Raw genomic sequence first — 57045 nt, forward strand, 5'->3', positions numbered from 1 at the left:
GAATGATGCTGAGCTGGGTTTCCTGTGCATGGATACCATTAAAGCGGAGGAGCTCGAATGGTACATTCAAAGACGTAAATTCAGGTCTAATCACCTGTTTTACATTCGCTTCTTCAAGATGGCTTTAAATTATATTCGTGCCGAGCGTGAGGCAGAAGAACCGTACCGGCAGATGCTGAGCCAGGCTCTGGCCGATGGAAATATTGGCCAGCCTAATCTGAGATCAGAGTTGATAGATCGATGCATTGTAGCTTGGCGAGCTGATAACAGGGGGGCGACGCTGGAAGCTGCTATGAGTACAGAGAAGGGCTTCAAAGAGCTCCTGAACCAGCTCTATATGCTCGCTGATGTGGGGCTCAAACATCTTCCCGGGGTTCGTAATTTTATCAGCAGCAAAGGCTATGAGCTGGTCAGGTTATCGGTAAATGCTTCAGGGAAACTTGTTGCATATGCCGCACCAGCAAATTTTGAATGCGACAACCGGATGGAAGGGCATGCCTGGGTTCATCGAATGGTACTTGCTACATCCCGAAATGGCTTAAACGTCACTCATCAACGTTTTGCGAAAATGAAACACTTCTTACCAGCTGAAAACACCCTGTTCGAAGATGAACAGCTGGTGGCCACATGGTCGGGCAAAAAGACTGCTTTCAAAAGCTTCGAAGAGAAGCAGCGTTATTTTGATACATGCTCCCGTGGCGCTCAGGCTCTTAAGCAGTTTTTAAAGCTGAACGATCCGGTGATTTACACCAATCTGCTTGGCCAGTGGATTGAGGCCTATGAAAGTATCAATGAAACCAGTGAGTACGTACAGCAAGTAAACCTAATGGCTCCTGTTGCGGTCAAGAGCGAAAAAGGTAAAGCCAGCCTCATCTATATTGGCACTAAAGACCTGGCCGACTGGTTTTATCAGAAAGCGCCGACACCCGAGTTGCAGGCGCTGTTCCTTGAGGAATACCTCTCAAAATTTGAAAATAAAGAGGTCAATAAAGAAAAGCTACTTTCACGCAGAAATACCGCTCCGTCTCTCAGTTTTTACACCATGGACAACGGGGAAGTACCAGATGAAATCCTCGTCACCAAATCAGTTGATAATGCCAGACGGTGGTATTCAGGAATGTTCACAAGCATGCCAACGATGTTAAATGACCAGTGGTCCTGCCATGTTGCGCATTTTTCCCGTAACGGAAAACTCTATTTGACGCCTGATCTGGTCACTGATGAAGGGGAACCTGGCTTTGATGAAATACTCGGGTATCCGCGCCCGGAGGGGCTGGTACCGGTAACCGTGTGTGAGTTTGAAATTGACCACTTTAACCGACGTGGCACTGATGCGAATGGTGATAAGGTGAATATTACACAGTGGGTCGATATTTATCAGGGTGAGCGTGAGGTTACGGAACTGCTGGGGCCTATTTCTGAAGAAGGGGTGAACATCAAAACCTACAGGATGGACTCTCTTGAGCAGGCGATGAATAACATCTCCCGGGGCTCGACGCGCCTCAGACCGTCAACGGAGAATAGCGAGTGGCAACAACCATCTGAGGGTGTGATCCGCTATGTACTTCGTGCATGGTAAAACGCGGGGTAAGGGACAATAATCCGCACGACCCACTGAAATTTTACAGGCTTAAAGTTACTCATTGGTAAAACTGCTACGTCTGTGTAGAACCCTGGCCCGGAAGTTGAATCCGGTCTTGTTAGCAAGCCAGATATTGAAAGTTAAAAAGGACGACCACTTTAACAGGGTGGTCAGAAGTACAACACTGAATAGGCATGACTCGATGAACAGCGAACCCAATAAGCAATGCTGCAACCGTGCTGATGAAGACAAAAAAGAAAGTCAGTCTTGCAATAAAGACGATGAACTGGCGCAACTCCTGGCGAATCTTGAAATAACTGATAGTGCTCTGTACCTGAGTAACGAACGTATAGAGGAAATTGCGTCTACAGACTCTGATGCGGAGAAACGCCAGCTTGCCGGTCGCCTACTGAATTTGCAGCGATACAGAGACAACACCTCTGTTCTTCACGCCCTCAGTTTTAAACATCAGCCAGGTTGTTATCCTCTCAATCCGCTTGATGACTGTCTACTGAACAAGCTCAGTGATTTTCAGGGTCGTTCAATTTCTCTGGATGGTGGGGATGATAATGCATCGTGATGACGTTCATTCCCACATCAGAAAGGTGAAGTATAAATGATAGAAGCACGCTATCAAGGTAAGCCTATTAACAGTATTCCTGAAGAAGCGTTTGCTGAAGGGTTATCGCGATCCGGTTTAAGCCCTGTTCTGCTACTGGCATCCCCGACCACAGTACCCATTACTACGGATGAGCGCTGGTGGCTCGCAAAGGAAAACGTGTCAGGACATTACGGCAGGATTTTTTATGCTGCGGTGCGGGAGCTGGTCATAAGGTCGGAAATCCTGTCAGCAGTGGGAGGTATTTCGGATGAGAACTTCACGTCCGAACACATGGGTTACTTCGAGCGACTTACATCTGATGAAAAAGAAGTCGTGTTTAGCGATTATTTGCGCACTCTCGCTGAATGCGGTCTTACCTGCACTGCGAATAATCTTGTCAAACTGACGCAGGATTTATACCCGATTGATGCAACTCCTGACAACATTAGAAAGCTATCCACGGACAGGGATGCACTGAACGAACTACACATCGATGGTATGGTACTTTTTATTACCGGCCCTGCGCTTTGATTATGGAGATAATACATGCGGTGTTATCACTGTTAAGGGTTAAGGGTTAAGGGTTAAGGGTTAAGGGTTAAGGGTTAAGGTAACATTCTTCTAGAATTACAGAAAAATAGAGGTCTAACATGATAGTAAATAAAAACAGGTTTATGCATAAAAACGGGAAAAGGTTTAAGTCCATCGGAAGGTATTTAAGATTTTGGCAAGCAGTAGCGTCCTCTGGTTTACCCATGAACATGGTAATACGGGAAAAACCATACCAACTTATGGTCGCTTTGATTGCTTTATATACGGCCATCCCTGTTGTTACAATAGTAATTTTATCTGGTCAGCAATCGCATAAGTTGGAACTAATTGCTGTGTATTTCATTACATTTATCACGATGGTGTTTGTTTTGCGTCGTAAGATGGGGAAACGTTGGCTGGATTTATTTGAAGAAAAATTAGCCATTTATAAACCTAATGATAAACTCGCGCTTAGCGAATTACACGAAAGCATACGTGAGAAAAATGGGCTAGACTTGCAGGATCTACAAGATTGGTACTGGAAAGAGAAGATGACATATGCTTATCACAAAGAACATAAAACAACCATAAGCTATCAAAAATTCAAGTAGCATTTTAAAATGTCAGGGGAGGGCTATTGTGATTTATTAAGTCGGCAAGGTTATTAGGTAGGGGTGTTCAATATGATAAATTCTTCGAGTGTGGTTATTTCAAGAGTTGTTCAGGTCCTTTGAGATAGCTAATTATCATTACAGACTTTATCGAAAGGTATGAATTATGAACATTACCGACAAAGAACTTAGCTCAAATACAGTGAGTCAGTATGGATGGAACTTAGGAGAGTTCAATCACTCAACGCCTTTTACATCTCATTTTATTTATATCACCGACTATCATAAAGATAATACATGGATGATTTCACTTTCGCAGGAGGATTTTAATACGACCAAAATTTCAACATCGTTAAGTCTAGATGCCTGTGTGTCCATGCTCGGAAAGATACTAAAAAAAATGTCTAACAAAATCGGTATCTCACAAACGGAAGAATCTGAATTCGCATTTCTTTTAACAAACTATATTAAACAAACTTTGACTTTTAGAGAATGGCAACGCAATGCTGAAGGAAATCAACGACTGCACTTTCTTATTAATATCTACGGTGCAAAAGAAGACGGTGGCGAAGTGGTTTTAAGACCATTTATTGCAAATCCTGATGAATTAATGCTTACTCCAGCGGATGTCGTTGGATTTAATTCGCAGGTTATCAAAGTTGATCGGCAGCGTCATCCTGAGTGGTTCCGTTAACAGGTCACAAGGGTTAAGAGCCTAAAAGGCTGCGATAGGGTATACGCAGCCTATTCTGTATAGCCGTCGCGTAATAATTGTTCTAAATGACTATCGACCGTTTCCTGATCACCAGGAATATATCGAGGCCATCCTGTTATATCGTTGGCGCGTTTCACTATGTATGGATGAAACCCAAACTGTTCGGAAGTGATGTCAATATAATATTGCACTTCTTCGAAATTCAACTCACACCAATAATGGCCAAAGCCACCACTCTCTATAAATATACCGCCATCATCTGCACCGTTACCCCCACGAACAACAGCATCTAGACCTTTAGTTTTTGCTAAATAACACACAAGATAGCTTGCAAAAAGGCAAGTGCCTGCCGTCTTCTCTGTGCCGGACTCCGTTAAAATTGAAAGTAGCTTTTCATGCGCCACTCTTGCAATGCCTGATACCAATTCCGGTGACATGTTAGCTCCAGTGAAATTGTTAGATCGACTTAAACAGATAATAACTCAATATTTTCATGAAGTAATTGTGGTTTCTTAAACCAATAACCGGAACCACACATCCAAGGTTCACCTGGGAAAACAAAACCTTCTTGAATAAGGTATTTGCGGAATAGGGGAGGCAGTACATTTTCAATTTTCAAAATGTAATTTTGTTCATCTGCAATACATTTCAATTCTGCGAGAAGCGCTCTAAAAATGCCTGTTCCGGGTTTTTTAACAGAAATGGTTGAAACTACCATGACCGGATATCCCAGGACCGAACACATGCCTGCTCTTGACCGGATGTAGAGTTCCTCGAAATGATGTAAGCCGTGTACATGAGAAGACCTTATGGGGATGTTACCATTAGATGCCTGCGTTATAAGGTCGGCGAAAACCTTTTTGATTTTCAGCAAATCTGCCTGAAAATTTTGTTCGTTCAAAGGAAAATCAGAGTGCGAATTTGTCATTAGATATCTTATGTATATAAAAAGTTAACGTTTATCTTAATACTGTTCTTAAACCAAGAAAAGTAACACTTACATCTGTACTAAGTCCGCTCTCTACCCTGTTAGGCTTGCAGCTGAGGGCAGGAGTATTGATCAGCAGTTGTGTTAGCCGGGGATTGCCAGTAGTGAGCGGATACCGCACAATGTGAAGGCAATGATATTTCCCCAGAGGAGAACTAATGACCGAAGCTGAAGATTTATCTACCTACTGTAGGGATAACTGCGGTTTAGATGTGTCCACAGTTGCACTGCGGGCAGGTCTGCCTCGGCGCACGTTGTACGACTGGTGGCGAACGCGTCGGCGTGTCGTCGAACTGATCGTTAAAGGTCTGGCCGCAGAGCAGAAATAATTGTGCGGTACCCGCACAAAATCTGTTGCCCAATGTGCGGAATTCGCACATAATTATCTTTAATGAGCGAAATACGCACACAAAACAAATTCTATAAAGACTTGCTTAATTTCAGAGGTGATCGAATGGAAGTTGGGGTTAGGCATGACATTGAGCAACAGATTGCCCGGGCTGCGGTTAAAAGTTTGACCAGTGCAGGTTATAAAATTTCAGTGTTCGACGGCGAGGCATACGCGCTGGCGAAGACTGATGACGCAAGCGCTATCCTGGATGCAATGTTCTGCACTGACGGCGACGTGCTGTACGTCTATACACCGCCAGCTGCGAACAATGGATCCTGGGAACGTATCGGGTTTGTCGAGTTCGTCTACGGAAACAGTGGCTGGGATGTTATTTCTGACCACTCCAGCAGCCTTGAAAGTGTGTTGCATTCCGCAAGCGCACTGGCCGATAAACTGGAAAGAGAGTACGCCTGAAATACCGGAGCGGGAAGTTCTGCGAGGGATGTCCCGCAGCTCACAAAGATGAACAAACCGACGGAGTAACCATGGCAAAAACCACAAAGGAAGCACACTTCAGTTCTGAGATGATGCGCTGTCGCGGGATCGAATTTGCGAAGCTTGGAATGATGGTCGAAGTCGATGGGGAGATTGGCACCATCGAGGGCATGAACGGCAGCGCAAATCTGGATGTTCGCTTCACAAATCAGCTCAAGCATGGAAGCCAAGTTCATAACTGCCACCCTACCTGGAAAGTTAAATACTTCGACGAGGCCGGTACTGTGATCGCACATTTTGATGAATGTCGGTGTGTGTTCCGCCCTGAACTGGCGACTGTGGAATAAGGTAAAGCGAATGACCGATATGACCCATGATGAATTTGCTGAATTCCCGTTTGGTAAAGCCGCACTGCAACAGCTCTCACCGTTACCGGCTAACTTTCGCCTGTATGAAGCAGAGAATTTAGGGCCCGGTAAAGGTATGAAAATCACTGGTGCTGAATTTCGTGTTGCACAGCGCGGACCGAATAAAGGCAAACTTAGCATCCTTGTGCCGGGTACTCGAAAAGTTGCGCGGCTCACCCAGGACGAAATCAACCACGCATACGCGAAAGAAGCCTCAGGGGAGTCATAATGTACAACGCTTATCATCGGCCACAGCAGGAGCCAATGCCCACGATGAAGTTTCTCTCGGTTGCCGGTGTGGGAGCAATCTGGGCCGTACAAGAACGCTACAGTGATGGCTGGTTTGGCGTCTCATGGGCGAGTACCAGTCTCGCACGTGTCAGTTCGATGGAAGCAGCAGCGAATATAGCCCGAGCTGTAGCGGAATCCGGCGCAGACAATATTCATGACATGCGGGCATTAGTGGCATCGCTGCTGCCCGAAAAGGCACAGTGAGCAGCCCACCGGCCAATGCGGGTTATCAGTAAAAGGAATGATTGTGGTTCGTTCTAATAAATGGCTCCTGACAACCGCCTGTCTGGCAGTCACCGGTTGGGTGATTGCCGCTGGCCTGACCATGGCTCTCATAAACTCCGGGGAGCGACTGGCAAACGCCCAAAAAAATGCTGAGGCATGGAAGAGAAAAGCCGGAAAGGCCTACACCTCCCTGCTCAGAGATACCGAGACAGATAACAGTTCGGTGCTTATCCCTGAAGGGGCACGGGTTGAATGCACACCAAATGCCGAAACGAGCAGCGTAAGCAATAAATCGCTCTTAAACTGCGACGGTATAATTTATCCGCCAGAGAATTACTGAGTAAGGAGAAATAAATGCCTGAGCTGCCGCATATCGCCCGCCCCTGCCGAGATTGTCCTTTTCGCAATGATACGCTTAAAGAATGGTTGGGTGCTGAGAGAATGCAGGAAATTTTGGGTGCCGATTCGTTTGTCTGCCATAAAAAGACCGACAAGCAGTGCGCGGGCCACATGCTCATAAAGGGAAACGACAATCTGTTCGTGCGGGTTGCCGGTCGTATGGGGATCCCGCTGGAACTATCCGGGCGCGAGCTGGTCTTTGATAACGAGCAGGACTGTATTGAGCATCACAGACGCCGGTAGGATAAATCGACCGCAGGTTATGATTTTGTCTGTGTATTAGTTAAGTGTATTAAAGTAGCTTTTTTTCGTTACCACTCAGCTCCTAATTTCAGGATTATCATGGGAGTGTCGTTTGTACCAGGATATGGTCGTTTCAGGAATGGTTAATTTGTTCCAAAAACCATCTGAAATTAAGCTGAGGAGGTCTTTATTAAACAGCTTTGCGGGGGCGACTTGATGTTTTTCATACAGATAATTCATCTCATCCGAATTGGCAGGAAAAATCCCATGCGGAGCAGTGCCAGAAACTGACGCCCCGTCAGAAAGGTTTACCCACATCCTTAACCGGTAGTCGATTATATAACCATCTAGCTTCAGCCAGAGATGAGGATATAAACAAAATCCATTGTGCTGACCGTGAACGGTACCAAGAATTCGTTCATGAGGGATACGGGCCTCTACAAGAGCATTACTTATTAGCATGGTATGCCCATCACATTCCAGTGGAGCCTCGTCTACCAGAAGGAGGGCATGATGAAGGTCATTAAGATGGCTAGGTAAATTAATACTCATTTTCTTTTTAGATATTTCCCGTGTTTTTCATCATTATTATCTTTTGTACGAAGCGGAGCAATGATTAGGGTTAAATGAACCACTTTGTCTGGATAGTCACCACCAGATTCTTTAAGGCGATAACGAAAATTTCCTAAATGTATTAAAGTAAGACGGCTATGCTCTGAACTTAAATTGTCAAGAGCAACTGCTATATGCTCTCGTATAGTTTTATAGTCAGGGTTATAACAAAATAAAATGAAATACATTTCTGGGGGCGTATTATAATTTATAGGTATAGAATCTGAATACTTCGAGTAAAGTTGATAAATTCCATTGTTGATTTTATTGCGGATATCCGAAGCATTCGTACGATCTTTTATGAGCTTAGATTCAATTACACTTATCCGCTGACCGTCCTGGAAGATGGATATGTCCGTACGCCCGTTTGCAATTGGTTCTTCCTGAAGGAAGGAGAAATTTAAGTAGGATAGCCTAGCTTTTAACCAGGTCAACAGAGCCGCAGTTAAATTATTTTCATTGAAGAGCTCTTCTTTCGTTACACAGTAAAGGTTGCTATTTTCTGAGATGTTACGAATTCCATCCGTAACAGATTTTTCAAAAAGTCCGAGATGATTAAGCCTGTTATTCATTTTAACAAAGTACTCAGACAAACGATCTATTTTTGAAGCTAATGCAATTTTATTTACATGGCTTTCAAAAGACATGTTATTTACTTTGAACGACAAACCATAAAGTTTCTTAAAAATAAAGTCGATATAAAATTGATTCAATTCACCATGAAGGCGAAAGTTCTTAGTGTATTTATCAAACTCAACTAACAAACCTTGCATATCGTTATAGATTTTTTCCATAAGGTTTTTAGTTTCATCGCTAGTTGTTTTTTTACGCCATTCGTACGCATGGCGCATTATTCCATTCGTAAACAAAATCAGAGAATTAAAAGGTTCTAAAAGTACGCTTGAGCCATTATTGTTTCTGTATACAATTCGTAATGGGCAATAACGTAAATAAATTGTCTCTAACTGTTCATTTGTAATAGGGACCACGATAAAAAAAACAGAACCAACGTTGAAGTTGTTTTGAAATAGATTATCTAAATTATCCACTAGGAAAATATTTTGTGTATGATTGCTTAAATGCATACCATAACTTTTGGGATCACTTACCCAATATGAGTTAGCAAACCGCAACCGGGATAAATCATAATCTACTTGCTTAAGGCTTGAAGTAAGTTTTTCATAAATAATTTCCATCTTGCTTACAGGAAAAGGCATGGAGGTTTGTACATTTAAGCATAATTTAAGCTGGTTTATATAAGTTGTCAGTTGGGAAAGATATTCATCTCTAGGCCAATCACGATGTAAACTTTCTATGAAGAAAGGCTCTCCAGACTCAAGAAAGGTAATCAAGCTACCGCGAAAATGCTTATTTAAATTAAACTCTTCGACTCGTTTCTCAAGTTTACTACAAAATACGTAAACTGATAGACAAGATCTTCTTTCCTGCATTACCTGCTTGTCATCGAGGTATCTTTCAGTTGCTGTATTACGTTCAAATATGGGCAGTGGTTCAATGAAAGCCAGTTCTCCGGCGTTAAAATCAGCGTAACTACGCATCTGTGAGCTCTTTTATAGGGTTAAGTAGGAAGCAAATCTTAAATTGAAAATATTATATCATTTCTAAATTTTTTAATTAGGAAGCGAAGTATTTATTGCGCCAGTTATAGTCGGATTGATCGATGTCAGTGGCGAGGGTTTGTAACATTCGATGGCCATCAGGCAGTTCTGATATAAAACACTGCATCATTTCAATCGTAACATTATCAGAAATATCTATGCGAGTATAATCATCATCTGCTATATATTTAATTTCAAAATGTTTGAAGAGTCCATTTTGAAATTTCTCGATCAAAACAGAAAGAAGTAATTCTCGGTCATTTTCAACTTCAGCGTGTAAGAAAAAAGTCTTCATGATAACTCCTTTGCATGAAAGTGTAATTTTACTTGTCTAAATGGTTGAAATCAAGTTGATTGGGAGTATCTGCCTTCGTGGGAGGATGCTCAGAACTGGACCAGAGAGGCCTTTAAAGGGTACGGATTAGGTAAAGCAGATAAGGTTGTTTTGGCTGTAAGTCTTCAGGGACCATGGATTTATCATGATGATATTGCTCAGTCTAAGGTGTGGTTCATAAGGTTGAGTAGTATTACTTAAGCTCTGACTAACTTTGATAAAGCAAAGGAATACGCTGATCGTCATGTGATCCAAATTGAGCAATGAATTTATAATTCGGAACAGCTAAAGACAAAGCAGTAGGGTGCAATAATTCAGGATGTCGATACTATAAGAAGAGCAATGTTATTAAGGTAGCAAGTACCTCAATATGAGGGGGCAACTGTTGATACTGTACATACATACAGCATTTAACATAATCCTGATTATGCGTACTATGCCGCTCCTGTGCTCAGATCCGAACATTGGTCGCAGGATTCGGGACCGCCGTCAAATCTCCGCAATGCAATCCACTTGGCCTTATGGTTTCAATGCTCCTATCGCTGTTCGCTATTCAGGTGATGCTTTTTCTCGCGCCGGCTGGATTTGGCCTGTTGCTAAAAATGGCGTCCCTATCAAGGCACTTCCTTACACTGCTGTCGGCTTCTACGTCGCTAAGTATGTGAACAAGAAAGTGAATCTCGACATTATCAAAAAATGTACCGGAGGTAATGAATGGAACAAGTCCCTCAAAGAACGTTTGGATCTAATACCGGGCAAAGTGTTTCGGGTCCGGATGTCTCGCAACTTCGGAATGAAGGTTCCATCGATGGACAATCTGTCAATGGAAGCCCTCGTCCAGATGACGCGACTATCATCGAGAACCACGCCGCTGCAGCTCGTGCTCAGGCAGAACGCGAGGCGCAACTTACGCTCGAGACTGGCCGCTCTGTCTGTAAGCGACATTTTAACGGCGCGACCACCAACGATAAATTTGCTCAAGTTTTTGCGCAATTCGATGGTTCGGACACTCGACCCCAGGCTGCTGAATTTTACGTCTATCGCGACCCCACGATTGGAAAGTACGGATATTTCTGAGGAGGTTCGCCAGTGGCTACATGATTCCGGTTTGACGTTTGCTCAGATTGGATTAACCCCTTCGTTTGTTGCCGGAGGCAAATGATGAATTTTGACTTATCAAAGCCTACTTCATTGCGGTCTTACATTATGACTTTTCAGACGATGAATGTTCGTTTGGCTTCAATGCGTGAATGTTTTGATGATGATAAATGGCTTTTTATGGCTTCCAATATGCTTCGTGCTTGGTTTACTTATGAGGTTGACCACGTTGAATATAATCAATCTCTTATTAAAGTTTTAATTGAGCGCGGTTTATTACCTGCTGATATTAAGGAATTATTTAAATGAATGAAATTGAAATGAATACTGCTGATGTTCGCTATACCACTGCGTTAGCGTCTATTCGCATGGTTTCTTCTGGTGCTGTACTTGATTTGTCTGAGGATGATTATACTTTTCTGACTGCTGATAAATTGTGGCTTGCTACTGACCGCAATCGTGCTCGCCGTTGTATTGAGGCTGCTGTTTATGGTGCTCTTGATTTTGTAGGTTTTCCGCGCTTCCCTGCGCCCGCTGAATTTATTGCGGCTACTATTGCCTATTATGTTAATAACGTAAATGTGCAGTCTGCTTGCGCTATTATGGATGGTTGTGAATTTTCTGAATATATTACATCCGGTGTTGAACAGCCCGTATCGGCTCGTCAATTATTTTCTTTTGTTCTTCGTATTCGCGGCGGTTTACTTCGTGAAGTTGAAGGTGTTGAGCAAAATGTTAAAACTCGTTTACAGGTAGGTTCGTAATGGCTAAAGGTCGTGGTCGTTCTAAAGGTAAAGGTCGCCGTTCTCCTCGTCCAGCTGCGTTGCGTGGTGGTGATAAAACCAAAGGCGCTCGTCTCTGGTATGTAGGCGGTTTCCAGGCTTAACTTTTAAGGGGAGTCATCCTCCCCTTATCAACTTGATATAAGGTTTATATATGACTCCGCAAATGGATGCTTCACGTGAGTTAATTGATTTACCTCACTTTGTATTCTCGGCTAATGATATTGGTCGCTTAAAGGTCTTATCCACTTCTGTAGTTGCTGCTGGTGATTCTTTTGAACTCGATGCTGTAGGCGCTTTGCGTTTGTCGCCGTTGCGTCGTGGCCTTGCTGTTGATAGTAACGTTGACTTTTTTACGTTTTATGTCCCGCTCCGTCATGTTTACCAGGCTGAATGGGTTAACTTTATGCGTGCTGGCATGTCTGCTCAGCCTCTCAAGCCTGAGTCCTGTTATCCTGAAATATGGGGCTCTTCGTTCTTGGGTGTTCACCCTTCTAAGGATTACACGTTACCTAAATATTATTATCAGTCGTATCTACAAATCTGGAATAATTTCTTTAAAGCGCCGTGGATGCCTGATGAAACTCGCCGTTTAGCTGATTTGGACGAGCCCACTTGTCGCGGTGGTTTTCGTTGCTGTCATTTGAAAAATATATGGTCTGCCCCGCTTCCGCCTAATACTCAGACTCACCGTAATTATAATGTTGAGGTTAATTCTGATTTTACTGGTGCTGTAGACATAATGGGTCTGCAGGCTGTTTATGCTCAATTACATACTGAACAGGAGCGCTCTTATTTTGCCACTCGCTATCGTGATATCGTTGAGTCGTTTGGAGGTTCTACTACTATTGATGCGGATAATCGACCTAAGCTTTTAATGCGTACTAATACATGGGCGTCTGGTTATGACGTTGATGGTACTGACCAAAGCTCACTGGGCCAGTTCTCTGGCCGTGTGCAACAGTCTTTCCATCATTCTGTTCCGCGTTTCTTTGTTCCTGAGCATGGCGTGATTATGACGCTGTGTTTAACTCGTTTTCCTCCTACTTGTACTTATGAAAATCCGTTGTTGGTTAATTTGCCTTCTATCTCTTACGATATGATTGCTCTTGACCCTGCTATTGTTGGTAACTCTATTCCTGTTAAAACGTCATACGGTTCGTTATTCCATCAGGGTCCGACTGGTATTTCCTGTACTATCGCTCATTCTCAATGGTTGCGTTATCAAAACTCTCATGTTGATTATAATTATCATGAGTTACAGGGTTTTCCATTTATTTCTAAGTTCCCTAAGCACTCTGATTTGGCAGGTAATATTCTTGTTGAACCTAACCAGTATGACCATTGTTTTCAGTCTACTCAGTTAGGACATTATTCTATTCAGTCTAAATTTAATGCCCGTGTTTATCGTAATATGCCTACTGTTCGTGACTCTATTATGACTTCTTAAATTGTGACGGTCGGATATTTTAATATCCGGCCTGAGCAATTCGCCCGCGGCAGCGGCTAACTATTTTTTAAGGAATATATATGCACCAGAATTTTGTCTCCAAACACAATTATGCTCAGTTATCTACTACTACTGGCCCTACTGTCGTTCCTGCTAATCCGCCGTCTATTATGAATTTAAACTTCCCGCTTTCTCATTTTAATACGTTTATTAATGCTCAGGTTGCTGCGGATGTTTCTGGTATGGTTGGTGTTGCTGTTGCTATGCAGCTTGATACAACAAGTTCTGCTATGAAAATGCAGGTTGTTTCTTATGCGTTTAATATGGCCGCCACCTCTAACGCTTATCCGCTTGTTGCTCTTGGTGTTTATGATTCTCCTGTTGACCATAGTGGTGTTGCTGCTAACGTTCGTTATTATCCTATTGAGTTATCCACTTATGGCGCTGGTGCTTGTTCTGCTGAGGGCGCTATTACTGTTGATACCACGCCTGTTGATGCATCTGGTAATCAGACTTACGCTGCACTGGTATTCTTTTTCCGTGGTGTTCAGAAGGGCAATATTGACGGTTTCTTTTCCATGAATCAGGTTCTGCATGATATTACATTCCTGCAACCTCTCAAATAAGGTTCTTAATTATGGCTATGATGGCTGGTATTGGTTCTGCTATCGGTTCTGTTCTCGGTTCCGTTGGTAGTTCTCTCCTCGGTGGAGGCGGTTCCGCTCCTGATTTATCTGGTCTTATTGATGATGCTGCGGATAAGCAAAACCTCTCTCAACCCGTTCCGCCTGCGTCTTCTATGGCTACTGGTGTTTCTAGCACTATGCAGGGTTCGAATCCTCCTCCTCCGGGTGTGACTCCTCAGCCTACGTTGTCCGGTTCTCAGGCTCCAAAGGATAATATGTTTACTTCTACGGCTAAAAACCTCGCTAACGGCCTTCTTACGTCTGGTTCTCAGGAGGTAACTAATAAGTTAATGCAGTCGTTATTTCATAAAAATGATGCTGCTAAAGCAGGTTCTGATACCCGTAAATATCTTGCTAATGCGTTTCCTGAATTAAACCCGTGGGAACGTTCAGGCGCTGGCGGTACTATGTCTGGTATTCAGGAACAACAATTCGGACAGCAAAAGCAATTAACTAAAATGCAGCTGGATAATCAAAAGGATATAGCTAAAATGCAGATGGATAACCAGCTTAAAATAGCTGGTATCGGTTCTGTTACCTCTCGCCAAAATACAGCCGATCAAGTTTATGCACAAAACTCAATGCTTTATAATAATCAGCGTGAGTCTAATGCTCGTATTATGTCTATTATTTCGAATACTGAATTAAGTCAGTCTCAAAAGGAGCTGGCTATTGCTAATACATTGAAATCTTATGCTGAGACTCATAATATTAATTTAACCTCCAGTCAGATTAAGGCCCAGACTAATAATATTCTCGCTGATACTGACAATAAGAACGCTCAGTTTCTTAATATTCGTCAGGACACTCAAAATAAGCGTTATGGTAATGGCCAGTTTTCTTCTGATGCCTTTTCATTTTCTAATCAGGCTAAGGATGCTATCTCAGGTTCCTCTCCTCTTAATGATGTTTATAAACATTCTGCTGATACTTTTAAGAAGGCCGAAGGTGTTCGGGGTTCTATGTCTCGCAAATGATTGTTACATTTTTCCTATTGTCAACTTCTAAATCTTTGTCTTACATTGCCCTCACTTCGTGGAGGGCTTTTTTATGCAAGGCATTGGTTTAGGTCAGGCTATCTTTTGTTTAGTATTTCTTGGTTTTATTTTGTTTAATGCTATTCGTTTACTTAACGCCGTCATTCGTTGGCTTAACAGGCACTAATTATGTTTACTCAGCCCATATCTCAGCTCGATCCAATCTTTCAGCCCGCTTTCCGTGAGCTGTTGTCGCCGTTCGTCTCTGCTGTGGGCTTCTCTACCCTTGTTCAGTCTCGCTCTCTCCAGATGCATCAGCAAATTGAATCCCGTTTAAAGCTCCTCTATGATATTCAGGTTGAATCCTTGCGACATTTTGAAGCTATTGACGATGATTTCTATTGCGATGGCCTGAAGCTCTCTAAGCAAGCCTCCATCGATTTTTTGACCTTATCCTTAGCCCTAGCTGAGGAAATCCAAGATGTTGAAGACGTCCGCGCCCAACTTGATATAAATAACACTATAGACCATATCCCCCACGGGGACGGTGAATGGTGGCTGTTCCATGATGAATCTGTCTCGACTTACTGGCGCAAGTTGGTTACTGCTAGGCCGCTAAAGGATATCCGCGAATGTTATACTTCTCTGGGGATTCCCCTGCCTCTACCTGCTCGTAAGGATGAGGCTTCAAGATACTTGGAGAAGAGTACAATGATGTCTAGACGTGCTTTGACCGTACAACGCATACTTAACGCTATGCGTACTGGTCACAATCAGGGTTGTTTTTTTGTATTTGACACGCTTACCCTATCTGATGATAGATTGGAGGCGTTCTATAGTAATCCAAATGCACTTCGCGACCACTTCCGTTCGGTTGGTCGTTCAGTTTTAGAAGCTGAGGGTCGTAAAATGACGGAGAGTTTCGATGACTGTTTTCAATACTTTTGTGTGCCTGAATACGGTACTACGACTGGCCGTTTGCACTTTCACATAGTATACATTATGCGCACTAAGTCATTGATTTATATGATTATTTTATTTTGAGGTGCGCACTGGGATTTACACCGGAGCAACAGATTTAATCGCTGATCCATTTCCTGTGATTCATTTCCATTCCTGTGGTGAACATCGGTTGAAGCTGTAAGTTAAAGTACTTCGTGATACCATTTAATGACTTACAGCATAAAGCACTATAAACCAAAGGAGCTTTTGATGGAACGGCCTGTTCATCATAAGGTGGCTATGAGCGTACATGCGACGGAATCCGTTACCGATAGCAAAACAGCAGAATTTGGTTTTTACCCAAAGCGTCTTGATCTTAAGACCGATAACTTTTCGCTCGATACACTTTCAGACCATGATTCAGCATCAAAATATATAAAGGACCATCCTAACGTTGAAAATGGATGGTTTTATGCCGAACTTCAAGAAACGTATGACCTAAGGGGTAATGTAATTACCAGACCTTATAGCGGTCGGGTTTTCTGCATGCCTAAAACTCATAAGTTGGTGCTGAATGGATCCTATAGTGAGGATGACGTATGCTTCGTTATATGGTGCCTGTCATTCTTCACAGGAATGCGTCTGACAAGTACTCAAGCTGGATTTTTAGATGCAACTCCGGTTAAACCCGGGGCACTGGTCGATTTTTGTTTATCAGGATCCAATGAGTCGGATGCTATACAGTTAGCTTTAAACTTTCTGAATAAAGAGGACTGTCAAGTAACAACTTGTATGCGCTTAGCAGCTGTTATACACGCCCTGTTTTTGTCACAAAACCCCAAAAATCTTCACTTTGAAAAATTCCAGTATCTATATATGGCACTTGATGGATGCTTTTCCATTATATGGGATGAAAGAGATAAGACTAAAAAAATCAAAAAACCACTACACAAGGACAGAGTTTACTGGATGTGTGACACATTAGGGATGCCTATACCCTTCTGGGCAGATGGTGAGGATAATATTGCTGATGTCCGTAATGAAAACTTCCATGAAGCGATTTTTTTTGGCCAACCATTAGGCTTCTCTGCATATGGGTCTGAACAGTCAGGAACAGTTCGGAACGCCATTCTTCTACAAATGGAAGCTTTGATATGTCGTTATCTTGTTGCATTACTTGGTGGGACAGATACTAGTTATATAAATTCCCCATTAAATACTCGTGAGTATTTTTCTCTTAAATTAAAATAGTTTAGACCAGAGGCAATTTTAATGAGTGCAGACGAAATTGAAAATATATCTAATAGACCTGAGGCACTTTACAGTATACCGTTCTATAAAGATATGCCTAACCTTCCAGTAAAAATAGATCTGGAGGGTATGGCGGGCGATTTTTTGAGTTCTGATATTGCAGATTTGTTCGGGTTACAGCCGATTGAGAAAGAACATCTAGATACTTATGGTGAGATAATTACTATAAATCCATCAAAGGAGTCCCTTGAACTTTATAAAAAGAGAGATGATTCCTTTCAAATGGTATTTTTGGTAATTAATGCCTATGGTTTTAAAGAAATTGATGGGGTAATGCATTGCAAGCCGTACAACATTTCACTCTTCCCAGCAAGCAAAAGAGGAGAGTTGACTTCACTCAAGATAGATTTGATTGAGAAGTATGATCTTGAGATGGATGCTAAAGTGCCGAAGCTTTACTATGGGTTCAATCCATTTAAGGGCGCTTTTGGACTTTATATGTATAATTCCGTGGATTATTCTGGAATTGAATCTGATATGATTGGTTTCGTAAACAATATGTATCTGTTGTCAGATAAATATAACTATCATAATGTCGTGCCGCCATTCATTAAATCTATTGATAACAGTCCGCAAGTCAAAGCTGATTACAAAAAATACAGAAAGGATAGGTACTTCAAGAAATTTAGCAAGATAAAGCCCAGGAAAATATGGGGCTGTGATTCTCCTATAGAATTATTTTTACTTCAGGCAATGGATAGCCTGGGCTTGACGCCAGAAATTCAAACAATAATTACTGAAGACGGACTTACAGTCCCTAGCCTGCATAAATTATGGGAAAACTCGCGCTCACGTAGACGGTTAAAAGCCATAACAGATGCTGATTTCTATTTCCCTGAAAAAAAATTAGCAATTTTTTGTGATTCTAAAGAACATCATTCTTCCACAGAATCTATTGTTAAAGACAGAAATATTGATAAGTCGTTGGCGGAAATTGGTATTGTTAGCCTAAGAATATATGGTAAGGATATTGTCGCAGATCCATTAGCGTGTGCCACGATAGTCAGAGATCGTTTAAGCGAGTTGTGAGCTAAAGATAAATTGTTAATGGCCTGAATGCTCAGGCCATTAATATTCAACGATATCTTGCTTCACGGAACTTGAATCAATCTCTGGCTGTAAAATCAGGACTGTATAACCCATACTCACAGGCAACTTCTCAGTTTTGAGCCCGCACTGCTCCAATAATGGAAATATCCCGTCTGGAACGCCAGTTACACGCACCTCAAGTGGCAGTATAAGATTTCCTGATTCTGTAAATGAGCTATGGAGTTGAGATTTCTGTGTATACACAGCCGATACATCTGTACCGCATTTCCAACCATCCTGCCACTCGGTATCGGATAATAGGTGATCCTGCCAGCCCATTGAACGTAGCGTGTCAATCATGCAGGTGAATCTAAACAGCGTGCTCTGACTGGCTAACTCACCAGAGCTTGCCAGCCAGATATACTCCACCTTGCTGTAAAGCCGTGCTGAGGGCCCTTTCAGTTTCCCTTGTTCCTGTAACCAGATAATGTCAGGCGCCAGTGATTTAGGAAAAACCTTGCGCTTCTGAGCGGTTGAAAGCCACTGCATTATGAACATGTGTGTTTGAAGAGACGTGAGAGATCTTCCCTCTTTCCGTGCAAGCTTTACCGCTACGATGATGCACCAGGCGAGATGAGCCAGTTCAGTATCAGGGCGCTTAGTAGTTAGCTCAGTCAATACTTTCTCCACGACTGTTAAGGGAAAATTTTAAGGCCGGAGATTATCATGAAATTGATTGTTGGCGAACCGGCGAAATGAGGTCGAGTTTCGAAGTTGGTAGAGATGAAGTGTATGAAGTCAAACCGGCGCGTCTTCATCATTACCTGGTACGTCTATACTCAAAATCTATTTTTGGTTGTTTGACGTGGCCATGATGTAGGAGTTATTCAGTTGCCTGAGCTGTAGATCTGCCCGGTTAAGCAGGTCTCGGGACAGCGGTTGATCTTGCGGTGAATTTTGCAGTTGCCGGATTAATTCTTCAACTGGCACGCTTTCGTTTAAGGACTTTGATATAGAGAACACAGCCGTTTTAAGCTCACTAACGGTCAGGTATTTGCCCTTCTTCTCATCGAGTTGATTAAGTCTGTCCTGAAGCGTCTGAAGCTCAGATACTCCCCTGTACCAACCTGAGATGGTGGCATTGGGCAAACTGTTGGCTTGCAGCTTTGACCGCCAGTCCGCCGACAGCTCCTCTGTAAATTTGGCGTTAGGGTAAAGATGGCGAGTTTGTTCTACCAACTGATTACCGTATTGCAATGGCCAATACGGTGAAAGAGTGCTCAGTTCGTTCAGGCGGGAAGTTAATTGTTTGGCGTAGGTATCACTGGATTCAAGCCACGTCGGAGCGTCCTGGCGTAGCTGATCGACAGCCGGAAGAGGCATACTGGTCGGTAAAGCTGCGAGAGAGTTATTCAACGCATCTTCTCCGGGGTGGCTGAATACTATTGGCGTGAAAATATAGGTGACTATGCCCAGTACGGCAGCTGTTAAAATACCGCCGAAATAAGCCACTAATGGAGTGACCCTTGAGGCTGATTTTCTGATTAATTCAACTTCAACTGCTGGTTCAGAATTCACCACATATACCCAGCGCTGACTATTCTGCCTTTCTGCCCTAACCGGTAGTGCTATGTCTGTTAGATTGCTATCCGTCTGGCTTGACGTGACATCACTATTTTCCAGCCTGATAATTGTGTTTTGCAGCATCTGACGAAGCGGCTCAAAACCACTTGCACTGTGCAGTTCGAGCCGTTGCAAGGCTTCACCAGTTGAGCTCAAAAGCCTTATTCCCTGGTTCAGGCTTGGTAAATCCGCCCTATGGAGGGATAAAGTCCGGAACAGCTGCTGAAGACGCTTACTCAGGCTGCTGAGTATTTCTATTCTGGCATGTGCAGAAGCGGGCCACATTGCTGACCATTGATAGCGTATCAGGGCATCCAGAATCGCCATACCTTCATTGAAACCCTGTATACCTGCCTGCTGTGCCCTTGCCAGGGTATACCACGCCGCCGTCTGAAGCTCGACACCATTGGTATCGAAAAGATTTAATGCCAGTTTTTCAACATTCCCCCAGTTCACATCCGGACGGGCAGGATGGGATAGTTTAGCGAGCTCTTCACGTAGCACTGAATAATCAGGCATTGTGCGTGGATCGTTTCCGGTCTTAAGGTGGCGTTCGGTTGTGTGGGACATTGTGAAATCCGTATCGAATGAGGGTCTAAGTTGATTAGATAAACTGATGGTTTTCCAGATGCTGCTGTTGTTTCAAATGCCTGATCATCACTTTACCCTCTGGCATAAACTCGGTCCCATACCGTACAAGTCCGATACCTCTCAGTTCCGCATCGATGGCGTAGCGCAACTCCCCGGGCACTTGCTGTTCGAGTAAAGTTACATTGAGGGACTGCAAACGGGGTTCATACTTGAGCAGGACACCGGCCAGCGTTTCGATCAGCTCGTGGGCTGTCCCGGGCATGCCTTGCAGAATTTTGGTCATATCGGGTAAGCCATAATCTGGCAGATGGGATACGGTACCGGCCCGGGCGTTCAAAATTCGCTGGATGTTATCCAGTACGGATAAAATGACCTGGTCTTCTTCGTTTACAACTTCAAGGGGAAGATCCCCTGTAAAGTTGCCCGTAAGAATTTCATACAATGAAGGTGATTTTCGGTCCATATTGATTTTTTTCCACACTCTATGCTGGTAATGGATAAGGCAAATCAATTTCGGGTGCGTCTGATAACCAACGGCCTGATTTTTTCATTAAATACCCCAAAATCTCATCATTAGTTAAATTGACGTCAGACATTGAATCATTTTTGAACCAGTCTTCAGGATAGTAGAATAGGTCTGAGACACGTGGCTCTGAGAAATTCAATTCTATCAGACTAAGAGCATAACCTTGTAAGGCCTCATTACCTTCAGCTGTACTTATAAATTCTATTATTTGTTTCGCCTCATGGAAAGATAAGTCCTCTTGATATTTGGCTTGATAAAGGGCCGTCTTAACAAAATTTTCTGTGGAAATCCATGAGTGGTAGTCACGAAAATCGCTAAATTCAAACTTAGAAACAGCAGAGATATTCCATTTTTCTATCAATGCATTCACTTTGCTAGATTTTTCGTCGGACCCAGTATCTATGAGATTCGTTAATTCTTCTGCAATTGCATTCATAGATTGCAATTTATCATGATGAATTTCAGATGGATGTAATCTAACTGGCAATGGCATAATAACCTCATATACATTACTGTCATGCTAATTTATAACTTAAGGCTGCTGTGCGGCAACCATGTTAATTTTCTGTTCATGATTTTGTTTGTCCTATGAGTCTTTGAATAAAGAAAGCCCTTGAGACTTTCTCCATTTAATTATCTCTTCTACAACCCCTTCTGGTGAATCATTTTCAGGTTTTGTTGGGTGATAGATAAAATCACCAGCTTTGACTGTTCCCACTACTGATATTATCTTATCCAAGATCGTATCTAAATATTCTTCAAGCTCTAGCCCTTTAGGCGAAGGAGTGGATCTTAAATCCGAGTAGAATTCATTTAAATATATAATAAATTCCTCAACGGTAAAATCGCTGAGATTATCTTTAAAATTAGTTACATCAATCATGGCAACCTCTTATTTTCCATAGTGAATGAATTTATGCAGCTTAGGTGTTACTATCCTTAGATTATCTATATCATAAACACCACCACCTTCTTCAATCGGTTTGATGTGATGGATTTCATACTTCTTAATAAGTCTGGTTGGGCCCTGATAATAACCATCGGACAAACCTGTTGGAGCATGGCCTTCTCTCATTGCATCCAGATTACCTCGGCTAAACTGTTTAGAAAGCACTGGATCTTTACTAATTTCCAACCACAAATCCTCTCTGAACTCCCTGAAGTCTTTGTATTTCCTACCCCTGAGTTTATCAGCAATATGGTGTGGAATTTTAGCACCTTCCCCGCTGTTGGTAACTGATAAATCCAGCCACATTTTTCCATTTTCAATTTGAGCACCATTACCCGTAGCTGTGCCTGCTTGATTTCTCAGGTCATCTTTCAGATAAACATAAATCGGCTTAATCCCGGAGTCAGCAGGGAAGACCAGTATGTAATCGTTAAGATCGCGTTCATCCGGCACCGGGAATGGTGGGGTCGTGTATTCATCTTTGCCGTCAGGAATTGGCGTGACGAGTATTGTAGCCTGGTCTATTGGCTTGATGTCGCTGCCGGTATGTGAGGGAAGGTCACTGCCTTCTGGTCTCTCAGGCGTCCAGGTAATCAGCGGACCATCGGCACCGTGAGCTGGAGTGAACTCATATTGATTATGTTCACTATTCCACACCATGTTTGCCGTACGGACACCTTCATACGGGGTACCTTCACCCGTATGGACGCCATAGACCCGCATGTTGCCCTTCTCATCCTGGCGCCAGAAGAACCTCACCCGGGTTGTTGCTTTTGCCCCGGTGATGGCTTTCTGCCGCAGCTCTTCCTCGTACCAGAATTCATCCCGACCAGGAACCCTGTCACTCCCCTCGCCCGCAGATGGAACGTAGAGTGCGGACATCATCGCTCCTACATACGGAATTCCCCGGGCCGCGCCCAATACGCCGGTCAGGGACCATTCCCCCCAGACCTGGGTCATCACGCCCGTAGCAGCCCCAAGAGCAAGCGGTGCAGCTGTTGCCTGAGCAGGCGCATTTGCGCCCCCGGCGTCAGGCTTACGTTTTTTGGCTGACTGGGCATGCTGAACGACTTCATCATCTGCATGCTCATGCTCATGCTGATGGCCGTAACCGCAGCAGTCGTCCTCGACAGGCTGGGCAAAAATTGTCATCTGTCCAAAGTTATCAACGGGCTCTTCGGCAGTACCGGCATCCGTGCAGCCTTTCTCCTTCAGGCAGGATTTTGCATAAACCGGCGTCACCCACGGGGTGAGCGTTTCGGGATTGAACGCTCTCATGGTCGCCGGAGGCGGCAAGGATACAGCCACCGGAGGTTTAGCACTGGCCGATGCAGCCATAGTCCGCTTCACTTTGCGCATATACGACGCTGTCGTGCCGTACTCCACCTTCCCCGCTTCAAGTCGCAGGTAGCTGCCCCCGCCGATCAGCGTGATACGTTTTTTCCCGGCAAAGGAGATGTCACTCGCTGAGCTCAGCGTAAGCTTCTTCTGTGCAAACAACCGCATGCTGGCGTTTTGCGCCTGGACATCTATCGGCCCTTCTCCGGACTTCAGGCTGAGTTGACCCGTACGGGCAAACAGACCCAGCTTCTCCCCGGCCAGTGCCGTCATATTACCCATCGCACCGACGCTGATATAACCTCCGGCGTTGACAGCCACGTTTTGCGCTGCGGCCAGCTGCATATCTTCGCCGCTGGTCAGGGCCATGCCTTCCGGCGCCGAGAAAAGCACCGCTTCATTGAGCGGTTTCAGCCGTTGCTCAAACATCTGTATCTGGCTGTCGACGTCCGCCTTCAGTGCCTGGGCTTTTTCGGCGGCTATTTCCAGCTGTTGCAGATGTTGATTGAGTTGTTCGATTTCCTTCAGCGCGATATCCATGTCCAGGGCCTCGCCCTGCGCTTTCGCCTGCGCATCGGCACTGACAAACATCCCTTTCCCGGCTCGCAGCGTTCCCCACTCGTCAGTACGCAATTCTGAGCCCCTGCCGCGAGACTCTCCCTTGTTGTCCACCAGGTGCCCGCTGTTGAGCTGCGTCTTGCCGTATTCCGTGGCGAGTTTGATGTGCTCCTCGCCGCGTTTGTCTTCCATCCGCAGTTTTGAGTTGGCAGGCGTCCTGAGGATATTGCGGCTGTGATTGTCCCGGTTCACGAGGTCCGGATGTTCAGAGTCGTGCAGTGCATACGCGATGTACGGCAGATCAACATCGCCGTTGCTGTACGCAATCGCCACTTCCGTACCGTCGATGAGCGGCGTATGCCAGCCCAGCGTTTCACCGGCAGTCGGTTTCGCCATCCGTAGCCACAGATACCCAAAGCCCTGCTCTGTTCCTTCGCGGTCGAAGTCCAGCCTGACTCTGTAGCGCCCCTGGTCATCCAGATGCGCGTACAGGTCATTCTTTTCCCGACTCTCGACGCGTGCCGGAAGCGTGCCCGGGATTTCCGGCCGGGGGATCTCCACCGGGCGGAAGCAATAACGCTCGGTGTAAGGCATGCCCCAGACCGAGACATGCAGGCGCGAATCTCGGGCACCACGGAAGGTCACCAGCGTCAGAATGACACCGTCCTTCAGCGCAGTGAGGTCACTCCCCTGAGGCTCAAGCACTTGTCCGGGCGTGAGGTGGGACGCATTGCTGAACAGGTGAATACGGGCAGTCTTGTTCAACTCACGCTCATGGTGGAGTCGGGCGTAGAATGCCCCGCTTTCGGTGACCGGCTCCGGGTCGGTGTCGTCACCCGCTTCGCGGTACGGCGCGGCATAACGGTAATGCTCCCCGGTCGTCACCGCGTCATTGCGAACACTGACGGTGGTATCCATCGGTGTGGAGGCGGTGCGATAGTTGTAGTCGCGGGTCCTGACAGTGCCGGTGGCAAGGTTATGCCAGGTTCGCACATCCCAGACTGACTCCGCTGCTCCGTCGAACAGGCCTGATGGCTCGTTGTAGGGCAGATTCACATCAAACTGGTAGTTCAGCTGGCTGTCGGCAAAGATAAACGTATCCAGCTCGCGGGTGTTGTCCATTTCCGTGCGCCAGTAAATGCCCACTTCAGACAGAATGCGCCGGATGAACTGCAAATCCGTTTCCCGCCACTGGGTAATCAGCTCACGCGGCGGGTAGGTGCGCTCCAGACGAAATTCAAAATCCGGGCCTTCCAGACCGTGTTTACGCAGCACCTGCTCCACCACCTCCGGGACAGACTGATTCTGATATACCGCGCACTGCCGGGTATATCCCAGGAGCGCCAGCCGGGAGCTGAGCGTAAGCCGGTAGTGGGACTGGTCTTTTGATGTGGAAAGCCATTCCAGGCGGGTAATAATACCGTGGACATTTTTACCGCTCCGCATCCGGAAAGAGGCATATTTCATCAGGACCTGTTCAGGGGGGATATTCGCCTGTTGGGTTGTGAACTCAATGTCCCATTTGAACGGTTCGCTTAGTGCTTCCCGGCCCCGAAATCGCAGAACATCCGGCTTTATCTGGCTGTCGTTGATATCCAGAAAATAGCGGGTCTGCCCGTCAAAAAGCGCCAGCCAGTTATCCATAATGTCACTCCTTTACCGGCACAAGGCTGAGCCAGCCGTCACCCAGCTCGATGGTCCGGGGTTTGTCCGGGTCGAGGTCGTCACGGGTCAGTACCAGACGCCAGCGGTTGCTTTTCTGATCGGGACGATTGAACAGTCCCACCACCGCCACGAACTGTGCATCTACATCCATGGGCATATTCAAAGACACGCTGCCTTTGGGCATCACCAGTATTGCCTTTGAGGCCAGGACATCGTCTTTCAGCACGGTATCGGCATTGCGAAGCAGTGTCTGGTAATCGGCGGCATCAACCGCTTTACGATCTTTGAGCTGATAGACCCGTACCATTGTTGCCAGCGGCGTTTGAGATCCATCGGCGTTAATGGCCGTACGCGGTGCAAAATCCAGATGCAGCGTTTTGATTTTTTTGTAGAAGATGGATTTCGTGATGCTGACCGTACCGTCCGTGACGGTCTGCGTCAGACCGCAGCCTGCGAGCAAACCACAGGCAATAAGCGTCAGCGCCCACCAGCGGGTTACTGTTGCCATTCAAAAGTTCCTTTATTGAGAGAGGGAATACGTGATTAGTCGAAGCGGTAATGTCCGTCTTCTGCGGGTTGCAGTGCGGAATAGTGAAGCCCTTCATAGCAACCCAGGCTGACGGTCAGGCTCTCCCGGTTATTGCTGAGTTTGCCTTCTTTCAGACCCAGTAAACCGGTTCTGCCCAGCTGTATACGCCTGCCCTTGCCCAGGCGAGGCTCCGGGAGCAATCTCACTGGCACGGTCAGACGCAGACGTGCATCACTGCGGTAGCCGAGATAAACACGGATTAAAACCAGCAGATCGGTATGCAGGATCCCGCCGGGTAACCACCCTTCCGCCTCGTCCGGATCTTCCGTTTCCAGCGTCACCAGCACCCGGCTGCACGCCTCTTTGGCCGTTTTGCCCAGCGTGGCACGTTGCGACAGACGGATGCGGTTTTTAGCCCCCAATCCACTACGGTTATCGATATGGACCTTAACCGGGTCGGGTTCGGTAATAATTGCCCGGGTATTCGGTGCCAGCAGGCTCACCAGGGCCCGAATGCCTTCTGCATTGCGGGTGGGCAATCGCATCGTACCGAGCAACGCCAGAAAACGGGATACCGGCGTAGCCACCTGCTCAGCGGTCCCTGGGATCCCAAGTCCCACCAGTCCCAGCAAACACTGTGATGTGGCATCACGGCCACCCGCTTCAAACGTGGCGGGATAGGCGTATTTACGCCAGATCCGGTAGTACTGCGTGGTTATTCGATGACTGAAAATATCCAGAAACGAGGTGACAGCCTCATGCCCTTCACGGCGCTGCGCAATATCATCCAGGTACATCGTCGGCAGTGGCGAATCCACGCCATACATACCAAGGAATGTGGTGCGGACGGTCGGCGGCAGTTCCGGATGGTCTTCATCGGTTTCAACCGCTTTCAGGGTACTGACCGGAAACCCCATACCAGGCCAGGGCCTGAAACGCACCGGGTCGTTGCCCGGGTGGCTGGTGGTACCCAGTTTAGGGGCGTCCGGATCCTCCTGCTCAAGCAGCTGGCAGAAACGGTAGAAGTTGGCCCGCCAGATGTCCTTATTGAGGGCTAACGTCAGCCCGGTATGTGCTGGCTGTGATTCTCGCGCCATCTCAGTCGTTTCCCTGTTGGTTGCAGCACCAGCGTGAGCTGGTTAAAGAGGTGAATATCGGCATAGAGCGCGAAGAACCGGTGCAGCATCTCGCCGAAGAGATTCACGTCGCCCTCGCCTGCAAAATTATCCGTATTTAGCGTGACCTCAATGTCCACGCCCCTGAGCATAAAGCCCTTCTCAAAACGGCGGATCAGGGTGTGCTTCACCGCGACGATTGCTTCAAGCCGACGGAGGTTCATCTCATCGTCAGTCCAGTCATAGAGCGCCAGCGTTCCCCGCAGAACCTCCGGATTGTCCATCATGCTGAGGAAGTTTGAGCCGAGGTGACTCATCACCCGCCAGTGAAAACGATCATTTGCAGGGGGATACAGCGGCATTGTCGGTGCTGTGACGTTTAATACTCTGACGGGTACTTTGCCGGTTTTGACCACCCTGTCCAGCAGGGTACTTTCCAGTGCCTTACGCGGAAGCTGACCATTGGTACCGGTGATCCGCATCGAGAGCGACTCTGGTTTCTCAGACAGCTGCTCCAGTTCGAACGAGCGACCGCCGAGGATCAACCAGGTGTCATACAGGCCAGAGGGGCCGCGTTTCACGCGGGTGTGATAATAACGTTCAGGGGCATCGTGACGCATCATACCGCCCCGGTGCCGGAAGCTGGTGAACGGTACATAGGGGTGTTTGCCATTCTTCACCGCGCCATGGATGTTATCGACGCTGTAAATCTCGGTGTGGCCATCCTGAAGACGCAGCGGCCTGAGCAGGTATTCGTTATCCAGCGGATTAAGCGTCAGCGGATCGGCTTCCAGGGTGAAGAGGTTGATGACCGGCGCACAGTGCAGCCGGAAGTTTTCCGTTTCAAAAGGCAGATCAGATGACCAGGCTTCACTGAGCACGATGTCGATTTCAAACCAGGAGCTGGCTTCAGTGAGCCCGATGGTGTCGAGACCACGCAGCTCAACAAACATAAATTTCGGACGGAAGCTGAAATATTCCAGCAGCAGTTGGTAACCGCTGAAGGCAGTATCGGCTTTCTTCCACAGGCCGTCATTGTCATCAAAACCCATGGGTTTGCACCAGCCATCAAACTGATGACGTTCGGTGTATGTCCTTGAATGGCGCGCATACATGGCATGTACACGGCGGGTCATTGCCAGATGCAGCGCAGAGCTAACCGGACTCTCAGCGTTAAGGAATATGGCGACCTTGTCGATCCCGGTTTTACTCCAGTCCACTTTTTCAGGGCATTCGAAGCGCAGACGGATAGCAGAGCGGCCATCGGTTTCTGTATGCAGGCGGGCGTCAGCAAGGTGCAGCGGTTGTAGCGGCACATCGCGGGTTGTCCGGTACTGACAGGCTGTTTTATGCGGCCCAACAGGACGTGACAGAACGGAGAAGCCTTCCGCGAGCATTTCGGCCTGACGCAGGCCACGCCAGTCTGGCGAGAATTCGACGATGGCCAGCGACGGGATGGTTCGCATATAGTGCGGCCACAACAGACTCACGAGTCCTTCGGTGAGCTCCGGCAGGTCATCATCCAGCTTTTCACGCAGACGACCCATCAGGAAGGCAAAGCCTTCAAACAGACGTTCCACATAGGGATCCCGGGCGCCGGGTTTATCCAGATTAAGCATTGCTGCCCGATCCGGATGAGCGCGGGCAAACTCTTTACCCGCCTCACGCAGGTAACGCATCTCAGCTTCGTAGTAGCGAAGGGTTAAATCATCCATGCACGGCATTCCTGAAAATGATTAAAAAAACATTAGCCACAGAGCACCATGGCACGGGCAGGATCGATGGCGATCAGACCCGCCAGTAGCGTGTCCATCTCAGGCATCAGACGGGCTTTATCGGATTCGCTGCGACCGGCTTTCAGGCGCAGCAGTTTCAGGCGACGAGCCTGGACTTCAAACAACAGTGCGGGTTCCCAGTCTTCCAGCGTCAGCTGTGGTGCACTGGTGGTCAGTTCGCCAAGCAGGTGAAGCGCCATATCGTTTCGACCATACTGCTCTGCCACCCGGGCCATCAGCAGGCGTATCAGCCAGCGATGGCGTGGTGTGTCCATCCCCGGTCGGGACTGGAGCCACGCAAGCGCCGCCTCGGGTCCTTCCGCGTCACCTTTTTCCATAGCTTCGGATTCAAGAAGCAATACATCGTCGGACTGGCTATTAACAACGGTGGCGGGTTCATCACCGTAAAGCAGACCTTCCTCATTCACTTTTTCAGCGATCCAGGCGGTGGTGACTTCATCAGCGAAGGGCGTTCCGTCATTCCATGCCAGCCCTTCAAGGCCAGGAAGGCGCTGAAGAAGAAGCCGCAGATCGAGAAGGACGGAGTTTGTCCAGGCATCCCACGGGTGACCGGCATGGCTAAGCCCCTGCCAGAGATACCACTGAAGATCGAGCCAGAAATGATTCACTCCCTCGCAAAACATCTGGCTGGCCTGCTCAACCAGTTCAGTCCAGTTTTTCTGAAGGTAGAGCCGCTTGAGTTGAGCCCGGTACTCGGCCTTCGGCGGTACCAGGCGGGTGCGCCCGCTACTGTCCAGCGGAGGGATCTGGTCGACCGTATCCCATCGCACGGTCTTTATCAGCCGGTGAGAGGCAAGCCAGCCCTGCGGCTGCTCGCTCAGCCAGCGGGAAAGTAACTTGGCCTGGTCGAGTAAATCGCGGCCCGATTTCACCGCTGAAAGTTGCGGTGAATCCGAATGGGCAGCTTCACGCCCGTGCTCCTGAGTACTGCTGTTCTGGGGGACCAGCGCTTCCATACCACCCGAACGTGCCAGGCGGTTTTCAAGCGCGGTACAAAGCCCTGCAAAAGACGGTTTCTCGGCTTCTGGCCAGTCTGCCACGGCGGATTCAAGCAGGCTTATGGCTCCCGCCGTCAGACCAGCATCATTGCTGTCCACTTCGGGCCATAACAGCAGTGCATCAATCACTTTTGCACTGTTCAGCCACTCCAGCGCAGCTTTCCGGGCAGTGGGGCGCCGGGGATGGCAGGTCTGCCCGTAGCGGGTCAGCATCGCAGCAAGAAGCAGTAAGCCTTCGGACAACCCTTTTTCACCGTCGCGACTGAGTCGGGCCTGCACATACCAGGTCACAACACGTATGTCTTTGGCACATTCGCAAAGACACGTCCGGGCCAGCTCGCACAACAGCGTTGAATCGGTACCCGAAAGCTTATTGATCTCTTCACGCATAAGCTGAAAATTATCATCGTAAGCAGGATCGTCCCCGGTTTCAGACCCCGGGGTGAACGGGTGCAGCCAGTTATCCCAGAGTGACAGGGCATCATTTGCCCGGGAAATGAGGCGCTGCCTTTCTTCCAGGCTGGTGGCGCAGGCGGTTAACAGATCTTCGGGTGAACTCATTCTTTTTCCCGTTTGTTAGTCTCTTTCATAAATCTCACGACCGCTTCCAGAGAATCGTCGTCCTTGCCATTGACGATTTGTGGTGGCTTCCATTTCAGCAGCATACTTTTCTCCTCCCCCTGAGTGGGTTTGCCCTTCCAGTAGCTTTGCCAGTGGGCTTTTCTGACATGGGGGCGCAGGCGCCGATGGGGTGTGGAGGGACTGTACCCTGATGTACTGGCTTCCGGCGCTCGCGGTACCTGCCTGAGCGCGGAACCGGCCCGGGCACCTGCAAAAATCTGCACAGGCTTGTCCGGCGGGATGAGGCGTTGATGCTTTCCGACGCGTCTGGGCGCGGGTCTCACAGGTTTCCCCTGTCTTCCCCATTCACTGTTCTCCGAGCAAAGCCAGAACAGCACCGGCAGCACGGCGTGCCAGAATCCTCGGATCCCCTCCTCCTGCTGATTGATGGCAGTGGAGACAGGATCGGTTAAGGCGAGATACTCCATTCCCATCGGAATGTGCTCCCGGGAAAGTGGATCCTGAGCGAGCGTCAGGGCGAGCAGTGCATCCGTCTGGTTATCATGATCGGCAAGGGTGAAAAATGCGCCCATCAGCGCACCCTGGCCTTCAGCAAAAACCATGTCAGCCGGAAAATCGAGCCAGAATCCCCAGAATGGCAGGCGGCGAAGCATTTCGCCTGACAGAGCATCGGTCTGACGGGTTTCACCCAGCATCCGGAAGAGAGATTCGTCGCAATGAAGCAGTGTTTTACCGGTTCGCCAGGCTGCAAGCGTCATATAAACAATATGCGGCGGGAAACGCTTCATAATTTGAGGACAAAGGAACCCTTCTTCTGGCGCCGGGTTACGCTTCAGCCAGTCCGCAAGCCAGCGTTTACACTGGCGAAACGTCATAAACCGCCATGGGGCAAGTGAATCGGTCTCCCGCCACTTATCAACCTGACTGAATACGCCCGGAGACCAGCCCTCTACCTGTTTAGCAAAGGCCAGCGCAGGATGAATCCCCCTGTTCATCTTTACTCAACGCCTTCGGTGCCAGCGGCAACGTTAAAAATGGACGCTGGTAGCGTAAATCCCTGTAGCTTGAGTAAGGCAAGCGGACCGTCGCCCAGCTCGCTGCGCATGACGAACTTCAGAGGATTGCCATCGGCGGTGATCCACACCAGCTGTGTACGGCTGGCATCGAGTGGAGTGATCAGGGCTTTGTCCAGCAGGCGAATGAAACCCCAGTTACCCTGGTTGTTTGCATAGAGCTGCATACCGCTGTTGACACTTCGCCAGCTGAGTGACACACCCGGATAGTACGTATTCCCCGGCCAGGTGAAGCTCTGCCAGCTTTCCATCTGATTGAAGTAATCCAGGTTTTGTTCATCAAGGGTAAGCTGCACTCTGGCAACATCCCGTGAAGGACGCACCATCAGTTCGAAGTGAACACCCGCATCGCCCTGTGAGAACACGATATCTGACAGTTCCGCCAGCTGATTCATCGCCCGGAGAAAATCCGGACTGACAACCATCCCCTGACTTGCGGAAGGATCAACGACCCAGCGATTCCCTTCCTGGTGCAGGATCCCGCCGAGATTCGTTTTCAGGAAGGTCGTGATTCGACCCGAGTCGCTACGCAGGAACTGAGCCAGTAGCGGCAGGGAAGCATCGCTGCCGGTGGCTTTAAACGGGTACCGTCCCGCAAAGGCCTTATTCCACTGATCGACAATGGTTGTCTGCCAGCGGGCATTGAGACTTCCCGCCGCCGGGGCAAGTACCTGCCGCCAGGCCAGATCCAGCGGTTGCACAAATAACGACTGGCCAAATCCGTTCCACTCCTGCCCAAGGCTTGCCGCAACCAGACTGCCGTAATCGCGGGTATCGGTCAGATCGATGGCTTTGCCCTGGAACACGGTCTGGGCCAGCATCTGCGACATCGCCTGCGGATCCGGGGCGCTGGTGACCTGCTGAAGCTTCAGCCGCACCTGGGTTACGCGGGCCAGCCAGGACTGGAAACTGAGGTTACCGTTGGCACCGGTGCCCTCTTTACCTTCCATCAGCCCCATCAGCGGTCCAAACACGCCATCCAGCGGACCTTTAGGGCCCTGTGCCTGTTCAATAAACTGTCTGGCATTTTTTTTCTGACCGATCAGCTTTTTCGCTGAGTCCACTATCGAATCAGCCAGTGCCTCACCTTTCTGCCCTGTTTTTCCCTGCCAGGCCAGCGTGTTCATCAGTGCCACCAGCGGCGACTGGCGGACATCGCCGATCAGGTTGAGCTGGGCAATCGCTTCAGACAGTGACGTGGCTTCCTGCCACTGAATGCTGTTGACCATGTTCAGCCAGGCATTGCCAAAATCGGTAAAATAGCGCTCCGTCAGGCGGGCTTTCAGCGCTTCAGGAGAAATATCACTCCCGGTCTGGTGGGTCTTATCCGTCAGTACCCAGTCGATTTCGTCGCGGCGGGTCTTGACCACCTGGTCGATTGCATCCTGAACCTGTTCATCCCAGGCCTGGCGGGTAAACATTCCCGGCACAACTTCGTCAGTGCTGAATACCGTTGAGGCATCGGTGTCGCCGGTCATATCGGCAAGCGTTAAATCAGGCCAGTTGCTGGCCACGCGCTTAAGCATGTCCTGATATAACCCGGACTCAGCGTTGCGCTGGCCAATCTGCTTGAGCAGGATCTGACGGACCGTGCTAATTAATTCAGCGTCAGGCTTAATTTTCCATTCCGGATGAGCCGGGAGGTTCTGCGCATAAAAGCCCAGCAGTTTCGGTGCCAGGTCCTGCCATGTGCCATCCGGCACATTCTGACGCTTCGGTAAGGCTTTCATGACGTTTTTGGCCAGCCAGTCTGCGTCTGCTTTGTCCGGACGGGCCAGCATCAAATAACTTTTGAGCACGTCGTAGGTATGCTGTGTACCCTGCGTACGGGCATCACTGGCAGGAGGCAGTTGCACAAAGGCATTCAGCTGCTGCCTGAGACTATCTGCGGTGGCATCCCTCATCAGCTGTGCGTTGTTTTTCGCATACAGCGGCCAGAGTGCGGCCAGCGTGTCGCTGTCCTGATTAAGACCAAATCGGGTGTACCATGGAGCGCCGGTCGCCTCACGGTGTTGCAGACGGGCAATGGCTTGCTGGAGTACGAGCTGGTTGTGCAGGCGTTCGGCCAGGGGTTTTGCGGTATCCGCTGCCTGCCTCGCCGTTTCCTGTGCCTGATAAATCTGGGTACGGTTGACGATCAGGGACAGCAGTGTACCGGCCCCCCACAGAACAATCAGGGAAAGCAGAATTAACCGCAGCATCTTCAGCCAGTCGAAGCCCAGCTTTCTGCCGCTGACGGCATCACAGTCATCAATGACGGCTTTCCATGTCGGTGTGTCGGGGCGCGTGTTCGGTACCGTTCCGGCAACGGCCAGTTCAGGGCTGAACATGACACCGCGTAAACGCCAGGCCGCAGATCCATGCATCAGCCCGCTGAGTAAAACAGCCAGACTGTCTTTCAGCTCCTGCCGCAGTCGGAGGGACAACTGAAGAAGACCAAAGTCAGCCGGATTATTCAGTATCTGTGCCATACCCGCTTTTTGCAGGTGTAGGGCCAGTGTAGAAAACCCTTCACCCGCACCTTTAACGGTGCCTTCCGGCCCGAATATGACCCCTGTCGCAGCTGTTTCCGCGTCCTGATGAACACCGGTTGACTTATCAGTCAGCCACAGCCAGACAGGTGCCTGCCAGCCAAGCTGATGGTCGGCTTTCTGTCGGCAACGCAAGAAAGCATCCCGCTCGCTGTCCGTCGGGAGGGCTGAGGTACTCATCACCTGAATAATGCCATCAATCGGTTGCCCGGATCGCAGGCTTTTCAGTTTTGAAAGGAAGATTTCATCCGGGAGTGACTGCGCATCACCGCCATAAATCAGCACGTTGCCATCACCTTCCTGCCAGAGGTCATGGCACAGACCCGGGGCCGCTTTCTGGACGTCGTCCGGATTACCCATCACCAGCAGGATTCGCACTTTACTCTGCCAGCGACGACCATAACGGAAACGGAGGTGTTCGGACACGGCATCCTCGCTGAAGACCGGCTCTTCTTCATCATCTTCGCTCGTAATGGTGCCTGTTGCCGGGGCGACCATCTGAGCCTTTTTCTGATCCCAGTGGAAATACAGCCCCGATTTACCGGCGACGTCGAAGGCCTTCTCAATCAGCCAGCCGAATAAAAGCATCGCGGCAACCAGGATGGCACAGAACGTGAGGATCCGTTGCCCGTCATACGGTCCAAACCCCGTGGCAGAGGCGACATTTTCCGGAAAGGCATAAAACAGAAATGCCACGATGACCGTCAGAAAAAAGGCGACAGTCACAACGGAGCCGATGAGTGTTTTTACTTTTACCTTAGACATTTTTGGGCGTTCCCTTGCGAACTTCTTCTTTGGTGATGACCGCTACCCAGATGTCGTCTTTGTCAGCGGCGGGTTGTGCGGCGATAACCTGCACTCCGCGCTGTTCAAAGGCTGCATCGGCAAGCGTGATGGCGACCCATGGGGCACCATGGCCGGTGTAGCCCAGCACCGGGTCGATACTGACGTTGTCTTCAGAAAGACTAAATTCCACACCGCTCGCCTCGCAGGCATTATTCCAGCCGCTTCCTGCTGTCAGACCCGGACCAGAAATCCAGCTGCCCCGGAGTAGGTCGGGACCGATGTTGGCCCAGAGCAATGCACGTTTAAGCGTTTTAGTCAGCATGGCCTCAGTTCCTCTTTCCGGGCGATGGAGACGTAATGCATCCGGATATGCGAGAGCTTTACGATTGCTAAGCACCACCATCGAGACAGCGTCAGCGTCTCCTTCCTGAGGAGATGCAGGTAAAGACAGGGTGATGGCAACCAGGATCCCCTGGGTATCCCATCGTTTATCCAGCCAGGCATCCAACGCGCTCAGTCCTTTTCCGGCCATCAGGCGAAATATCCTGCCTGTTTTAAGTAAGAGCTCGGCTTTTAGCTGCTCTTCAACTAAGGGATACAGGTCACGGTCGCAGTCCAGCATCAGCCAGCATGGCAGCTCTGGTGGAAGTGGCTGAACGATTACATCAACACGCGTGGTCAGCTTAGTAACTGCTGCTTTGAGCGCTTTCGATAAATCCGTCTGATATTCTGTTAAGGCCGCGTACCTGACCGGTTTGTCACATCCTCTTGGGTGCGAGAAATCGATAGCGGGAGCGGCGAGTTTCATTACTTCCAGCAGATCGTCGGTTTTGTTTCCGGCCGGACTCTGAATATAAGTGCCGAGGATCCAGGCGCAGCGCTGACCGCGCCGAATTTCACTGTCGATGAGTCTTTCTCTTTCGACATTCCGGGCCGCGGCCCCCACCTGTTCAGCTTTATAGGCAAACCGGCGTAAACCGAAAATAAGCCCCCAGGTGCAAAACGGAAGACCCAGCGCGGTGAACCAGAAGACAAATCCTGTTCTTTCTGACGTCCAGCACCATAGCGTGAGTGCTATGCCCCCCAGCATGAGAAATGCCAGGAACAGCACCCAGCGAAGAGTGCCGGGGCGAGCTACTTTAGGGGCCTGTTCAGGGATGGCATCCAGCCAGACGGGCATAATCAGGCAACCTTGGCTGTGGCAAATGAACTGATCAACGTACAACCACAGGCACATTTATGACCGTGAAAGGCAACCGGGATACCATGATCAAGGTAATCAGGGTTGCCTTCTACGATGGTTGTAGGGCCATGTCCCGGAACAGGGCAGGACACTTTGTCACCTTTACGGGCAACGCCAATACCGCCGAATTTCATCGTTTCTGAGGCGGTCAGTACTGAACCACCGTGGGTAGTTTTATCGCCTTTGCGGATAATCTGGAGCATTAATAAGGACCTCTGCGAGTTAATAATTATCATTAGGTTAAAGTAACTAGCCTCCAGACATATTAATTCTGAATCTGTCCCAGTAAGTCATTTAACTCATTCACTCTAGAAATATTCATGTCCATACGGCATACGCTGTACATTGGCGAACCGATTATAAATCCTTGAACATCACACCAATTTTCACGTGAAGCAATCCAGTTTTTTTGCGCCGTTTCGAATTTACTTGTAATGTCAGGTGTTCCACGCGCTTTAATGATTCTGTATATTTTCTGGTAAACAATGTTCATGTCTTTCTTTGCGGCGTCTGATGCCTGGTCGGCACAACCCATTACAACAGAGTTATTTATATCTTGATTCATTTTGCGACAATCAGTTTCAATCTTGGAATAGTCGTTTAGCGCAGCATGTGAAATACAAGGGAGTATTAGAAGTAAACTCAGTGTTTTGTTCTTAATCTTCATTTTATTTGAACAACCAAGTGGAGGCACTAGTAATTTAACTTACCTATAAGCGCCTGGTTCAACAATTAAAGAGACCCATTCTAGACTCAAGGGCATGTAAATGCTTTTGAATATTTATTCTGTATCATACTCGTCACCATTCCATCGCAAGATATATTTAGGTCCGCAAAAAATATCTTTTAGCCCTTTGTGTGATTTTTTTGATATTCCAATGGATGTACACATATATGCTGCATCTATTGATTTTCCATCATGCATTGTGATTTCGAATGTTAAAGTAGGAGAGTTGTCGAGATTAGACATACAGTCCGATTGATCACAAGTGCCGGGTGGTGTTGAACTCAGAAACGTATACTCGATGATATCTTTTTCACCGTCACCATTTAAGTCAGTAGTAACGCGACCTGTTTGCCCATCGACAAAACCAGAGTTTTTAACCTTACTTGCCGTTACCAGCATATCAACATCTTTGGTTTGAGAACATTGAGCATATGTTGCCGATGCCATTAAAATTAACATAGCCAAAGAGAGTTTTATGTTCATTTTAATAATTATCAACCGTCTTCATATAGGTTTTAATAAAATCATTTAGTTGCTCTACACCATCATATTCGCATTGATTTTCTATCAAATCTGTTCGTTGACCTTCCATCGAGTTATATAAGCCGCATCGTTCAGAAATAGACTTCCGTTGACTATTATAAAACGCCATATCAATTGAATACTCCTTGCCAGATTTGGTAATTATCTCTTTAATGGAGTCCTCTGTTTTTTTTGTGTTGGTTTGTATGCAGTCGATCATATCCGGATGAGATTGCATCGAGGAATTGCAAGTTTGTGGTTCCTTTGCAAAAGAAACAACAGGCAAACAAATTAGTAATGCAAGTAAATTAATCTTCATTTTTTAACTCCAGATTCAACTCGTTTAACTTTAATAAATCTTTCTTCTCTGTCAGAGCTCGTGTTTTTAGATCGTTCCACCAAGTCGGGGATGATGGGAAAAGATCTTCAACGTGATTTATTTTATAGTCCTGAACAATAGTTATCACATCTGCATCTGTTAATGTTTCAAAATCTTTTCCTTTCAACGCTCTCGAAATTAAACCAGTTGTAGGCCCATATTGAACGGAAGTCGACCAAATCATATCATTGATTGCGGCACGAGAATGTGAGAAATTTAGCCCTTTAGATGCTAACAAGTCTATTTGTACTTGATAGTGTGTTTTTTCAATGAAAAAATGCTGATCCTGTGCAAATTCTTCTTTGTGATCGACCGCAATTTTTTTCCATACTTTATTGAATTCAGGTGTGGCAGGTACTTTACCTTCGAATAAATCTTGGTATTTTGACACAGCAATATATTTATTAACCGTTCCCATTTTAGAAGATAATTGATACATTCCATATGACACACCACCATGATCTCCTTTTCCAGATGAAATTACACCAGGCCCCCTTCCTCCAGATTCGTAACGCTCTGAAGTTTTCCCAAGCGGCCATGTTCCTGATGATTTTTTCATAAAGCCTAAGAACATAATCGGATGCATATGCCACAGTGAAGGTCCTAGTTTTTCGGATGTAACATCCTGCATCCATGCCATTTTATCGATAAAATCTTCACTGTATTTCTTCCATTCAGGCGCATCTTTTTTCAGCGCATTGAGGAACGGTTGCCAGATAGCATCGCCTTTTTTGAAGTACCAGTCGCTTGGATGTTTTACGATTGTTTTCTGAATAACGTCACGATAGTCGGGATTATGAAGTGCTCTCCAGTACTCCATTGGCGAATATCGGTCACTTCCGCTGTCAATTTTATCCAGCAGGCGCTGATAATTATGCTTCACGAGAGCATGACTGGTTCGTGTATCATCTATTGCGGCCTGGTAGAGCGAATCGAAGAGGTTACGGAAGAATCCAGTGGGCTGTTTTTTTCCATCCAGGTAATCAAAGCTGGCAGGTTCTGCGGTTTCAGTTCTGAAGCCCAGCTTTGCCAGATCATACTGCGACAAAAGTTGAGGTTCCGCCTGGCCTTTGGGGACGTAAGCATTTTCTGGTCGCAGCTGCCAGTATTCCTGTTTGGTCGACTTATCGACTTCCGTTTGCACCTGACTCAGTGGAAGGATCCCCGCCCTGGTTGTTGCCCTTGTGTCTTCTGTGAATGTTCCTGTTGCAACATCTTTTTTGTACAACGCAAGTCCCGGAGCGTACTTAAGCCAGATTGGAATCTTTTCTCCAGCCTGCTCAGGGTTGGTCAGGAACGTTTCCAGGTTATCATCCATACTCGTGCATTCGATATGAACCTGGTATCGCGCTTCATATCCGCCATCCTTAGGTGCCTGATAATATCCCATATGACCAACAGGATCACCTGCACTGATAGCAAAGGGAGTCGGGCATACTACCTGGTCAAATTTCATCGCTTCTTTTGCTGGAGGCATGAGTTTCTGCCACCAGGAAGGCTTTACCACCCCATCAGTGCCAGGGGACAGGTTGTTTTTGTCCACAAGCATCCAGTATTGCTGCCCTGGTTTCAGGGATGTTTTCTTGCCCTTTTTCAACGCCTGTTCTGAGAGGCTAACAAAGGTAACAAGGCCATACTCTCGCTTATTAAATGCAACGGTATGGAGGCCACTGTCTGTTTTATCCCACTCAACAATAGATCCTTTGGGGATCGTGCCCTTGCGATAGCTTTCACTGGTACTTTTATTGTTGGTACTGGCGGTCATGACCCATTCTGGATCGTAGGCAGTAAGCGTATCCTGGACTGTCCACTTTGTTTCCGCCGGATTGACACTATAGGCTGAATAGGGGGCAAGGTGCATATACAGGGTATAGAAATGCAGCCCGCTGGATTCTTTCTCTCCCGGTTGAATAAAGTGTTTAACCAGAACAAACGAACCGGAAAAACTCAGTGGGCCGGATTCCCATGCAAGCGTCAGATAATCCTTGCAGACACGATAAGCAACCACTTCCCCGTCAGCCATGCATCGCACGGCCTGCTCACCTTTAAAGGGGACCGGGAAATCCAGTGCTTCAAGAGGAGACTTTCCACTAAGAGCACACCACGGGGTCGTGGCTTCCGTGATATGGATCCCGCCATGCCACATGCCACTGCGGCCAATCATATACTGCCCGGTGGATTCTCCCCCGACATGAGAGAGGATCTCTTCCTGATTTTTGAACTCACTTCCCCGGCTGTTGGAGGGGATCGGCCAGACAATTTTGGGTAATACAGACACGATTCACACTCCCTGTCAGTCGTTAAATGACTTGCTGCTGATTTTGTTTTCCTGAGTGATGTCCGTCAGGCTGAAATTGGGTGTTTCGTTGGGGAGATTTGCGCCCGATCCTGGTACCAGATAGTCAGACGTCTTCATAATGAACTCACCTGATGAACCATGCTCAATGCCGTTCTTACTCAGCCTCAGGTAAGATCCGCCACCGTTCAGCGTAAGCGTTTCCGGGGTGCTGATAATTATTTCGTCTTCACTACTGGTCACCGTCAGCTGCTTTTCAGAAAATAGGGCCATCGTGTTGTGCTGAGCCTGAATCTCGATGTCTCCCTGGTTCGCGACCAGCTTCGCCCCGTCTTTATGCACAAACATACCCAGGGCTTTTTCTACCGTTACAGAAAGATTTTTCATCGCACCGATATCAAGATGTTGACCGGCATTGATCATGGTATTGCGGGTGCTGCTGAGCTGAAGATGTTCACCTGAGGTAAATGCCACCCCCTGCGGAGCGCTACCCAGCAGGACCGAAGACTGGAGGTCTTTGATTTTGTCGGTCACAAAGTTTATCTGGGTATTGATGTCAGAGACCAGGGCTCCGGCGGCTTCAGCGGCGCTGTTCAGGGCCTGCATCTGGCTGTTGGCCTGGTTAATCTGATTGATGGCTGGCGCCATTTCCAGTACCGGTCCCTGGGCTTTGGCCTGGGCATCAGCCGTCAGGAACAGCCCTTTTGCCGCACGTACTGCGCCATGCTCATCCGTTCGCAGTTCAAAACCAGCCCCGCGCTTTTCACGCTGGCTGTTGACCAGGTGTCCCAGGTTCAGCTGCGTTTTGCCGTATTCCGTTGCGAGCTTGATATGCTCTTCCTGGCGCTTATCCTCCATCCGCAGCTTATTGTTCGCCGGGGTACGCCACACGTTCCGCGTATGATTGTCACTGGTGACATGGTCTGGATGTTCTGAATCATGCAGGGCATAAGCGATGTAGGGACGATCCGGGTCTCCGCCGTCGAAGACGACGGCCACTTCAGTTCCGTCAAGAAGCGGGGAGTGGAATCCGTACGTATCACCGGCATAGGGTTTAGCCAGTCGCAGCCACAAATAGGCATAACCCTGTTCAGTACTGCTGCGGTCGAAGTCCAGTTTTACCCGGTATCGCCCGTCCGGGTCGAGCCAGGAATAGGTGTCGCCTTTCTGTGTGCTTTCCACCCGGGCAGGCAGCGAGCCGGATATCACCGGACGATTGAGCAGTGCCGGACGATAACAGACGGTTTCACTGTAGGGGATACCCTCAAACGTCAGCGTAAAGCTACTTTTGCGCGAACCGCTGGTGCGCACCGTGGTGATGACGATGCCTTCCCTGACGGCATCGGGAAGCGTTCCGTCCGTTTCCAGTACCTGACCCGGAGCCAGATGAGGGCTGGAGGAATGCCCGGTGACGTGATATTGCGCATTCAGAATGCGTTCGTGACGCAGACGGGCGAAGTATGCTCCGGTCTCTGTGCTTTCAGTATCACCTTCAGTCAGGAAGGGTTCCGCATAATGGTACGTTTCTCCTGCGGTGATCCCTTCTTTGCTAAAAATGCTTTCAGTGCTGTCCTGAGGTTTCAGCGCTTCGCGGTAGTTGTAGTCACGGGTGGCCACACTTCCGCTCACCACATTGTATGCGGTCTGAATATCCCAGATGCTCTCCTGCCCGCTGTCGCTCATCCCGGCCTGATTACGCAATGGCAGGGTGACACCAAATTCATACTGCTCCTGGCTGTCCTGGAAAATCACGACGTCCTGTTCAAGACGGCTGTCCATTTCATAGCGCCAGTAAATCCCCACCTCCGCCAGCAGGCGTTGAATAAACTCAAGATCGGTTTCCCGCCACTGGGTTATGAGTTCCCGGGATGGATATTCCCGGGAGAGCCGGAACTCAAAATCAGGCCCTTCCAGCCCGTGTTTACGTAGTACCTGTTCAACCACCTCAATAACCGACTGATTGAGGTAGATCTCGCTCCCTTTCGTATAGCCCAGTAGAGCAATACGGGGAACAATAGTCAGTGCGTAATGGGTATCATCACCGGACGTGGATATCCGGCGAAATGACTCCACCACCCCATAAACCGTCCGGACCGGCAGAGCCGGTGTTCCGTCAAACATCGGGGTCTGGAAAGTAAATGACGCCGGTTTCAGCAGTAACGTGTCACAGGCGATATCCTTAGAGGAGCAGGTTACCGCCACGTCATAGCGCCAGGGCTGGCTAAGAGATTCAACCGCGCTGTAACGCAGAACATCAAGGAAATCGCTGCATTCATGCACATCAACCCGATAACGTGACTGCCCTGACAGCTGTTGCACCGCGTCGGTGGCCTTCCTGATAAGTGTTCCGCTCATGCCCCCTCTCCTTCTGCCTGTTCGTCAAATGCCAGCACAATGCCCTGTTCGTCATCCCAGGTCAGTTTTAGCGAGGATGGCTTTTGTTTTGCCGCCATATGGCCCAGTAACTGTTGGCTCAGAACCGGCAGGATCTGCTGGTTAAGCAGACTGTCGACGTTACGGGCACCGGTATCCGGCAGCAGACAGGCAGTCGTCAGGGTGTCGATGAGGCTTTCGCCAATGTGAGTGGAGATCCCGTAGTGCCGTTGCAGACGCGTGCTCACCTGTGCCAGTTTCATGTCGACGATGGTACGCATGGCATCCATTGCCAGTGGGCGGTATATCACCGTCTGGAAGCGAGCCAGCAGTGCTGGCTGGAAATGATCGCGAAGGATCGGACGTAACAATTCATGCAGATCGCTCTCCGTGGCTTCTGGTTGCTCGTCCAGCAGCTGCATCAACTGATCACTGCCCAGGTTGGACGTCATCAGGATCACGGTATTGCGGAAGTCGATTTCACGCCCTTCTCCGTCACGCATAAAGCCCCGGTCGAATACCTGATAGAACAGGTTCATCACATCCCGGTGTGCCTTTTCCACCTCGTCAAGCAGCACCACGCTGTACGGGCGCTTGCGAACGGCTTCGGTCAGAATGCCGCCCTGACCATATCCTACATAGCCCGGAGGGGAGCCTTTCAACTGCGAGACCGTGTGTGGCTCCTGGTATTCAGACAGGTTGATGGTAATGAGCGATTTCTCACCACCATACATAACGTCAGCAAGTGCGAGCGCGGTTTCTGTTTTGCCCACCCCGCTTGGCCCCACCAGTAAAAACACACCCTGCGGCCCGTTCTCCGGCGTCAGGCCGGTTTTTGACGCTCGCAGTCGTTGGGCTATGGCATTCAGGGCAGGATGTTGGCCGACAACACGGGTTGCCAGCTGCTCTTCCAGCGTCAGTAATTCGGTCTGCTCATCCTTCATCAGCGACGAGAGAGGAACCCCTGTCCAGTCGGCGATAACGGTTGCAACGGTGCGGACATCAACATCCAGACCCAGTAAAGGGCTGTTATTCTGAATCTGGGAGAGCTCCTGCTGGAAGGCGGAGATCTCCTTCTGTCGGCTGATGTCTTCCCGGCAGGCTTTCAGCGAGTCGGTAAGCTGCTTTTCGGTCTCATATTGTGACTGAAGGGCAGCTTTCTGCTGATTGAGCTCCAGTGTGAGCTGTTCGATCTGCGGCAGACGGCTGGCATCAACGGTGTTACCCAGGGAAATATCTTCCAGTAACTCCTGTTGTTCCATAGCAAGCGCAGTCAGTTGGGCCTGCAACCGGGTGAGCTGTTCAGGCAGCGTGTCCAGGCTCATCCGTACCCGTGCCGCTGCGGTATCCAGTAAGTCCACTGCTTTATCAGGCAGCTGGCGTCCGGTCAGATATCGGCGGGAAAGTGTCACCGCTGCGCGTACGGCCTCGCCGGTAATATGTACACCATGGTGTTCGGCATAGCGGGATTTAAGACCGCGCAGCATCAGGCAGGCCGTATCATCATCGGGCTCATCAACCTTGACCATCTGGAAGCGGCGTTCAAGGGCGGCATCACGTTCGAAATACTGCTTGTACTCACTCCAGGTGGTGGCAGCAATGGTGCGCAGTTCGCCGCGAGCCAGCGCCGGTTTCAGCAGGTTGGCGGCATCTGCCCCGCCTGCCTGATTACCAGCCCCGATGATGGTGTGAGCTTCATCGATAAAGACCAGCACCGGCACCGGGGAATGCTGGACGGCGTCGATGATATTTTTCAGACGCTGTTCGAACTCACCCTTTACACCGGCACCCGCCTGAAGCAAACCCAGATCCAGTGTCCTGACGATAACAGGCTTAAGACTTTCGGGCACATTGCCCTCAGCAATACGTAGCGCCAGGCCTTCAACCAGAGCCGTTTTGCCGACGCCTGGCTCACCCACCAGAATGGGGTTGTTCTTACGACGTCGGGAGAGAATATCCACCATCTGCCGGATTTCGTTATCGCGACCAAAGACCGGGTCAATCTTTCCTTCCCGGGCACGGGCAGTCACATCAACGGTAAAACGATTGAGAACGGACTCTTCCTGTGAAACGGCAGGCTGCGCACTTCCGCCTTCAGCCTGATTTTGTGCTTCATGCTGTAACGGCGCAGCCCGGCCAATAATGCTGACATTGCCAGCCTGCTCACTGAGCGCAACGTCATGCCGCTCATCCGACTGGGCTTCCAGCAAAGGACGTAACCTTTCCAGCTGGCTGGTGGTCAGCGTCATTAAAGGCCAGAGGCCATCGCAGCGTGTCAACCCTGACGTTTCAACCATGGCCGTAAGCAAATGTATGCTGCGGATCTGCTCATCTCCCGCGAGCGTGGCGGCAAGCCAGGCCTGTTTCAGCAGGGTCTGGAGGGAAGCAGAAAGCTCCGGGCGTGTGCGAACTGAACGAGGCTGTGCATCCAGCCAGCTCAGAAGTGACTGCCAGACGGCATCCATATCCCATTCATAGCGTCGGGCAAGAACGGTCAGGTCACCTTCCCCCTGCTCCAGCAGTTTCAGCAGCCAGTGCTCAGGCGTGATTTCTGCATGCGCACGGGTCTGACATAAAGAAGCCGCCCCCTCCAGTGCTCTGGCGCAATAAGGGTTAAGTCGTCGTAGCAGGACTGCTGAATGATGTTCCATGTCGTTCCCTCTTGTTCAGGCACGCTACCGCCCCTGGCCGTCAACCGATGCCCATAAGGTTCATGCCGATAAATTGTGAGACTGCTCTGCAAAGCGTCCGTCTGACAGGCGCTGTGCGGAGCAAAACAAAAAGGCGGACAGAAGGGATCTGCCCGCCAGAGTCTTATGCTGTGGTGCGTTCGTTCCAGGAATCGGAATGAATGATGTTGCCGTCTTTGTAGGTCCAGGTGATTTTTTCGTAGCGCAGCTCGATTTGCTCAAGGTGGTTATGCTTCTCGAAGGAGGCATCCTTGATGTCGTGCATTTTTGGTGCAACTTTCACCAGTTTGACGTTTTCCAGTTTGGTGTTGAAATACTCAACTTCCTGGCCTGCGTCGTTGATTTTGTACCACTTAAATTCAGCAGACTTCAGGGTCTGGCCCGTGGTCACGGCTTTGTAGAGATACGGGCTGGAAGAGTCGATTTCTTTGGTAAACAGGAACGGCGTGTGAATACGGGTGCCGGTCAGTTTGCCAGTATTGTTATCGGTCGGGATGTACAGGTTATGTTCCTGAGCAACAACTTCGATGCTTCCTTCGCGATCTTTCACATCTACGGAACCCTTGATGTCAGCACCGCCATCGTCTTTCAGCCACAGATAAACTGGGATTGCCATGTTTTACTTCTCCATTTCTTGAGTTGAAACGTCACGTACATCCTGTGACGCGTGTTTAGCGCCTGGCAGACGACAGGCGTCAGCCTGCGGTACCAGACTGATCTCGACACGCCGGTTATGCGCACGGCCATCAGGCGTGTCGTTTGATGCAATCGGTCGGCTGTCACCGTAACCCTGCACGGCAAAGCAACTTTCCGGTACGTCCCCGGTATCACGCATCCAGTTACGGACGGCCTCAGCCCGTTGTAAAGACAGGGTCTGGTTGAGCTGAACGCTACCCGTATTGTCTGTGTGGCCACTGACCACGATGAGCCAGCCTGGTCTGGCTTTGATTCCGACCAGCGAGTTGACCAGCATTTTGGTTGAGCCCGGTTTCAGCACGGACTTACCGGAATCAAACAGCGACATGCTGTCGAGACGAACAATTTTCGGTACCGGTTTTGGTTCAGGTGCTGGTGGAGGCGTCCAGGTATCGATAGCCTGTTGCAGGGCCAGCCACAGTCGTTGGCCCGGGTAATAGCCCAGGCTGTAACGCAAAGGCTCCCCCTGGCGCTGCCAGCGTTCAAGCAGGAGCGCATCCTGCTTCAGGGTGGCCAGTGATTCTGCCTTAGGGCGATAGTGGTTCATCGGGATTGCATTCCAGCGCTGTAAATCGGTACTCACCTGACGGATCAGGTCTCGGTTATTGAGCGCAGAAATACCCAATGCGGTCAGGGCACACAGCCACATCAGCAGGATCAGGCGACGGGTACGCTGGCCCCCCTGCACAGTTGATGCAAAAGGTGCCAGAAGTGGCAGAACCGCATCCGGAAACAAACTTGCCGGTGCTGTCTGCCCGGGTTTTCTGAAAAACTGCAAACAGGTGCGGGTATATAGCCAGTCGGCCCAGACTGACTCTGTACCGGGAAGTACAGTACCGAGGCGCATTGCCACAGAGAATGCTCGTGCTGGAGGCGTTAACCGATCAGGCTTTTCCAGCTCTTCAGCCAGCGTATTACGGATAAAGGAAAATGCCTCGCTGACTGCTGGCAGTGCCAGGATATTGTCTTCCGCCTGCTGCCAGTCGATGAAAGCCTGCGGCGAATCATTTACCGGACAGACAATCGGCTTATCACCCCGAACGATTATCCAGGGCGTTTCTGGCCCGGAAAATTCTGCACTCAACACAACAGGCAGTGTGAAACCCGTCAGGGATTTAATCTGCTTACACTGCTGGCGCAGCGTTTTCAGTGCGGAACGAAGAACGGCTTCATCCTGATGATGGTCTGGAAGGCAGCGGTACATCACCGAAAGCTGCCCAACCTGGCGCGGGAACTGCGTCTGGATACTGCGGACAACGTCAGTTAACTGGTTGACGTCACCCGCCCGCAGCCACCATCCCTGGGCTGTTTTACGCAGAGGACTCCCCTGAAATAACGCGTCCAGCATATCACCACACACCAGTACAACGGGCCCCTGGGCGTCGGGTAAAGGCAGTTCAGCGGCCAGGAGGGTAACGTCAGATGTGGGCTCTTCGCTCCGACAGTTTTTAAAAACATACCAGCCTGCCAGAACGAGGATAAGCAGCGTGGACAGACCGTTAAAAACGTTGCCTGTCGGGATGAAATACCACAGCAACCATAACAACGTGGCAACGGCTGCCAGGGCGTGCAGGACTACCGGAATGATGACTGATCTACGCATTAGCCATGCAGCTCCGGTATTTGTGCTGACAAGAGTGCCTGGAGCCAGAGATGGCCACCCCACCAGGTAACGCCCGTAAGAATGACGGCGAGCGCTATCCAGAACCAGACTGAGCGCATCAGACTCCAGCGATGTTTACCCATCCGGTGAACAACCAGAGACAGGTCTGCATCAGGCGGAGAAACACGTTCAGAAAGGGTTTTCATTACCTCATCACGTTGCGACTGGCTGACCGCGCTCAGGCTGTATAACCCCTGAAAGCCCAGCGCTATCACCCGGTGATAGCAGGTTAAAACGGCTGGGTTTGGTGAGGGCTGACGCAGAACTTCTGCAAGGCGATCCCATAGTGCTTCACCAGCCCGAAGTGAGCCAAAAAAACGTGCCTGAAGCGGCGCTTTACGCCAGGCCACCTGGCCTTCATCAACTTTCGGCTCCTCTCCTTCCTCGCTTTTTTCAGACTTACGGCTCATCACCGTTTCGTCCAGCAGGGCACATTGTGCGTAGGAAATATGCTCCACACTGGCGTCGTCATAACCGGCACGCTCCAGCGCTTCCCGTACAGTTTCAACCTGTTTAACGCATTTGTTGTAAAGCGCAGTGCCATCAAGCGTGACGGCACCTTTTTTAAGCATGGTGACGGTAAGCCAGGTCTCCGCCATCAGCTGGTCGATATCGATATCCTGTCTCATGAGCGCAATACCGCAAACAGTTCAAGTTCAAGGGCGCCAAGTAGCTCAGGCACATAGAACATACACACCCCCTGCTCCTGCATTTCATGTGCAGCGGGACTTTCCATATCAAGGGCGAAGTACTGGTTTTCCATGCGTACAGGCAATGCTGCCGGGACTCTGCTCACCGGGATCAAAGGGATCCCCTTGAGTGCCGCACCATAGATCTCGCGGACATCATCAGGTGAACCCGCCTGACAGAGTGCAGGGAATTTCTCGGCGACCTGCCATGCCGGGATATCCGAGCGCACAGAGAGATAAAGGTCAGCCTCTTCACGCAGGCGGATATCGTGGAGGTTGGCCTTCCAGGTCTGTCCGTCCGGTCGGGACATTTCCAGAGCAATGACCCGGGATGGCAGACTTGCTTCCAGCAAACCCGTTATCAGGTCGAACAGCGGAGGAAATGCGTTGGCCGGTTCTTCGTGGTCATAGCCCGGTATGGCGTCAAGATCATGGTCCAGAGAAAAAGTCAGCATACTGCCTGCCAGACGAGCGAGCTCTGCCCACACCTGTTCTGGTGGACGGGAAGGAAAACGTTCGTATTCCGTCAGCACCCTGGCGTGGGAATTCAGCGCATTCAGCAACCAGAAAAGGGATACATCGGCGACGGCAAAATCGGCGAGTCTTTCGTTACTTTCACGACGCATTGTCATCAGTCGCTGGCGTCGGGAACGAAGCTGGCGATTGAGCAGCACCAGACGTTCTCGAAGGACCGGACTTGCCCCAAAAGATGCCACTGGAGGAATAAAAGACGGATCCTGTCGCCACGCATTTTGTCCATCCCGGATAAGCCTTGCTACCGGGCAGACTTTCCAGGAATCATTACTTTCATGAGCAAACCGGATAGTGAAGTTAAACCGGGCAACGGCCATGGATTCTTCTTCAGAGCCAAAGGCATCCTGCAACGTCACCCATTCTTCACGATAACGGAGCGGACGGTCTGGAGTGACGCCTTCCTGTTCAACGTTGGCAACACCTGGCTGCATGTGAGGCAGTGCTATAACGACGGTTACCGCATCACGGCCTGCCAGCAGGCTGGCATCTAACTCACGTGGTGGCGGAGGCAGATCGCTCCTTTGTGCGTCAATCAGCGAACCATCTTCCAGCCAGAGACGTAACTGCGTAATTTGAATCAGACCGGACGACAGAAGACTGTCATTAAACTCAATCTTTTCCACGCCCCAGGGGAATGGGGATGCCAGTGCTGATGCACCGGCACTGCGAAAAGACTCCCATTCAGCCTGCTGCTGGAACTGTTGAGGGGACAGTAAAGCCCCCTCGTTCCACAGTGGACGATAAATTTTCATCCCTGCCCTGCCTTATGCTTTTGCTTTAGGCATCTGGGATACCAGCGACAGGTTGACGTCCATGCCTTCAACCTGGAAGTGAGGGACGGCAAAGAGTTTCACGCGGAAGAAACCCGGGTTATCCTCTATGTCTTCAACGATGACTTTGGCATCGCGAAGCGGGTGTGAAGCCTGGAGATCATCGCCCGGATCGGTCATCTCGGTCACCAGACCTTTCACCCAGGTATTGAGCTCCAGCTCAAGCAGACGACGGTCTTTGGTGGTACCGATATTTTCACGCTGGATGAGCTTCAGGTAGTGCGCAATACGTGACAACAGGAAGATGTATGGCAGACGGGCATTGATGCGGCTGTTGGCGGTCGCATCCGCAGTGTCGTACAACGCAGGCTTCTGGGCGGAGTTTGCACTAAAGAAACAGGAATAATCTCTGTTTTTATAATAACTTAGCGGAATGAATCCCAGATTCGAGAATTCAAACTCACGAGTTTCCGGTATCATCACTTCGGACGGTATTTTTACCTGATTACCGGTACCGAGGTCGTACAGATGGATAGGCAGATCCTGAACTGCACCGCCAGCCTGAGGGCCACGAATCTGGACGCACCAGCCATTATTGATAAAACTTTTCACCATATTGGCAGCAAAAGCAAAGGATGCATTCGTCCATAAATACTTCTCGTGATCAGGTCCCTTCACTTCCTCCACATAATTGAAACTGCGCACCGGGACGGTATCCGGACCATACGGCAGACGGCCCAACACACGTGGCATAGTCAGCCCAATGTAGCGGGAATCCTCAGAGTCACGGAACGCTTTCCATTTGATATATTCAGCTCTGTCGAAATAATTACCGATGTCTTTGATGGCCGCGACTTCTTCCATGCTGGATTTATGGAAGAATTTAGGTCCTACAGAACCAATAAACGGCATATGAGCGGCTGCTGAAACTTTTGATATATTACGGAGTAACGCTACATCCTGAGCGGAGGAATCGAACTCATACGACGAAATGATTGCAGCGATAGGCTCTCCGCCAGGTTGATCGTATTCCATCGAATAAGTATGGTGATAAAGACCACTCTGGATAATCTCCGGAGCGTCTTCAAAATCCTGACGTAGATCGTCTTTAGAAACATCAAGAATTTCTATTTTTACATTCTGGCGGAAATCTGTGCGATCAACCGTGTGCTTAAGCCCGCGCCAGAGTGACTCTACGCGTTGAAACTCCGGGTGGTGCATAACTTCATCGAGCTGGCGACTGATTTGATAATCAAGCTCTGCGATATGCGAATCAAGCAATGATTTATCAAGCTTCTCAACTTTTTGGCCTGATTTTGAAATAACCTGCATAAAAACCTGAATGGCTGCGGTCACTCGCTCATCTGCCGAGGCATCGGCCATGACGCTGTCGTCCTGATATTCAGTAATGTCACCCAGGCGAGAAACTGGATTCAGATTAATTTTTTCAAACAGCGAGGCATACACGCTGTCTGGGTTATTCTCAAGTACAGTAGTGTTCCCCTGCACCGATTGTGTTTCAGTATTCACAGACATCAGCATCCTCTCTGTTAATCCATTAAAAAAACATTTTGCTGTTATTCGGCAGGTGCAAGGGCATTCAGCTCTTGTCTTAATTCTTCGCTCAGAGCCGGGTCTTTCAGTATGGTTTCAAGAGATCTGCGGAACTCGGCGTTATCCAGGAGGTTTGACTTTAGGTCTCTAAGGAGATTGCGCATGGCTAACATGGCACGAAGTTGAGGAATTTGCTTTGCTATTGCTTCAGGCTCGAAATCTTTCATTTCAGAAAAGCTGAGTTTGATATTTTCTTCAGAACCATCACCTCTCAGGGTGTTAGCAACATCAATGCTGACCTCTGGGTTAAGCTCGGACAGAACGCTATTAAAGTTGTTTTTGGAAATATTTAACTTACTGCGTTCAGAAAGCGGGAGGGTTTCTTTGCCGTTACTGAAGTCTCCCAACGCGAGAAGTTTTAAGGGCAACTCGACTTTCTTTTGGGCGGAACCCGTGTGCAGGTCAAGTTGGATGTTGACACGTGCTTTTGGCACTTCATTCTGGAAGCTGGAATCTGCCATATCATTCCCTTTGTTGGACAGTGGTGATAGTTACCACAAGGTATCTTTACAAAGCGATGATAGAACATATTGCTCACATAGATCAACTTTGCAGATCAAAGATCTGCAATTGGAATTTTCTTAAGAATTTTCCTCTGTTTTGTAACAGAGTGCACCTCTAGGTATTGGGGAAAAAGTTGTTTTGTTAACTGCTTATGTCGTCATTTGCAGGGCTATTAACTATAAGTAACTGCCCTGATGGTTGAATGTTACATATGTGATCTTTCATTGACTTAGATCAATGCAATTGGTGTGGTCCCCGTCTGGTGCGGATGTGTGCTTTTGTACTGATAACTCACTGTAACAGTTACATTTTTTGTTACATGTCGTTGTGGTGAAAAGTCCGAAAACTGACTTATGGGAAAAACATTTTAAGTAATGGAGTGGACTTTGTTTTAAAGATAATTAAGTGTTAAGAGTTGTCTGTCTAACTACCCATGGGTTTTGGCGAACAAAATCACGTACTCCACTTATACATGCGCTTGAGATGATGTCAAAATTCGGGTGATTTGATGAGACCATATTCCCGGTATTATCAAGAAGCATAATAGTACCCAAAGACCGAACCAGTTGATATTCATTAAACTTATGCTTTAGCATAGTTTGTAATCTATAAATTGTTTCACCTGAACTGTTACCTTCTATACCTACAACGGAAACAGTGCAGTTAAGTTCCGCACTATCAGATTGATTGTCGTACCAGAAATTATCGTTATAATTGGTTTTCTTTGCTAAGTCGAGTTTACCAGGCCATTTTACCCATGCAGAAGAATTATTTTTTGATCGGAGGATTTGCTTCAACTGTTCCATTGGTGCGTTCTGATCTACAAACCATAAAGAATTAAATTCGTTAAGAAATATATCTGGGTCAATAACAGCAATGAAATCAAATTCCTCTTTATTAATAGAGCTAGCTCGGTCTTTGAGATAAAAAAGGCCTAGTTTATAACCCTTGTCACTTTTCCAGTTTGCGCCTACAGGCTGATAGTCTGTATTTATAAATGGCTTAAATGTGTGTGTGTCAGGAGAAAAAATCACTGATGGTGCCAGAGTTCGTCCTCGGTTTCGGATTGGACTTACATAAATTTTTTCTCCATCACTTAACATCTCTATTATTGCTTTTGTCACAACTACTGAAATAGAAGGAATACATTTAATTTGAGTTTCATGCCCGACATGCGACAACCTTCCATCCTCACTCTTCAGTACCTCTGCAAGGCAAGTCGGGCAATACTGTTGGTCTCTATCATAAACAGGCATAGCAAGACGACCGGAATCGTTGAGTACCAACTGAAGTAACGGATGATCCTCTTTCATCATGGTCATTTCTTCTCTTTAACCTTTCTGGGCTTTTCGTTTAACTGTCTCCATTGCCACGGAGGGACAGGGTTGGGGTCTGCCCATAACCCCTTTGCATCTTTTCGTGCTGCGGATTCATACTTGAGGTAGCTCGGGACAATGGCGTTATCTTCGAACCGATATACCCACGCATATCCGCTGTCCACCATAGAAGCATTAATGTCATAACCATCTAACCAAATGGTCCCTAACATTCGGCCATACATATCTATACCATGGTCGTTCACGGTAATGATTTTGGTTGCAATAGCTGTGGTTAAGGCCTGCTTTGCTTTTTGCCCAAAAGCCTGTTTGGATTCAGGAGCGTCTATACCATACATCCGTATTTTGATGGTTGTATTTTGAGCATCCAGCGCAGTTATGGTGTCACCGTCAACTATCTTAACCACCTTTGCCTCAAAAGTTGTTGAGTTCCCCCAGGACGCCGCAGGGAATAAAACGATCATGATTGGCAAAAGTAACTTTTTTAGATAACACATCATTTCACCTGAATTTGTTGAGTGCAGACATGTATACACAAGGCTATTCATAGGCACTATTTTAACAAGTCATAAATTCATGGACGGGCTTAAAACATATCTTTTTGCATCTTAAAGGCAGAAAAATCACAAAAGATTTAGAACCTGAACCAAAAAATAATCCAAATTAAGCGTGTTAATCTATCTCAAAGATATTATTCCTGAGAGAGTTAGGATGAAGCATTATACTCATGAGCATGAAACAGACCTGAATGATGTGGATAAAGCTCAATCTCTTATCCACAAAACTTTGTTAATAGCTTCGACCATTTATGATCTGAAATATCTGGCTCAGGTTTTAAATGATGAAAATGGCAGTAACTGGTCCCGAGCCTCGCTTAAACTTCAGGTTAAAGGCAAACCTGAACATTGTGAGCTGAGTATCGCTGATGGACGTTATCTACAGTCTTTAATACCTTCACGACCAGCTGATTACGAGGACAGGCACTTTAGCTTTATCGATTTGTTTGCAGGTATAGGTGGACTGCGAAGCGGATTCGATGCCATCGGTGGTAAATGTCTTTTCACGAGCGAATGGAATACTTATTCCAGCCGTACTTACCGGGCGAACTGGTATTGCGATGAGAACGAGCACCGCTTCAATTCAGACATCCGTGACATCACTCTTAGCAACAGGCCCGAGGTTTCTGATGAAGAGGCATATAAATTTATCGATACCTCTATCCCGGATCATGATGTACTTCTTGCGGGATTTCCGTGTCAGCCATTCAGCATTGCCGGTGTCAGTAAAAAGAACTCTTTGGGACGCAAACATGGTTTCGAGTGCGATACTCAGGGTACGCTCTTCTTTGATGTTGCCAGGATCATCCGGGCAAAACAACCTGCAATTTTTGTTCTGGAAAATGTTAAAAATCTGAAGAGTCACGATAAGGGTAATACTTTTAACATCATCATGAAAACGCTGGAAGAGCTTGGCTACGACGTCGCAAACAGCGAAAGCATGGGCGCGGATGATCCTAAAGTCATCGACGGCCGTCATTTCCGACCCCAGCACCGTGAACGTATCGTCCTTATTGGTTTTCGCCGCGACCTGAGCCTGAAAGACGGTTTTTCTCTAAGAGACATTAAAGACTTTTATCCGGACAAGCGCCCTTCTCTCTCCGATTTACTGGAACCGACGGTAGATAGTAAGTACATCCTCTCCCCTAAACTCTGGGAGTACTTATACAACTATGCAAAGAAACATGCGGCAAAAGGCAATGGTTTTGGTTTTGGACTAGTAGATCCTTCCAATGTTAATAGTGTCACCAGAACCCTCTCAAGCCGCTATATGAAAGACGGATCTGAAATTCTTATTGATCGGGGCTGGTCCCATGAGCTGGGAGAAACTGATTTCCATAACACATACAACATGGACCGTCGGCCACGCATGCTAACGCCACGTGAATGTAGCAGGCTTATGGGCTTCGATAAACCCGGGGAAAGTGTTTTCCGTATCCCTGTGTCCAATACACAGGCTTACAGACAGTTTGGGAACTCAGTGATTGTTGATGTCTTTGCAGCCGTCGCTAAATTGCTGAAGTCACGAATTGAATATGCTGCTTCCTTGCGATTGCGGCAGTCATACGATGAAGTGTGCTGAACTAAACTCATTTATCAATTTAAATGCTGAAGATTGTTGTAATAATGTCTGAGGTCAACCATGACGTATTTCGAATCAGCTGAAGGTAAGACGGTATCTAAAGAACGCGCTTTAAAAGAACTGTCCAGGCATTGCGTTCCTGAAACAGATTTCGAAGAATTCTTTAGCGACATGGGCGTAAAGGAACAGTATGACGCTCAGGAAGTGTTGCTCTGGTTGGGATATTAAACTTCCAGTTTAGGAGATTATTATGAGCCAAAAATTCGCAGTGATGATTGCTTACGACGACGATCCAAACGTCAAAAGGTATTCACCTGACTTTCAAACGCAGGATGAATTTGCTAAAGGGTGGCAGTCGGCTCTTAAAAAGGCACATCACACCTCAGGTCAAAAATCAGTCATTACCTGCGGATGTCGTGGAAAAGGAGAAAAGCGACTTTATGTTCGTGCTTTACCGAACGGTGATGCCTTTATTCTCGTCAAAGCCGCTAACACGGGCATTGAGCATGATCCTTCCTGCGTATTCTTTTCCCTTGATGCCCGGCATACCGGCCTGAAAGGATATGCGAGTGGTGTGGTCCGTATTACAACCGAAGGGGATATGGCTGTAAGGCTCGGTATCGGTATGACAGAGAAAGATCCTCCTGAAAAATCAGAAGTGCCTCCCCTGCCCCATGTTCAGCGACCAGAAGGTGGTCAGGCCTCAATGACCCTCCTGGGCTTGCTTAGTCTTTTGTGGACAGAGTCTGGTCTGAATGTCTGGTACCCGAAAATGGCAGGGAAACGTAACGACTCGCTGGTACGGTATCGTCTGCATGAAACCGCTAAACAAATTCGTACCGGCAGAGCCTGCATAGGTGACCATTTATTCATTGGTGTACCTGACCCGAAACAACCTGTCGTTCAGTCGCAGATTCAGCGTCTTTCATCACAGGCGATGAGTGATAAACGTCTCATGCTCCTGTCAGTTTTACCTCGCTACGATGCTGAAAAGCATGAGAAGCCACTTAAATTTTTACCCCTGCGGAATTTTGGGGGGCTACCGCTGATTTTTTTCAATTCTGAAGGCCATTGGGACAGCGTAAAGAAACGATTTTCATCGGAGTACGCAGCATGGAAATCCGGAGCGAAAATTGTTGTCTTTGCGTTGACGTCACCAGCTGCGGTAACCGGCAGAGGGCCTTCTGTAAGAGCTCATCAAATTGTGCTGATGCACGTTAGCGAGAACTGGATACCTCTGGACTCCTCCTATGAGGCGGTTGTTGCAGAAAAGCTGGATGCCGAGCACCGGCAGTACGTTAAGCCCATGCGTTATGATGCGAGCATTAGTGAGGTGTTCCCTGACTTTTACCTGCTCGACACCAAAAGCGATAAGCCGTTCCCGATGGAAGTATTTGGTATGGCCACCCCTGCTTATCTGGCACGAAAGCAACTCAAAAAGGATTTTTACAACCGTGAATATGGGCCTTATGGATGGTGGCACTGGGATGCGACCACAGCATCTGAAACTATGGTGCTGCCTCATTTTCCAGAATCACGCAAACCTCTTTCAACTGACACACCTGCTTAAAATGGAGAAAAAATGTCCTACATGCTTTCGCTAAGCGAACAGACAAAACTGAACGCTTTCCTGTCAGGGATCCTTGATGATTACAAGACTGGGGTTATCACTCAGATACAAGCTGTTGGTAAAATTGGTAACGTGTTTTCTGCACTGGAAAGTGGAGACTCCAAAAAGGTAGTGCATTTGTTGACTGAAGGACGAAAACTCCTGCGGACGGGCTGAATGTCCGCAGAAGTTCTAATGCGCCAGGGGATGCAAAGAAGTGTATCAACCTGGCTTCATTTATCATGATGTTTTTCTGCTACGCGGCTGTTTTGACTTTCCAGTACCTCCCCCTGCCATTGCACCAGTCAATGTATCAATGGTGCCTTTTAGGGATTCTGAGA

The 57045-nt window shown here is 48.4% G+C and carries 59 protein-coding genes and 1 pseudogene (2 of these 60 only partly in view); 25 read left to right on the top strand and 35 right to left on the bottom strand.

Going from position 1 to position 57045, the window contains the following annotated elements; translation table 11 throughout:
• The 5 genes from OVA10_RS24200 to OVA10_RS24220 all read left to right on the top strand — a co-directional run.
• A protein-coding gene (locus tag OVA10_RS24200) for a hypothetical protein (protein ID WP_268197086.1) crosses the window boundary here: on the top strand, positions 1–1579 show its final stretch. The gene continues 1757 nt to the left of window position 1, outside the view; only the last 1579 of its 3336 coding nucleotides appear in the window; its start codon lies beyond the left edge, outside the window; its stop codon occupies positions 1577–1579.
• Positions 1580–1784: 205 nt separating this feature from the next.
• Positions 1785–2162 (top strand): hypothetical protein, encoded by a 378-nt coding sequence (locus OVA10_RS24205; RefSeq protein WP_268197087.1) that lies wholly within the window; start codon positions 1785–1787, stop codon positions 2160–2162.
• Positions 2163–2198: 36 nt separating this feature from the next.
• Entirely contained in the window at positions 2199–2714 is a 516-nt protein-coding gene (locus tag OVA10_RS24210; RefSeq protein WP_268197088.1) for a hypothetical protein, read from the top strand.
• Between the two features lie 119 nt (positions 2715–2833).
• Positions 2834–3325 (top strand): hypothetical protein, encoded by a 492-nt coding sequence (locus OVA10_RS24215; protein WP_112823662.1) that lies wholly within the window; start codon positions 2834–2836, stop codon positions 3323–3325.
• A gap of 166 nt (positions 3326–3491) precedes the next feature.
• On the top strand, positions 3492–4019 hold the full coding sequence (locus tag OVA10_RS24220) for a hypothetical protein (RefSeq protein ID WP_249941137.1): 528 nt from the start codon (positions 3492–3494) through the stop codon (positions 4017–4019).
• Positions 4020–4069: 50 nt separating this feature from the next.
• Here OVA10_RS24220 and OVA10_RS24225 read toward each other — a convergent pair whose 3' ends face one another.
• Together OVA10_RS24225 and OVA10_RS24230 are read right to left on the bottom strand one after the other, a co-directional pair.
• Positions 4070–4477: a hypothetical protein gene (locus OVA10_RS24225; protein WP_268197089.1), complete on the bottom strand. Its 408-nt coding sequence runs from the start codon at positions 4475–4477 to the stop codon at positions 4070–4072.
• Positions 4478–4506: 29 nt separating this feature from the next.
• The gene (locus tag OVA10_RS24230) at positions 4507–4968 is read right to left on the bottom strand and encodes a hypothetical protein (RefSeq protein WP_268197090.1); all 462 of its coding nucleotides are present in this window, start codon (positions 4966–4968) and stop codon (positions 4507–4509) included.
• A gap of 514 nt (positions 4969–5482) precedes the next feature.
• On the opposite strand from OVA10_RS24230, the gene OVA10_RS24235 reads away from it, so the two are divergent.
• The 6 genes from OVA10_RS24235 (at position 5483) to OVA10_RS24260 (ending at position 7419) form a co-directional block, all read left to right on the top strand.
• Complete coding sequence (locus OVA10_RS24235) at positions 5483–5833, top strand: hypothetical protein (RefSeq protein ID WP_045340266.1); 351 nt, start codon at positions 5483–5485, stop codon at positions 5831–5833.
• A gap of 71 nt (positions 5834–5904) precedes the next feature.
• Positions 5905–6201, top strand: a complete 297-nt coding sequence (locus OVA10_RS24240) for a hypothetical protein (protein WP_045340264.1) — start codon at positions 5905–5907, stop codon at positions 6199–6201.
• A gap of 10 nt (positions 6202–6211) precedes the next feature.
• A complete protein-coding gene (locus OVA10_RS24245; protein WP_144839046.1) occupies positions 6212–6490 on the top strand; it encodes a hypothetical protein in 279 nt (92 codons plus the stop codon).
• Complete coding sequence (locus OVA10_RS24250) at positions 6490–6756, top strand: hypothetical protein (RefSeq protein ID WP_268197091.1); 267 nt, start codon at positions 6490–6492, stop codon at positions 6754–6756. The genes OVA10_RS24245 and OVA10_RS24250 overlap by 1 nt, the downstream gene beginning before the upstream one ends.
• Positions 6757–6799: 43 nt before the next feature.
• Positions 6800–7117 (top strand): hypothetical protein, encoded by a 318-nt coding sequence (locus OVA10_RS24255; RefSeq protein ID WP_139569721.1) that lies wholly within the window; start codon positions 6800–6802, stop codon positions 7115–7117.
• A gap of 14 nt (positions 7118–7131) precedes the next feature.
• A complete protein-coding gene (locus OVA10_RS24260) occupies positions 7132–7419 on the top strand; it encodes a DUF6283 family protein (protein ID WP_045340258.1) in 288 nt (95 codons plus the stop codon).
• 75 nt (positions 7420–7494) lie between these two features.
• Here the strand turns inward: OVA10_RS24260 and OVA10_RS24265 are convergent, their stop codons facing one another.
• The 3 genes from OVA10_RS24265 to OVA10_RS24275 form a co-directional block, all read right to left on the bottom strand.
• A complete protein-coding gene (locus OVA10_RS24265; RefSeq protein WP_268197092.1) occupies positions 7495–7971 on the bottom strand; it encodes a hypothetical protein in 477 nt (158 codons plus the stop codon).
• Positions 7968–9590 (bottom strand): hypothetical protein, encoded by a 1623-nt coding sequence (locus tag OVA10_RS24270; protein WP_268197093.1) that lies wholly within the window; start codon positions 9588–9590, stop codon positions 7968–7970. Before OVA10_RS24270 ends, OVA10_RS24265 begins: the two co-directional genes overlap by 4 nt.
• A 76-nt stretch (positions 9591–9666) precedes the next feature.
• Positions 9667–9945: a hypothetical protein gene (locus tag OVA10_RS24275; protein WP_045340251.1), complete on the bottom strand. Its 279-nt coding sequence runs from the start codon at positions 9943–9945 to the stop codon at positions 9667–9669.
• Between the two features lie 466 nt (positions 9946–10411).
• Here OVA10_RS24275 and OVA10_RS24280 point away from each other — a divergent pair, with 466 nt between their 5' ends.
• The 10 genes from OVA10_RS24280 (at position 10412) to OVA10_RS24325 (ending at position 18259) form a co-directional block, all read left to right on the top strand.
• A complete protein-coding gene (locus tag OVA10_RS24280) occupies positions 10412–11146 on the top strand; it encodes a replication endonuclease (RefSeq protein WP_268197094.1) in 735 nt (244 codons plus the stop codon).
• The gene (locus tag OVA10_RS24285; protein WP_268197095.1) at positions 11143–11391 is read left to right on the top strand and encodes a phage DNA packaging protein C; all 249 of its coding nucleotides are present in this window, start codon (positions 11143–11145) and stop codon (positions 11389–11391) included. The genes OVA10_RS24280 and OVA10_RS24285 overlap by 4 nt, the downstream gene beginning before the upstream one ends.
• Positions 11388–11846 (top strand): external scaffolding protein D, encoded by a 459-nt coding sequence (locus OVA10_RS24290; protein ID WP_442788022.1) that lies wholly within the window; start codon positions 11388–11390, stop codon positions 11844–11846. Before OVA10_RS24285 ends, OVA10_RS24290 begins: the two co-directional genes overlap by 4 nt.
• Positions 11846–11968 carry a phage DNA packaging protein J gene (locus tag OVA10_RS24295; protein ID WP_268197096.1) on the top strand — a complete coding sequence of 41 codons (123 nt, stop codon included), beginning with the start codon at positions 11846–11848 and terminating at the stop codon, positions 11966–11968. Before OVA10_RS24290 ends, OVA10_RS24295 begins: the two co-directional genes overlap by 1 nt.
• Before the next feature lie 50 nt (positions 11969–12018).
• The gene (locus OVA10_RS24300; RefSeq protein WP_268197097.1) at positions 12019–13314 is read left to right on the top strand and encodes a major capsid protein; all 1296 of its coding nucleotides are present in this window, start codon (positions 12019–12021) and stop codon (positions 13312–13314) included.
• An 80-nt stretch (positions 13315–13394) separates the two neighbouring features.
• Positions 13395–13940, top strand: coding sequence for a hypothetical protein (locus OVA10_RS24305; protein ID WP_268197099.1), 546 nt, complete (start codon positions 13395–13397; stop codon positions 13938–13940).
• Positions 13941–13951: 11 nt separating this feature from the next.
• Positions 13952–14977: a hypothetical protein gene (locus tag OVA10_RS24310; protein WP_268197100.1), complete on the top strand. Its 1026-nt coding sequence runs from the start codon at positions 13952–13954 to the stop codon at positions 14975–14977.
• 189 nt (positions 14978–15166) lie between these two features.
• The gene (locus OVA10_RS24315; protein WP_268197101.1) at positions 15167–16021 is read left to right on the top strand and encodes a replication endonuclease; all 855 of its coding nucleotides are present in this window, start codon (positions 15167–15169) and stop codon (positions 16019–16021) included.
• Between the two features lie 168 nt (positions 16022–16189).
• Positions 16190–17170 carry a hypothetical protein gene (locus OVA10_RS24320; RefSeq protein WP_268197102.1) on the top strand — a complete coding sequence of 327 codons (981 nt, stop codon included), beginning with the start codon at positions 16190–16192 and terminating at the stop codon, positions 17168–17170.
• Between the two features lie 21 nt (positions 17171–17191).
• Complete coding sequence (locus OVA10_RS24325; RefSeq protein ID WP_268197103.1) at positions 17192–18259, top strand: hypothetical protein; 1068 nt, start codon at positions 17192–17194, stop codon at positions 18257–18259.
• Between the two features lie 39 nt (positions 18260–18298).
• On the opposite strand, the gene OVA10_RS24330 is transcribed toward OVA10_RS24325, so the two are convergent.
• The 29 genes and pseudogenes from OVA10_RS24330 to OVA10_RS24470 all read right to left on the bottom strand — a co-directional run bounded on the left by OVA10_RS24330 (position 18299) and on the right by OVA10_RS24470 (position 53453).
• On the bottom strand, positions 18299–18937 hold the full coding sequence (locus tag OVA10_RS24330) for a DUF2913 family protein (protein ID WP_268197104.1): 639 nt from the start codon (positions 18935–18937) through the stop codon (positions 18299–18301).
• A gap of 168 nt (positions 18938–19105) precedes the next feature.
• Positions 19106–20452, bottom strand: coding sequence for a VasL domain-containing protein (locus OVA10_RS24335; RefSeq protein ID WP_268197105.1), 1347 nt, complete (start codon positions 20450–20452; stop codon positions 19106–19108).
• A gap of 34 nt (positions 20453–20486) precedes the next feature.
• A complete protein-coding gene (gene tssE / locus OVA10_RS24340) occupies positions 20487–20936 on the bottom strand; it encodes a type VI secretion system baseplate subunit TssE (RefSeq protein WP_174341374.1) in 450 nt (149 codons plus the stop codon).
• A 19-nt stretch (positions 20937–20955) separates the two neighbouring features.
• Entirely contained in the window at positions 20956–21492 is a 537-nt protein-coding gene (locus OVA10_RS24345; protein ID WP_268197106.1) for a hypothetical protein, read from the bottom strand.
• A gap of 93 nt (positions 21493–21585) precedes the next feature.
• Entirely contained in the window at positions 21586–21882 is a 297-nt protein-coding gene (locus OVA10_RS24350) for a bacteriocin immunity protein (RefSeq protein WP_268197108.1), read from the bottom strand.
• A 9-nt stretch (positions 21883–21891) separates the two neighbouring features.
• Positions 21892–23226 (bottom strand): S-type pyocin domain-containing protein, encoded by a 1335-nt coding sequence (locus tag OVA10_RS24355; RefSeq protein WP_442788023.1) that lies wholly within the window; start codon positions 23224–23226, stop codon positions 21892–21894.
• A 27-nt stretch (positions 23227–23253) separates the two neighbouring features.
• Positions 23254–25488, bottom strand: a pseudogene (locus OVA10_RS24360) (type VI secretion system Vgr family protein); the annotation flags it as partial.
• A gap of 4 nt (positions 25489–25492) precedes the next feature.
• Positions 25493–26017: a type VI secretion system lipoprotein TssJ gene (tssJ, locus tag OVA10_RS24365; RefSeq protein WP_268197109.1), complete on the bottom strand. Its 525-nt coding sequence runs from the start codon at positions 26015–26017 to the stop codon at positions 25493–25495.
• A 35-nt stretch (positions 26018–26052) separates the two neighbouring features.
• Positions 26053–27135, bottom strand: coding sequence for a type VI secretion system baseplate subunit TssG (gene tssG / locus OVA10_RS24370; protein WP_268197110.1), 1083 nt, complete (start codon positions 27133–27135; stop codon positions 26053–26055).
• Positions 27099–28868, bottom strand: coding sequence for a type VI secretion system baseplate subunit TssF (tssF, locus tag OVA10_RS24375; RefSeq protein ID WP_268197111.1), 1770 nt, complete (start codon positions 28866–28868; stop codon positions 27099–27101). The genes tssG and tssF overlap by 37 nt, the downstream gene beginning before the upstream one ends.
• 32 nt (positions 28869–28900) lie before the next feature.
• Positions 28901–30508, bottom strand: coding sequence for a type VI secretion system protein TssA (gene tssA, locus OVA10_RS24380; protein ID WP_268197112.1), 1608 nt, complete (start codon positions 30506–30508; stop codon positions 28901–28903).
• Complete coding sequence (locus tag OVA10_RS24385) at positions 30505–31524, bottom strand: AcrVA2 family anti-CRISPR protein (protein ID WP_268197113.1); 1020 nt, start codon at positions 31522–31524, stop codon at positions 30505–30507. The genes tssA and OVA10_RS24385 overlap by 4 nt, the downstream gene beginning before the upstream one ends.
• Before the next feature lie 2 nt (positions 31525–31526).
• Complete coding sequence (locus OVA10_RS24390; protein ID WP_268197114.1) at positions 31527–34898, bottom strand: ImcF-related family protein; 3372 nt, start codon at positions 34896–34898, stop codon at positions 31527–31529.
• The gene (locus tag OVA10_RS24395) at positions 34891–36099 is read right to left on the bottom strand and encodes a hypothetical protein (protein WP_268197115.1); all 1209 of its coding nucleotides are present in this window, start codon (positions 36097–36099) and stop codon (positions 34891–34893) included. Before OVA10_RS24395 ends, OVA10_RS24390 begins: the two co-directional genes overlap by 8 nt.
• A 2-nt stretch (positions 36100–36101) precedes the next feature.
• Complete coding sequence (locus tag OVA10_RS24400; RefSeq protein ID WP_100780306.1) at positions 36102–36365, bottom strand: PAAR domain-containing protein; 264 nt, start codon at positions 36363–36365, stop codon at positions 36102–36104.
• 62 nt (positions 36366–36427) lie between these two features.
• Positions 36428–36727: a lysozyme inhibitor LprI family protein gene (locus OVA10_RS24405; protein WP_268197116.1), complete on the bottom strand. Its 300-nt coding sequence runs from the start codon at positions 36725–36727 to the stop codon at positions 36428–36430.
• A gap of 216 nt (positions 36728–36943) precedes the next feature.
• The gene (locus tag OVA10_RS24410) at positions 36944–37372 is read right to left on the bottom strand and encodes a hypothetical protein (RefSeq protein ID WP_248273740.1); all 429 of its coding nucleotides are present in this window, start codon (positions 37370–37372) and stop codon (positions 36944–36946) included.
• Position 37373: 1 nt separating this feature from the next.
• Positions 37374–37730: a hypothetical protein gene (locus OVA10_RS24415; RefSeq protein ID WP_268197117.1), complete on the bottom strand. Its 357-nt coding sequence runs from the start codon at positions 37728–37730 to the stop codon at positions 37374–37376.
• Positions 37720–40068 (bottom strand): hypothetical protein, encoded by a 2349-nt coding sequence (locus tag OVA10_RS24420; RefSeq protein WP_268197118.1) that lies wholly within the window; start codon positions 40066–40068, stop codon positions 37720–37722. Before OVA10_RS24420 ends, OVA10_RS24415 begins: the two co-directional genes overlap by 11 nt.
• 15 nt (positions 40069–40083) lie before the next feature.
• The gene (locus OVA10_RS24425) at positions 40084–42441 is read right to left on the bottom strand and encodes a type VI secretion system Vgr family protein (protein WP_268197119.1); all 2358 of its coding nucleotides are present in this window, start codon (positions 42439–42441) and stop codon (positions 40084–40086) included.
• Positions 42438–45110 (bottom strand): type VI secretion system ATPase TssH, encoded by a 2673-nt coding sequence (gene tssH / locus OVA10_RS24430; RefSeq protein WP_268197120.1) that lies wholly within the window; start codon positions 45108–45110, stop codon positions 42438–42440. The genes OVA10_RS24425 and tssH overlap by 4 nt, the downstream gene beginning before the upstream one ends.
• A 163-nt stretch (positions 45111–45273) precedes the next feature.
• The gene (locus tag OVA10_RS24435; RefSeq protein WP_021241774.1) at positions 45274–45765 is read right to left on the bottom strand and encodes an Hcp family type VI secretion system effector; all 492 of its coding nucleotides are present in this window, start codon (positions 45763–45765) and stop codon (positions 45274–45276) included.
• A 3-nt stretch (positions 45766–45768) separates the two neighbouring features.
• Positions 45769–47448 carry an OmpA family protein gene (locus tag OVA10_RS24440; protein WP_109728081.1) on the bottom strand — a complete coding sequence of 560 codons (1680 nt, stop codon included), beginning with the start codon at positions 47446–47448 and terminating at the stop codon, positions 45769–45771.
• A complete protein-coding gene (gene tssL / locus OVA10_RS24445) occupies positions 47448–48137 on the bottom strand; it encodes a type VI secretion system protein TssL, short form (protein ID WP_109728079.1) in 690 nt (229 codons plus the stop codon). Before tssL ends, OVA10_RS24440 begins: the two co-directional genes overlap by 1 nt.
• Positions 48134–49483 (bottom strand): type VI secretion system baseplate subunit TssK, encoded by a 1350-nt coding sequence (gene tssK / locus OVA10_RS24450; protein ID WP_109728076.1) that lies wholly within the window; start codon positions 49481–49483, stop codon positions 48134–48136. Before tssK ends, tssL begins: the two co-directional genes overlap by 4 nt.
• A 12-nt stretch (positions 49484–49495) precedes the next feature.
• Positions 49496–51043: a type VI secretion system contractile sheath large subunit gene (gene tssC / locus OVA10_RS24455; RefSeq protein WP_180344331.1), complete on the bottom strand. Its 1548-nt coding sequence runs from the start codon at positions 51041–51043 to the stop codon at positions 49496–49498.
• A 35-nt stretch (positions 51044–51078) separates the two neighbouring features.
• Positions 51079–51576 (bottom strand): type VI secretion system contractile sheath small subunit, encoded by a 498-nt coding sequence (gene tssB, locus OVA10_RS24460; protein ID WP_047748139.1) that lies wholly within the window; start codon positions 51574–51576, stop codon positions 51079–51081.
• 444 nt (positions 51577–52020) lie between these two features.
• Complete coding sequence (locus tag OVA10_RS24465; protein WP_109728381.1) at positions 52021–52935, bottom strand: hypothetical protein; 915 nt, start codon at positions 52933–52935, stop codon at positions 52021–52023.
• Between the two features lie 2 nt (positions 52936–52937).
• The gene (locus OVA10_RS24470) at positions 52938–53453 is read right to left on the bottom strand and encodes a thermonuclease family protein (protein WP_109728074.1); all 516 of its coding nucleotides are present in this window, start codon (positions 53451–53453) and stop codon (positions 52938–52940) included.
• A gap of 214 nt (positions 53454–53667) precedes the next feature.
• On the opposite strand from OVA10_RS24470, the gene OVA10_RS24475 reads away from it, so the two are divergent.
• The 4 genes from OVA10_RS24475 to OVA10_RS24490 are packed head-to-tail and all read left to right on the top strand — an operon-like array spanning position 53668 to position 56881.
• Entirely contained in the window at positions 53668–55095 is a 1428-nt protein-coding gene (locus OVA10_RS24475) for a DNA cytosine methyltransferase (protein WP_109728072.1), read from the top strand.
• 60 nt (positions 55096–55155) lie between these two features.
• Complete coding sequence (locus OVA10_RS24480; protein ID WP_176690631.1) at positions 55156–55323, top strand: hypothetical protein; 168 nt, start codon at positions 55156–55158, stop codon at positions 55321–55323.
• Positions 55324–55345: 22 nt separating this feature from the next.
• Positions 55346–56665 carry a DUF1173 family protein gene (locus OVA10_RS24485; protein ID WP_109728070.1) on the top strand — a complete coding sequence of 440 codons (1320 nt, stop codon included), beginning with the start codon at positions 55346–55348 and terminating at the stop codon, positions 56663–56665.
• A 12-nt stretch (positions 56666–56677) separates the two neighbouring features.
• Complete coding sequence (locus OVA10_RS24490; protein WP_000121164.1) at positions 56678–56881, top strand: hypothetical protein; 204 nt, start codon at positions 56678–56680, stop codon at positions 56879–56881.
• 63 nt (positions 56882–56944) lie between these two features.
• Here OVA10_RS24490 and OVA10_RS24495 read toward each other — a convergent pair whose 3' ends face one another.
• On the bottom strand, positions 56945–57045 hold the 3' end of the coding sequence (locus OVA10_RS24495; protein ID WP_109728069.1) for an ATP/GTP-binding protein. It continues 1105 nt past the right edge of the window; only the last 101 of its 1206 coding nucleotides appear in the window; its start codon lies off the right edge, out of view; its stop codon occupies positions 56945–56947.

This window comes from Lelliottia sp. SL45, assembly GCF_026672535.1.
Taxonomy (GTDB): Bacteria; Pseudomonadota; Gammaproteobacteria; order Enterobacterales; family Enterobacteriaceae; genus Enterobacter; species Enterobacter nimipressuralis.

What these genes read in the sequence shown, in the direction of transcription:
- OVA10_RS24205 (WP_268197087.1), top strand. Translation starts at nt 1,785, where the DNA reads ATGAACAGCGAACCCAATAAGCAATGCTGCAACCGTGCTGATGAAGAC.
- OVA10_RS24210 (WP_268197088.1), top strand. Translation starts at nt 2,199, where the DNA reads ATGATAGAAGCACGCTATCAAGGTAAGCCTATTAACAGTATTCCTGAA.
- OVA10_RS24215 (WP_112823662.1), top strand. Translation starts at nt 2,834, where the DNA reads ATGATAGTAAATAAAAACAGGTTTATGCATAAAAACGGGAAAAGGTTT.
- OVA10_RS24220 (WP_249941137.1), top strand. Translation starts at nt 3,492, where the DNA reads ATGAACATTACCGACAAAGAACTTAGCTCAAATACAGTGAGTCAGTAT.
- OVA10_RS24225 (WP_268197089.1), bottom strand. Translation starts at nt 4,477, where the DNA reads ATGTCACCGGAATTGGTATCAGGCATTGCAAGAGTGGCGCATGAAAAG.
- OVA10_RS24230 (WP_268197090.1), bottom strand. Translation starts at nt 4,968, where the DNA reads ATGACAAATTCGCACTCTGATTTTCCTTTGAACGAACAAAATTTTCAG.
- OVA10_RS24235 (WP_045340266.1), top strand. Translation starts at nt 5,483, where the DNA reads ATGGAAGTTGGGGTTAGGCATGACATTGAGCAACAGATTGCCCGGGCT.
- OVA10_RS24240 (WP_045340264.1), top strand. Translation starts at nt 5,905, where the DNA reads ATGGCAAAAACCACAAAGGAAGCACACTTCAGTTCTGAGATGATGCGC.
- OVA10_RS24245 (WP_144839046.1), top strand. Translation starts at nt 6,212, where the DNA reads ATGACCGATATGACCCATGATGAATTTGCTGAATTCCCGTTTGGTAAA.
- OVA10_RS24250 (WP_268197091.1), top strand. Translation starts at nt 6,490, where the DNA reads ATGTACAACGCTTATCATCGGCCACAGCAGGAGCCAATGCCCACGATG.
- OVA10_RS24260 (WP_045340258.1), top strand. Translation starts at nt 7,132, where the DNA reads ATGCCTGAGCTGCCGCATATCGCCCGCCCCTGCCGAGATTGTCCTTTT.
- OVA10_RS24265 (WP_268197092.1), bottom strand. Translation starts at nt 7,971, where the DNA reads ATGAGTATTAATTTACCTAGCCATCTTAATGACCTTCATCATGCCCTC.
- OVA10_RS24270 (WP_268197093.1), bottom strand. Translation starts at nt 9,590, where the DNA reads ATGCGTAGTTACGCTGATTTTAACGCCGGAGAACTGGCTTTCATTGAA.
- OVA10_RS24275 (WP_045340251.1), bottom strand. Translation starts at nt 9,945, where the DNA reads ATGAAGACTTTTTTCTTACACGCTGAAGTTGAAAATGACCGAGAATTA.
- OVA10_RS24280 (WP_268197094.1), top strand. Translation starts at nt 10,412, where the DNA reads ATGCGTACTATGCCGCTCCTGTGCTCAGATCCGAACATTGGTCGCAGG.
- OVA10_RS24285 (WP_268197095.1), top strand. Translation starts at nt 11,143, where the DNA reads ATGATGAATTTTGACTTATCAAAGCCTACTTCATTGCGGTCTTACATT.
- OVA10_RS24290 (WP_442788022.1), top strand. Translation starts at nt 11,388, where the DNA reads ATGAATGAAATTGAAATGAATACTGCTGATGTTCGCTATACCACTGCG.
- OVA10_RS24295 (WP_268197096.1), top strand. Translation starts at nt 11,846, where the DNA reads ATGGCTAAAGGTCGTGGTCGTTCTAAAGGTAAAGGTCGCCGTTCTCCT.
- OVA10_RS24300 (WP_268197097.1), top strand. Translation starts at nt 12,019, where the DNA reads ATGACTCCGCAAATGGATGCTTCACGTGAGTTAATTGATTTACCTCAC.
- OVA10_RS24305 (WP_268197099.1), top strand. Translation starts at nt 13,395, where the DNA reads ATGCACCAGAATTTTGTCTCCAAACACAATTATGCTCAGTTATCTACT.
- OVA10_RS24310 (WP_268197100.1), top strand. Translation starts at nt 13,952, where the DNA reads ATGGCTATGATGGCTGGTATTGGTTCTGCTATCGGTTCTGTTCTCGGT.
- OVA10_RS24315 (WP_268197101.1), top strand. Translation starts at nt 15,167, where the DNA reads ATGTTTACTCAGCCCATATCTCAGCTCGATCCAATCTTTCAGCCCGCT.
- OVA10_RS24320 (WP_268197102.1), top strand. Translation starts at nt 16,190, where the DNA reads ATGGAACGGCCTGTTCATCATAAGGTGGCTATGAGCGTACATGCGACG.
- OVA10_RS24325 (WP_268197103.1), top strand. Translation starts at nt 17,192, where the DNA reads ATGAGTGCAGACGAAATTGAAAATATATCTAATAGACCTGAGGCACTT.
- OVA10_RS24335 (WP_268197105.1), bottom strand. Translation starts at nt 20,452, where the DNA reads ATGTCCCACACAACCGAACGCCACCTTAAGACCGGAAACGATCCACGC.
- tssE (WP_174341374.1), bottom strand. Translation starts at nt 20,936, where the DNA reads ATGGACCGAAAATCACCTTCATTGTATGAAATTCTTACGGGCAACTTT.
- OVA10_RS24345 (WP_268197106.1), bottom strand. Translation starts at nt 21,492, where the DNA reads ATGCCATTGCCAGTTAGATTACATCCATCTGAAATTCATCATGATAAA.
- OVA10_RS24350 (WP_268197108.1), bottom strand. Translation starts at nt 21,882, where the DNA reads ATGATTGATGTAACTAATTTTAAAGATAATCTCAGCGATTTTACCGTT.
- OVA10_RS24355 (WP_442788023.1), bottom strand. Translation starts at nt 23,226, where the DNA reads ATGAGAGCGTTCAATCCCGAAACGCTCACCCCGTGGGTGACGCCGGTT.
- tssJ (WP_268197109.1), bottom strand. Translation starts at nt 26,017, where the DNA reads ATGGCAACAGTAACCCGCTGGTGGGCGCTGACGCTTATTGCCTGTGGT.
- tssG (WP_268197110.1), bottom strand. Translation starts at nt 27,135, where the DNA reads ATGGCGCGAGAATCACAGCCAGCACATACCGGGCTGACGTTAGCCCTC.
- tssF (WP_268197111.1), bottom strand. Translation starts at nt 28,868, where the DNA reads ATGGATGATTTAACCCTTCGCTACTACGAAGCTGAGATGCGTTACCTG.
- tssA (WP_268197112.1), bottom strand. Translation starts at nt 30,508, where the DNA reads ATGAGTTCACCCGAAGATCTGTTAACCGCCTGCGCCACCAGCCTGGAA.
- OVA10_RS24385 (WP_268197113.1), bottom strand. Translation starts at nt 31,524, where the DNA reads ATGAACAGGGGGATTCATCCTGCGCTGGCCTTTGCTAAACAGGTAGAG.
- OVA10_RS24390 (WP_268197114.1), bottom strand. Translation starts at nt 34,898, where the DNA reads ATGTCTAAGGTAAAAGTAAAAACACTCATCGGCTCCGTTGTGACTGTC.
- OVA10_RS24395 (WP_268197115.1), bottom strand. Translation starts at nt 36,099, where the DNA reads ATGCCCGTCTGGCTGGATGCCATCCCTGAACAGGCCCCTAAAGTAGCT.
- OVA10_RS24400 (WP_100780306.1), bottom strand. Translation starts at nt 36,365, where the DNA reads ATGCTCCAGATTATCCGCAAAGGCGATAAAACTACCCACGGTGGTTCA.
- OVA10_RS24405 (WP_268197116.1), bottom strand. Translation starts at nt 36,727, where the DNA reads ATGAATCAAGATATAAATAACTCTGTTGTAATGGGTTGTGCCGACCAG.
- OVA10_RS24410 (WP_248273740.1), bottom strand. Translation starts at nt 37,372, where the DNA reads ATGAACATAAAACTCTCTTTGGCTATGTTAATTTTAATGGCATCGGCA.
- OVA10_RS24415 (WP_268197117.1), bottom strand. Translation starts at nt 37,730, where the DNA reads ATGAAGATTAATTTACTTGCATTACTAATTTGTTTGCCTGTTGTTTCT.
- OVA10_RS24425 (WP_268197119.1), bottom strand. Translation starts at nt 42,441, where the DNA reads ATGAGCGGAACACTTATCAGGAAGGCCACCGACGCGGTGCAACAGCTG.
- tssH (WP_268197120.1), bottom strand. Translation starts at nt 45,110, where the DNA reads ATGGAACATCATTCAGCAGTCCTGCTACGACGACTTAACCCTTATTGC.
- OVA10_RS24435 (WP_021241774.1), bottom strand. Translation starts at nt 45,765, where the DNA reads ATGGCAATCCCAGTTTATCTGTGGCTGAAAGACGATGGCGGTGCTGAC.
- OVA10_RS24440 (WP_109728081.1), bottom strand. Translation starts at nt 47,448, where the DNA reads ATGCGTAGATCAGTCATCATTCCGGTAGTCCTGCACGCCCTGGCAGCC.
- tssL (WP_109728079.1), bottom strand. Translation starts at nt 48,137, where the DNA reads ATGAGACAGGATATCGATATCGACCAGCTGATGGCGGAGACCTGGCTT.
- tssK (WP_109728076.1), bottom strand. Translation starts at nt 49,483, where the DNA reads ATGAAAATTTATCGTCCACTGTGGAACGAGGGGGCTTTACTGTCCCCT.
- tssC (WP_180344331.1), bottom strand. Translation starts at nt 51,043, where the DNA reads ATGCTGATGTCTGTGAATACTGAAACACAATCGGTGCAGGGGAACACT.
- tssB (WP_047748139.1), bottom strand. Translation starts at nt 51,576, where the DNA reads ATGGCAGATTCCAGCTTCCAGAATGAAGTGCCAAAAGCACGTGTCAAC.
- OVA10_RS24465 (WP_109728381.1), bottom strand. Translation starts at nt 52,935, where the DNA reads ATGATGAAAGAGGATCATCCGTTACTTCAGTTGGTACTCAACGATTCC.
- OVA10_RS24470 (WP_109728074.1), bottom strand. Translation starts at nt 53,453, where the DNA reads ATGTGTTATCTAAAAAAGTTACTTTTGCCAATCATGATCGTTTTATTC.
- OVA10_RS24475 (WP_109728072.1), top strand. Translation starts at nt 53,668, where the DNA reads ATGAAGCATTATACTCATGAGCATGAAACAGACCTGAATGATGTGGAT.
- OVA10_RS24480 (WP_176690631.1), top strand. Translation starts at nt 55,156, where the DNA reads ATGACGTATTTCGAATCAGCTGAAGGTAAGACGGTATCTAAAGAACGC.
- OVA10_RS24485 (WP_109728070.1), top strand. Translation starts at nt 55,346, where the DNA reads ATGAGCCAAAAATTCGCAGTGATGATTGCTTACGACGACGATCCAAAC.
- OVA10_RS24490 (WP_000121164.1), top strand. Translation starts at nt 56,678, where the DNA reads ATGTCCTACATGCTTTCGCTAAGCGAACAGACAAAACTGAACGCTTTC.